We start from the raw sequence: 57,671 nt of genomic DNA, 5'->3' as shown, positions 1-57,671 counted from the left end.
GTCGTTGGAACAACTTTAGGTAACTGTGATGCACTAATACCTAATAATCTTAAAGCCGCTTTATCCCAATCTAAATCTTCAAGATTAAACATACCTGTTGATGAAGCCATTGATTGATCAATCACATACTCTTCAAATAATTGATAAAAAATATAAGTCTTGATATCAGCAAATATGGCTGTTTGGTTATATATTTCTTGTTGTTCATGTTTCATCCAAAATATTTTAGATAACGGAGACATAGGATGAATCGGCGTACCTGTTCTTCTATATATTGCATCGCCATCGTGTTTTTCTTTAATTTCTTCTGCGTATTTAATCGCACGGTTATCAGCCCATGTTAAATTTTCAGTTAATCGTTCATTACTCGCGTTCATTGCAATCAAACTATGCATTTGCGCACTAAATGAAATTAATTTCAAATCTTTTTTATCGATGTTCGCTTCTCTCATTACATATTTGATGGTCATTAACACGGCATCGAACAGTTCATCAGGATTTTCTTCTGAAACTTCTACGTTTGGTGTGTGTAAAGGATAACCGATATTATGTTTCATTATGAATTGTCCTTTTTCATCATAAAGGACAGCTTTAGTACTTGTAGTACCTATATCAACGCCAATCATATATTTCATGATTTTACCTCCTACTATCACTTCTTATTTTAACCAAAAACTATCAATATCTTCCCCAACGTCATCAAAGTTCAAATGAAATGCATTTCTAAGTTTTGTTGCATCTTTATCTGCAATCGCATCAATAAATACTTCGTGATTATGGTGGATTCGTTCAAAGTCTTCAGGTTTTTTATTCATACGTTCACGCATTGATAATAAAATAAGCGCTTCCATCACTGGCCTTAAGTTATTCCAAAACGTTTTCAAGTATTGATGCTTTGAAGCTAATATGGTTACTTCATGAAATTTCATATCATGCACTGTAAATGCTTCTGCATCCTCAAATTTCACAGCAACTTTCATCATCTCGAGCTGTTTTCGCATCTCTTTAACAATTTGTTTGTGATTACTTGCTTTAATTTTATTAAATGCAAAAGATTCTAACATAATTCTTAGATCATATAGTTCTTTCTTTTCATTATCATTAAATGGCAAGACATCTGCGCCCATACGCTCTAAATTAATTAATTGATCTTGTTTAAGTAGCTTAAATGCGTCTCTAACTGGAGAACGACTGACATTAAATTCTTTAGCGATTTGGTTTTCAGTCAGCAGTGTATCTGGCGTAATTGTCCCATCAACAATCCTCAAACGTATTTCTGAAGCAATCATTTCACCTTTAGATACACCTTCAAGCCATTGTTCTGGATATAAATATTTCACCGCGCCGTCACCTCATTATCAATTCGATATACTTGTATACAAGTATATTAATATACAAGCAACAAAAATGCAAACGCTTGCACTTTAAAATTCACGTCTTTATTTCACAAAAAAAGCGGCATGCCTAATTTGAATAGACATACCACTTTTTTTAATATTAATTATTTGATTGAGCTCAATGTGTACCATTACACGCTCATTAATGTATTTGATTACAGTAACAGGATGACCTATTACCTTAATCGTACAAAATAACTTAAGTTAACGAATACAAGTTTGGGTTAAAAAATCTTGCCTTAGTTCAGACAGTAACTTAATTGTCAAAAACTTCAGTATGGATATTTTGCATTTTACTTTCAACCGTCGTTATTTCATTTGCACATTGTTTTAGAACTTCTCTATAATCTTCAGTATTTTTTTGATTTTTATAACGAATCTTGTGCTCTAAACTCGCCCACATATCCATACCAATTGTTCTAATTTGAATTTCTACTGGCACCTTTTCTACAGAGTGAGCTAGAAATACTGGTATTGAGACTACAATATGCAAACTTCTGTAACCGTTACCTTTCGGCGTTTTTATATAATCTTTACGCTTTATAAGTTGCACATCCGCTCGTTTTAACAATAGTTCTTCGATTACATAAATATCATCCATATAATTGCAAACAACTCTAATACCCGCAATGTCTAAAATGTACTCTTTAGCTGATTCAGTATTAATTGGATAACCTTTTCGGTCTAATTTTTTAATCAAACTTCTCATTTCTTTGACTCGGCGTTCCATATGATGAATTGGATTATGCTTATACATTTGTTTGAAATGATCATCTAAGATATCAAGTTTAGTACTGATTTCTTTAAGTGCAGAAGAGTACAATTGTTCTAAAGATACAAAATCGATAACCATTTCAAATGCTTCTTCGTAGTTGTTTATATAGGCCAAACTCTCTTTAAATTCTGCTTTTAAATCATCCATATTTAGAGTAGGCTTGCGTTCAATGTACATAAATCGTACCTCCATAACTCTCACTTTATAAATATTATAGCTGAATTAAAATACATTTAAAATAAAATAGTATATAAATCAGCCATAATATTAGACTATTGAGACTAAGATATAAAGGAATTATTATCTTAGGGGGCATATCATATTAACAGTAGACAACTGTAAATACACGTGTATGCGAACGAACACTTTAAGTGACTTTCAAACGCCCACGCTCATAGTCATTTTTGATATTACTCATCCTTTTTGTGTTCAATGATTTCAGTTTTTCTATTATCTGCGATATTGCGTGCGCGTTTCATAGCATCTTCTTTTTTATCAAAACTATCAGAAGCTTGTTTCGCATCTTCTGATTTTATTTTCCAAGCATCGTCTTCATAATACACATGTACGTCCTTATTATTTAATTTTGGATTGCTTGATTCATCTTTTTCATGTACTGTAATTTTTTTATTTTTCAACTCTTCTAATTCTTTTTTAGAAGCCGTTTGATACCAATTTTCTGCTTGTTTGGTCGCAATTGGTATCGTATTTTCTTCTTTATAGCCATCCTTTAACATCGCATTACCAATATCTATAGCTTTCTTCCGTTCTAAGGGCTCCATGTTTTTCCAACTTTGTGGGTAATCTTCCATAGTCCAAGGCATAAATTAAAAACCTCCTGATTATATTTATTAGTTTTCTTTTACCACCTTTTGTTTAAACTAATCAAGCCTATGCTATTTAAATTTAATGAATTGTAAAATCAATATGATTTATCTTTGATTTATCGGGAATTAATTATAGGAAGTGTAATAGTTAAAAAAGGAGGTCAAACTAACATGAAGGTCACAATCGGGTTAATACCATCTCCTGACATGCCACATAAACTCATCAACAAAATATATTCTGAACTCCCAAAGGATTTTAAAAATCACGTTGATTCAGAGGTTGAGTGGCAGTTTGATATGCATATAGCATCCATGATTGGTACTGCTGAACATATGGATAAAGCCTTAGATATCGCTGCTAATATTAAAAAGCAAAAAAATTGGGATTATACTATTTGTATCACTGATTTACCTAATTTTTCTAAAAACAAAAGTGCGTTATGTGACGTGGATTTTGATAATAAAACAGCTTTATTATCACTACCAGCATTAGGTGCTTTTAAATTAAAAAATAAATTACGAGAATGTTTAATTTTTATAATTGAGTACTTGCATACTCCAGATAAAAATCAACTTGATTTAAATTCCAAATATTTTAAGCTAACTCAGTTTAATGAAGTCATTCCTAATGAGAAGAAATCAGATCATAAATCACGCGTTATTGCTAAATCAACTATACTAGGTTGGTTTCATTTAATTTGTGGCATGACTTATGCCAATGAACCATGGTCTGCCATTTTTGATTTTAAAAAAATTATTTCTGTTTCTTTTGCTACAGGTACTTATATAGCCATTTTTTCTACACCATGGGATATCAGCTTAGATTATAGTTATTGGCGCTTTATTTTATTGATGTTTCTTTCTATTTTTGGAATGGTTGGTTGGTTGATATACTCGTACAAATTATGGGAACGACCAAGTCCGAACACGCAAAAACTTTATCGCTTTATATATAATATAACGACTTTTGCGACGCTTTCGACCATTACATTTTTCAACTTTATAGCGCTCTATATTCTATTAACTGTAAGTACATTGTTATTTGTACCACCAGAATTGTTTTCAAACTGGACGTCATTAAATAGCAAAGAACCTACTGTACTCAATTATATTAACTTAATCTGGTTTATAACTTCTCTAGGTATATTGGCAGGTGCTATGGGATCCACTGTTGAAAATGCTGAAAAAATTAAAAGAGTAACTTATTCCTTCAGACAATATTATAGAGCTAAGTCATTAGAACAAGAAGATGAAAATAACTCTAGTGATTATGCTCAAGATGATTATTATGAAGGCAAGAAACAATCACACCACGAGGAGGGATTAAATGAGCACGACAGTCGCTAAAATAGGTATTGTTGCCGCGCCAGGTATCTCTGAAAAAATTGCACGTAATCTTGAAATAGATTTACCGAATATACTCAGCAACCAATACGACAATTCAATTGAGTGGAAAGTTGAAACAGTCATCGACCCTTTAACAGGCTCTGCTGAAACGGTTCATGATATTTTTACTAAAATCACTGACTACCAAGATAACAATAATTGGAAATATACGATTGGGCTCACTGATTTGCCTGTCATTGAACAACAAAAGGTGGTTGCTATTGATATTAATAGACAAAATGGCGCTAGTTTAATTTCTTTACCTGCTTATGGATGGCGTCCTATCAAAAAACGTATTCAAAATTCTATTTTAGCTATGCTTCAAGCCATCGATGAATTTAAAAATCCAGAAAAAAATAGCGAACATCATCGGGGCATGCAGCTTATGAATGCTCAATTTCCTTTATCGAATTTACAAGCGCGTACTGTTTATTTTAAAGATACTACTTCTCAACATACACAGTATTATGTCTCTTCTCGAGCCAAAGGTATGTTTCGTTTAGTTAGTGGTATGACATTTGCTAACAACCCATTCAATATGCTGAAAAGCCTAAGTAGCGTTGTCGCAATTGCATTTACCACAGGCGCATTCGGTATTATTTTCACTACTATGTGGAACTTAAGTTTTGCGTATGCTGGATGGCGGCTGCTATTGATGATGCTTGCCGCTATATTTGGAATGATGATTTGGATGATTGTCGCTCATGGCTTATGGGAATCTAAAAAAGAAAGTAATAATAAAAGAATCACAACGTTATACAATTTAACTACGACTATGACTTTAACTGTTTCTGTAATGATTTATTATACTATTCTATTCATACTATTTTTAATCGCTGCGTTAATCGTGCTCCCATCGGGTTATTTAGGACAAACGTTACAATTAAAAACATCTGCAAATTTAATAATATATATAAAGCTTGCTTGGTTTGCGGCATCTATTTCAACCGTAGCTGGTGCAATTGGTGTAGGATTAAATAACGAAGCACTCATACTTGAAAGTACTTATGGTTATAGACAAAAGCAACGTTACAAACAGTTACATGAAGAACAACAACAATCAAAAGAGCAACAAAAACAAACACAAAAAGATATTCAAGAGAAAAAACAAGAAGAAGAACAAAAAGCGAGAGAACAAAGTGATTCTAATTAAATTTCAGACTACAGTGAGACTCACCTCGTTTTATTTCAATGCTTATCCTATATAAATCAACCGAGTTAGCCCGAGTGATATGATTGTTTTAAATTTATTTAATTACTTTTATCATATGAATCTATATTATGTCTTTCACTATAGCGTTGTCGTTATTTAAACACAAAAAGTCACCTCCATGACATATGGAGGTGACTTTTATTTGTATCATAAATATTTGTACCCTGAAATATGATATTGGTTATAAATAATTATAGACTAACGTTTTATATCCTATTAAGCGTAAGATAATTTAACTTCTTGTCTAGCATTTTTACAATTACTTTGAATACTCATTAGAGAAGTTCTAATATACATATATTGTGGTAAAGTTGTGAGTGCTTCAACATTAATGTTTGAACCAATTTCAAAATGTTTAGCAATGTTTTCAAACACTAATAAATATTGTCCCATTGTTTCATCATCAATATGGTAACGTTGTTCATTGCTTAAAGCTCTCGTTAACATAAAGCTTATTTCTTCCAATGCATAGATACTAGGATAATAGTATTGAATAACCATTTTATTACTAAATACTTCACCATTTGCACTACTGTAAATCTGTTTCATATTATTAAGTTGAACACTTAAATGTAGCATTTCTTTTTTATCACGTTCTCTTGACGAATATTTATTACTTGAGAATAAATAATGGAAGAGGACTGCTTCATTACGTGCCACTTTAGCAAGCGTACCAGGTAACATTGATGAAGCTGTTTTTCTTCCTATGACGAGTAAACATACAACAGCAATCAGTATACCTACGATTACATCAATAATACGTGGTAACGCAATTAAGATAGATAGATGATTAGATGCTAATCCATTTAATAAAATAACTTGGATTGTAATAAATATTACAGCAAATGAATAATTAGCACCAACAAATATTTCTGTAATACCTGCAGCAACAGCTAAGAGTATAATAGCAACTGGAACGGGTGGCATAGATAGTAATATTAAAGAGAGTGCTAGAACTCCAATAATTGTGCCAATCCCTCTGGAACCTGCCCGTTCAAAGCTGTGTAATGTTGTTGACCCCAATAACACGGTATGTGTACTAAGCGGAATCCAGTATGCCTTATCAAAATCAAACATTAATGCTATAAAAATAGCAATGGCCATGATAACGCTATAACGCAAAGTATTTCTAAATACGAAAGAATCTATAGTAAGATTATTAACTAATCGGTGTCCATAAATAGGCACACGAATGTCTACTTCATGTTCTAATCGTTTTTCATCCGCATTCATGATAGCATCTACCTTAAATATGTTATCGACGAGTTTTTCGTATGTTTCTTCTATATCAACTTGTTGTGTCCATGTTTTGTTTGTCTGACCATGTGTAAATACCAAGTTGATCACGTAATCTGCCATCGCTCTAATTTCTTTAGGTAAAGGGCGTGCGTTTTCCTCATTTAATTCTAATAATTCTGAATGTATACCCTGAGCAATATTATGGAGCAATATTAAACGTTGAAATTCTGGAGATTTTTGAGATTTGGCAGAGCTTGCAGTAATCAGTTGATTATCTGTATTTCTAAACGCAGTAACAGCAAATTGTGATACTTTTGCAAATGCTTTAGGATCATCAAAATTATAAACCAATTGTTTAATAATATTATAATCATTTTTTATGGATTTAACTTCTGCAGATTCTTTTGATAGTAAAATGACGATGATAACTACAAGTGTTGCTAATAAACCGCCAATAAATACCGCTATACCTCTAGTTACAGCTTCTTCAGGCGCAACTGGTAAATTAATTGGCAAACTAAATGCTACAATAAAGAAAGTTGACGATGGGCCCGGAATGTTTAAGGAACTAAACACATAGTATGGCACAACTGCTACGATTAACAGCAATATTCCGAATATAACAGGTTGATTGACTGTTAAGGTACCGAGCATCATAGCAATTGCAAATACAATAGATGTTAAGAAGACAGTGCGAAGCTTGGACTTAGCAGTACCGCCAAACACATAAATATGAGCTAAAGTACCAGTTGAAATTAGCAGACCTATTGAAAAATACCCTACTAAGTAACCAATCATTAGAGGAAGGAACATTAATATACCTTGTCTAATACCTTTAGCAACATCGATTTTCATAGCATTAAATTTGGTAAGTGATTTTAAATATTTAATCAATGGTGGTACACATCTCCTTTTTATTTTTTAATTTAATTATTACATTTGATTTGCGTTTTCTCTAAAACATAAAAAGAGCGGGTTAGAAATCTAAAATTTATAATTTGATTTCATATTCCCGCCCCTTAAAGGTGATTTGATTTTTAAAAAAGCTTATTGATAGAAGCATCTAAACACGAGTTACTACTGCATTTTACCTGCTTTCACTCAAAACGATAGACATTAATATATGACTCAAATTACTTTAGCGCGCACAAGTATCTATGAAGGGGAAGTATCATTACAAAATCAGAACTTTTACAATTATTGATTGCGAAATCATATACACTCTTTTTAATGATTACTAAACTATTTTAACACTTTTATTAATTTCTGCTAGGGTGTTTCCTACAAAACGCTTAAATAAATATGTTAAATAAATACTATTTTACATTTTATTGAGCACTTATTCCGACTGTTTTATATCCTCATGAACAGTCGAATAATCAACATCTGTTTCTAAAAAGTCTTGATTGTTTACAGGGAAATGTTGCTCTAAAGTTTCAATATTGCTTATCTCTATTTCACCATGGTTCATTTCAAAATCTAGTACATGTCCGCCTATCGTTTTCTTTTCATCTACAAAATGTAAATGGAAACCGCCGGCTGCGATCCCATGGAAGAGCTGCGGCGCGTAAAAACCAACAATGGTACCCTCTATTTGATCATACATATACTCAGGTTGTTGCTTTGCTGATTCAATTAATTTCGTATACGGTTTCTCTTGTCTTGGCATCATTCTGACATGTACGCTTTCAAATTTCCCAGTTATTTTCACTGCCAAAAATATATTTTTGCTTTTAGCATGATACATTGCTTTATCTAATAAAGTATCTGAATCAGTGATATGTCTCACTTCAAAACGGTTATCTGGTTTGAAAGGTGTTACAGTAGAAAATGGTGTCATCTCATCACCATTTAATTGTTTGAAATTACCTTGAGCATCAGCATGGTATGCAACACCATCTAATATAATAACTTCGCCATCAGATCCTGTTAGGGTGCCTATGCCTAAATCGCCATGTTTTAAAACTTCATTGATTTTCATTGTGCCATCTAGCAATCCTGCCATCAGCGTACCGAGCGTCCCATGTTGATATAACATGATTTTTCTCTCCTTATATAAGTATCTTTTTAAGTGTCATACCTGTTACAATTATTTACAACAAACTATTATACAATATAAATACATAGCATAATAACATTGTGCTTACAAAGCATAACAAGTTATGTAAAAAGACTGTAAACGTATGAGATTGGTTTACAGTCTTTTGATAATATATTATTTTCTTATAGCGATTTCTATTTCTGGTTCTGCAATTAAATAAGGTTCAACTTCTTTAAAAAATACTTGAAAATGCTCTGATTGATTATGCGCTTGTAAAGCCGCTTCATCTTTATATTTTTCTATAAAAGCAAATGTATCTGGCTCATCCGTTTTTTCAAAGTGAGCATAATATAATGCGCCTTCTTCTTTATTCGCTTGTAACACCAAACGCTCTACTAGGGCTAAGTAATTATCGCGTTGGTCGGGATTAACCTTCATTACTGCAGTTACTACAATCATATACTGGCCCCCCTTGATTATGGTTTGTTTCCTTTTATTGTTTACCTAAAACGTACTTTAACAAACATTATAATGTATCCTTTTCAATAATTAATGGTTGATCTGGTTTTACAAAAAACCACATTACTATTGCAAATATTACAGGAATAATGACTAACTCTAAAGTCACAGTCCAACCTACAATATCAACCAACATACCTGCTAACAATGGGCTAAGCAGTGCACCAATATTTCCCCATAAGTTCATCCACCCTGATACAGAACCAGAGAAATTACGTCCTAAATCGGTTGCTGCTGCCCAACTCATACCAGTTGCAATACCAATCCCTCCCAAACATAACGATAGCCATAAAACATTAACTACTAAATTGTTAGTTTGAATTGACATAAATAATGAAATACAAAATACTACAAATCCAATAACGGCTATCGTTGCTCTTGCAATAAACCTAGATTTGCCTTTTTGTAATAATTTATCAGAAATTGCACCGCCACATAGAATAAGTAAAAACATAGCAATCCATGGTGCACCAGCTGCCCATGCCATATCAGGATCAGTTAGTTTTACATTGTACTGTTCAGTTAAATACGTAGGTAACCATATCAAAAATAGTGATACGACAAATTGCACAACAAAATACTGTGCTGCCAATGCGTAAAAACTAAAGCGTCTTAAAAATATATTCCATGGCGCATTATTTTTTTCAATTTTGATAATGTCACGGTTTGCCATAATATATCTTTTTTCTGCTTCATTTACCATCTTATGTTGTTCTGGTAAATCTTTCGCAATGACTATCCATAACAATGCAATAACAATACCAATTGCACCAAAAATATAAAATACAGCTTGCCATCCAAACATATTAACAATCGCAATCGTTACTACTGGAGCGATAACAGGCCCAAAATAGGATCCTGCTAATAAAGCACTTGATGCGCGTCCTTTTTCTCCCTTTGCAAACCAAAATGAATTAAACACTGCATTGGAAGGATACATTGGCGCTTCACCAACCCCAAATAAAAAACGTACTGCGTATAATAGACCATGGTTTTTAACAACACCTGTTAAAATCGTGAAAGCACTCCACCAAACAAGCGCAATTGTTAACATTTTTTTCGAACCAAATTTTTCTGCTAAAAAACCCGAAGGTACTTGCATCAATGCATAGCCAAGCGAGAAAAATGAAGCTAGTAAACCAAATTGCGTTTTCGTTAAATTTAAATCTTCCATCATAGGACCAGCAATGATCGATATATTCGATCTATCCATATAAGCAATAACGCCTATAATAAAAAATGCAATAGCGAAATACCATCTTATGTTTGTTCTTTTTTGTTCCATGTTGTCTCCACACTTTCTCCCTATTTCACTAGTCATCATATGACCTATTGTGTGCCTAGATATTACCACAATATGAAATCGCTTACAATAACTTTTTTTCCTTTCATCAAAGTATTTATGGAAGTTATAAAATACACTGGCATAAACACATATAAAGTTTGAAATTATTTAATTTTGGTTAAAGTAACCTTTTAAGACAGTAAACCATTTAACTACCCATACATTATTTCGTTATCATTAGCTTCGCTTAAATCTATTAAATCATTTTAGTCTGATATTTTATTCAATTATGCATAATGTGATAACTTGGATTATAATGTATAAGTAATATAAAAATCATAGTTATAGTTATACTTTTACTATATAAAGGAGCGAATTTTGTCGCCATGGAACAAATACTGACAAATTTTATTAATACTTGGGGTTATACTGCGATTGCAATATTAATCTTGTTAGAAAATATATTGCCTTTCATACCGTCTGAAATTATTTTAACTTTTGCCGGTTTAATGACAGTTAAATCTGATTTGTCGATACCTTTACTCTTTATGATATCCACTATTGCGTCTTTGATTGGGTTAATACTACTTTATTATATAAGTAGCATTATATCTGAACCACGCTTATATCGTTTTGTAGATAAATATGGGAAATGGATTAAGCTAAGAGGTAAAGACATCGCCAGAGCGAATGAGTGGTTTAAAAAATACGGTGCCATTGCCGTATTTATTTGTCGTTTTATACCAGTGTTACGTGTATTAATTACGATACCTGCTGGCATTAATCGCATGAATATCATTTTATTTACTGTGCTCTCATTAATAGGTACGACAATTTGGAATATAGCCCTAATCTTTTTAGGAAGTATGTTAAGTAACAGTTGGGATGTACTAATGAATGGTTTACATACTTATTCATACATCATGTATATCGTTATCACCATTGCAATCATCTATCTGTGCATTCGAATCTATAAAAAGAATAGTACACAGCAATAAATATATACTTTCGTAATAATGGTTATATAACTTTATATTTATTTTCCATTAAGTTAAGTCATTAGATGAAATGAGTTTTACCTGATTTTTCTATATAAAAAAGACTAACTTCCCCCTTAGAAGTTAGCCTTTCACGATCTATATTTTCTCCCTAAGCTTTAAAATACAAGCATTTTAAAGCATTTCTTTATTTTTGTTTAATATGATACATAGTTAATATTTTACCCCTTAATCAACTATGTTTAAGCTTTTTGATTGTCACCTTTAACCATTTGACGAACTTCTTCTAAATCGCCTTCAACGTCGATTTGAGGTTTCTTCGTTATTTTACTAACTACAATGGTAACAATTAGACTTGTTAAAAATCCTGGCACGATTTCATATAAATTAAAGAAATCATTAATGTCACCCAGAGGTTTAACAAATGCAATCCAAATGATGACTACAATTGCGCCTGATAACATTCCGCTGACTGCACCAGTACGACTTAAACCTTTCCAATATAAACTTAATAGTACAAGAGGTCCAAATGCTGATCCAAAACCAGCCCAAGCATTACCTACAAGATTTAGAATTGTATCGTTTGGTGTCCACGCAATCATAATTGATGCAATAGCGACTACAATTACAGATAGACGACCAACAAGCACAAATTCTTTTTCATGTTTTTTAGCCGCTTCTTCACCACGAAATAATTTATAAAAATCTTCGGTTAATGAACTTGAAGTCACTAATAATTGTGATGATATCGTACTCATAATCGCAGCTAAAATGGCTGCTAGTAAGAATCCACCAACAAGTGGATGGAAGAGTATTTGACCCATTAAAATAAATAATGTTTCTGGATCTTGAAGCGTTACACCGCCATCATTGACAAATGTAATGCCTACAAGACCAACACCAACTGCACCTAATAAACTAATCGCCATCCAACTAATACCAAAGCGTCTAGCTGTTGGTAATTGTTTCACTGACTTAATAGACATAAAACGCACAATAATATGTGGTTGACCAAAATAACCTAATCCCCAAGCAAAGAATGAAATAATACCGATGATTGTTGTCCCTCTAAATAAATCTAGATTTGTAGGTTTTAATTCTGCAGCTTGTGATAAAGTATCTAACCCACTCAATTGCATCATTGCTACTATCGGCACCATCACCATCGCGATTAACATAATGACACCTTGGAAGAAATCCGTTAACGATACGGCTAAATAACCTCCGAAAAATGTATACGCAATGACGATAAAGGCAACTAATAATAGACCAAAATGATAGTCCAAGCCGAAGGCGCTATCAAATAATTTACCACCTGAGACCATCCCCGAGTGCGTGTACAACGTAAAGAATACAACAATAATACCACCTGAAATAATTTTAATCACGTTAGATTTATCATCTAAACGGTTTCTAAAGAAATCAGGTAATGTAATTGCATCTCCTGCTTTTTCTGTATAAACACGTAAACGTGGCGCCACAACGAGGTAATTTATGTATGCACCAATTGTTAGACCAATGGCTAACCAAGCAGCGGATAAACCTGTAGTGTAAACTTCACCAGGTAATCCCATAATCATCCAACCACTCATATCGGATGCACCAGCAGATAACGCAGTAACATAAGGTCCAATGTTCCTACCGCCCAACATATATTCACTAATATTTCCCGTTGCTTTTTTATAACCATAATATCCAATAATTAATAAAACAACGAAGTAAGCACCAAGCATAATATATGTTTGCCAGTCTGGATTAACTTGGCTCGATAACGATGCTCCCAATGTAAACATAAAATAAACTCCCTTTATATAATTTTGTTACATGCATTTATTATACAAAACTTAAAAAGAATTTAAACCGTTATTTTGAAAAAAATTTTTATAATATAGAGACGAAATGCTGTAAATACGCCTTGAACAACTGTTATTAAAGCCTTCAGGCACATTAAAATTATAATTGTAATTTTACATTTAAAAAGACAAATAAGTAATATAGTGATTCAAAAAAATGTATGTTTCCTACAACTTTTATGTTTATACCCTAAAATACATATTTGAGTAACATCAATGTCATTTTAAATATGACGTCACAGTGCTCTCAATGAATAGTTAAAAACTTAATACGCGTATGTTTTCATCCCTGACATCTTCTGCTAATATCGTAATTAAGCTTGAAATATGTTTGATATTCCAAGATGATTTATAACTAGTACTCATAAACGAATTAGAACTAGACATTCTCTCTAGAATAAATGCTACAATATCATATATACGATGAAAGCGGTTTATTATATAGAGATGAATAACAAAACAACTTAAATGGAGTGACATAAATCATGCATAATACAACAGAAAAAAGTGTAAAAGAAAGATATTTAGATTTGCTATCTCAACAATTTAATAATAAAGAAGAGTTAGCCACTGAAATTATTAATCTTGAATCTATATTAGAACTTCCCAAAGGCACTGAACATTTTGTCAGTGACTTGCACGGTGAATTTCACGCATTCCAGCATGTATTAAGAAACGGTTCAGGTAATGTACGTTCAAAAATCAACGATATATTTCAAGACACGTTAACACAAAAGGAAATCAATGAATTTGCTGCTCTTGTTTACTATCCAGAAGAAAAATTAAAGTTAGTAAAAAATAGTTTTACATCCAAAGAAAGTCTAGACGCATGGTATATCACGACGATCAATCGTCTTATTAAATTAGTCACCTACGCCTCTTCAAAATATACACGTACCAAGTTACGTAAATCATTACCTCAAAATTACGTATTTATAATAGAAGAACTTTTATATAAAAGTAACAAATATAATAACAAACATTCTTATTATCAAACATTAATGAATCAAATTATCGAGCTTGAGCAATCAGATGATTTGATTATCGGACTATCTTTTACTATTCAACACCTAGTGGTCAATCATTTACATGTGGTTGGCGATATATATGACCGTGGTCCAGAACCAGATAAAATCATGGATACGTTGATTGATTACCCATCGGTAGATGTGCAATGGGGAAATCATGATGTACTGTGGATTGGTGCATATGCTGGTTCCAAAGTGTGTTTAGCCAATTTACTAAGAATTTGTGCGCGTTATGATAATTTAAATATTATTGAGGATGCTTATGGTATTAATTTACGCCCTTTATTGACTTTAGCTGAAAAACATTATTCAGGTGACAATTCTGCTTTCAAGCCTAAAAATGCTGAAGCATTATCTCAATCTGAAATTGAACAAATTACAAAAATCCACCAAGCGATTGCTATTATTCAATTTAAATTAGAAGCGCCTATCATTAAACGCCGTCCCGACTTTGAAATGGAAGAGCGCCTAGTATTAGAAAGTATCGATTATAAGCATAACGAAGCGACACTTTACGGTAAAACTTATCCATTAGAGCATACTTGTTTTCAAACTATAGACCCTAACAATCCTAATGAATTAACTGAAGACGAGCAAGAAGTGATAAATAAATTATTATTATCAGTACAACAATCTGAAAAACTGAAACGTCATATGACCTTCTTAATGCAAAAAGGTAAGCTGTACCTTCCATACAATGGTAACCTCTTAATCCATGGCTGTATCCCAGTAGATGAAAATGGTGAAATGGAATCTATGGTCATCGATGGAGAAAAATGTTATGGCAGAGATTTGCTTGACCACTTTGAATATTTTGTACGAGAAGCGTTCGATCATAAAGATATACATGATGATTTAGCAACTGACCTTGTATGGTATTTATGGACGGGTAAGTATTCTTCATTATTTGGAAAACGTGCAATGACAACATTTGAGCGTTATTTCATTAAAGATAAATCAGCACACAAAGAAACTAAAAATCCATATTATTATTTACGTGAAGATGTGAAAATGTGTAAAAAAATGCTCAAGGACTTTGGCCTTGACCCAGAAGAAGGACATATTATTAATGGACACACGCCAGTAAAAGAAATTGATGGTGAAAACCCAATCAAAGCTAATGGAAAAATGATTGTCATTGATGGTGGATTTTCAAAAGCTTATCAATCCACCACTGGTATCGCAGGCTACACGTTACTTTATAATTCCTTTGGTATGCAACTCGTGGCGCATCAACATTTTAATTCTAAAAAACATGTGTTACTTAATGGAGGCGATGAACTTTCTATTCGTCGTGTCGTTGATAAAGAATTAAAACGTAAGAAAATTCGTGATACCAATACTGGTCGTGAAATACAAGAGAAAATTGATGTTTTAAAAGTGTTGATGCACGACCGTTTTGTCCACTAAAGGTTCATAAATCACACACTTTTCATATCATAATCTAAATTATGATATGAAACATTTTAAGAGGTGAAGTTTAAATCAATATTGATTTAAACTTCGCCTCTTTTTTGATACCTTTTTAAATTTCAGGTCGCTTGATAGATTTTCGTTCATACAAAAAATACAAATGTATGTTTCATATAAACTTTTGTGTTTATTTCTCGTTTATTTTCAGCTAAAATAGGTACTTGTGATATTTTATTAAATAAGTGTTTTTTACAAAGTAAATTGCATGAAAGGATTCTAAGTATATGCCTAAATTAAAAGAAATGATTATAGTAGCCTTTGCCTTTGTAGGCGTTGTTGTAGGCGCAGGCTTCGCAACAGGACAAGAAATATTCCAATTTTTTACAAGTAATGGCAAATTCAGTGTGTTTGGTGTTTTTATTACTGGATTTATTATTACTATAGGGGGTGTGTTTGTTTTAAATACAGGGTACCGTTTGCGCTCACATAATCACACCGAACCTATAAAATTTTATCTTCCACGAACAATTGCTGCCATTTTTGATATTATATTAACTTTATTTTTACTTGCGTTAGCAATGATTATGACAGCTGGTGGTGTTTCAACACTTCATGAAAGCTTTGGCATACCTTACGCCATCAGTTCTTTAATTTTAGTACTTATTATATTAGCCACACTCTTTTTAAAATTTGATCGCTTGATTACCGTTTTAGGAATGGTAACGCCATTTTTAGTTATTATTGTAACAATCATTGCTATTTATTATTTTACTACTGGTAGCTTTGATTTTAATTCAGCAGATCAATACGCTAATAACGATAACCGTACAGATAAATGGTGGTGGTTTGATGCTATTAACTATGGTAGCTTACAAATTGCTGCTGCTTTTAGTTTCCTTTCTGTTATGGGAGGACGCTTAAAATACGAAAAATCTACAATATATGGTGGTATTTTAGGTGGCGCCATTGTTACATTTTTATTATTAATGTTAAACCTTGGTATGGTAACTGAATTTACAAATATAACAGACGTCGCACTACCTTCGTTATTATTAGCTAATCATATTTCACCTATTATCGGCACATTTATGGCGATTATTATGATATTAGTTATTTATAATACAGTTGTTGGTTTAATGTATGCATTTGCTTCTCGTTTTACAGAGCCATATCAAAGAAATTATTATATTTTAATCATTATAATGGCAATCGTTACATTTGCTACTACGTTTATTGGTTTTATAGAGTTGATTGGCAAGGTATTTCCAGTCATGGGTATTTTCGGTTTTATATTATTAATACCTATATTTATCAAAGGTGTTTTTCGTAAATCAAATCAATCATGATAAAGAACCCCAAATGATAATGACGCTATGATCTTCAGTCAGTTAGACAAGATAATACGTTAAATTCATCATCTGGGGCTCTTTTATAGTCAATATTTTACTATTAAATTCAGCCAACATTACATAAAATACGTAGCTTGTTATATTAATTAATCATCTTTTAATAATGATTGTCCTGCGATAATACCTTCGCGCGTCAATTCGTGACTATTTACCCACACTTGTTTTACAGTAGCGCCTCGATTTTCAAAAATATCTATAACATTTTGACTATCTTGAATTGAAACGATAGGGTCATTTTCACCCATAGATAATAATACTTCTACATTACTTAAGTCTTTATCATTTACTAAATCCACAGGGTATAATGGCGCATAAAGTAATGCTTTATTAAATGTAATATCTGGATGCAGTATCATACTAACCGCAATATTTGAACCATTTGAAAAACCTACAGGTACAGCATTAGTCAAATCGAAATGGTATGTTTCTGCCGCTTCTTTTAAAAATTGAATTAATCTGTCTGTTCTATAGTTTAAATCTTCCACGTCATATTGCCCTTCGCCATGACGTTTGAAGAAACGGTTCATTCCATTTTCTGAAATTTCTCCTCTTACACTCAATATATTATATTTAGGATTAAGCGCTTGTGCTAAAGGCAATAAATCATTTTCGTCACCACCAGTTCCATGTAATAAAATAAAGGTTGGTGCGTTTGGCTGGCCTTCTCTAAAAATATGTTCCATACTCTTCATCTCCTTTAAGTGTTTTTTAATTATATACGTATCGGTGGTAATAAACGTAATAGTTCATCTTCTCTTTCTTCGTATTGAGGGGGCATTATCAAGCGTGTACCTAAATCTTCGAAACGTTCATCGATTGTAAAGCCTGGCCCTTCAGTGGCAAATTCAAAAATAATGTCACCACGTTCTTTCATGTAGACTGCATTAAAATAATGACGATCTTTGACTTCAGTTACATGGTAACCTCTATCTAACATTTTCGTTTGCCATGCTTTATGAACATGGTTATTTGGCACTGACCATGCGATATGATGGACCACACCTACGCCCCAACGAACATGTTCATTTGGTACATCTTTTTTTACCATAACGTGATGTTGCCAATCGCCTACTGTTTTCAAATGGATATACATATCATTTTCATTTACACATGCTAAGCCCATTTCTTCAGTTAACGTTTGAACTGTTTGATATGGATTATTAGACAACATAGTAACACCATAAAAACCAACAATATCTATGCTATGCTTATCTAAAGCTTCCTTGTCATCTTCAACAAGCGCCAAAGGCAACTCATGTGCATCTACAAATTCAAGCGTATCTTTTCCAAATAATTGTGTTCTTACTGTCTCAATTTCGTGTACCTTTAGATGTGTTTCCCATTGCTTTAATGAACCCCGGGGCACCCTAAATGCAATATGTTGCACTTGTCCCGCGCCAGTACGGCCTTTATAATGATTGGGCCAGTTAAAAAATGTCAATATCGTGCCATTGTCAACGCCACCATTTGAAAAGTATAAATGGTATGTTGATGGGTCATCAAAATTCACTGTTTTCTTTATTAATTTTAAATTGAGAATATCTCGATAAAATTGAATATTTTCTTCTGGATTACCTACAATTGCTGAAATATGATGAATGTGATGAATAGGATCCATCTCCACCCCTCCTAGTTTATTATTAAAAAAACAATCCAAAAAATTTAGTGTGATCGTTTCGTATCAAAAGGACGTACTTCCGATTCTATATAATCACGTTTTTTCTCTAAAAATGGTGGCAATGCAAGACTCTCACCTAATGTTTCATAGGGTTCATCTCCCATAAACCCTGGTCCATCTGTAGATACTTCAACTAATATATGACCAATACGGGCATACAATGCTTCAAAATAAAATCTATCTACTAAACCTGAATTTCCGATGCCATATTGTTCATATTTTTCTAACCATTTTGAAATAGCTTCATGGTCTTCTAATCTGAATGAAACATGATGCACTTCGCCGTAACCTTGTCTAGCTTCAGGGGCTGTCGTGTCTTTTCTTAAAAATACTTGACCGCCATTGCCACCTTCACCAACTTCTAATACTGCAACATCTTCCTCTTCAATAATTGTTCTCATACCAAATATTTCTTCCAAGATTTTTTTGAAATCTTCAAAGTAGCTTACAGTGATTTCAATAGGTCCCAAACCATAAATTGCTTTATCAGTAGGTACTGGCCCTTTTTTCCATGGTTGTCCTGGTGCTACGCCTTTATTATTTTCATCAGAAATTAATTGATAACTTTGTCCATCAGGCTCTTCAAATGGCAACACTTTTTTACCAAATAGCGCTTGTATGCCTTCATGTTTAACCCCATACTCATTAAATCGTGCTTCATAATACGCTAACGCTGCATCATCAGGTACGCGGAAGGAAGGACGCGTAATTGAATTTGTTCCAGAATGACCTTTAGGAACGTGAGGGAAATCAAAAAATGTCATATCTGTACCAGGTGAGCCGACATCATCTGCAAAAAATGTATGATAGGTATAAATGTCATCTTGATTTACTGTTTTTTTCACAAGTCTCATACCTAATACTTCAGTAAAAAATTTATAATTTCGTTCAGCATCATCTGTCATTGCTGTTACGTGGTGTATACCTAATAATTGATTATTTGTCATAATAAAACTCCTCTTTTTATATTTATCTCGATTTCGAAGTAATTTTAAATAAAATTTTTAAGTGCTAAGCCTAAATCATAGGTTGTGCACTTAATTTTTTCAAAACGTGCTGTAATGTTGTTAATTCTTCATCTGACAAAATTGAAAAAGTTGATTCTAATGTTGCAGCATGCTTAGGAAATATCTCATTCATCAATGTACAACCTGCTTCAGTGAGCGAAGCATTAGTCACTCGTTTGTCTTGTACATTTCGTATTCTTATTACATACCCTTTTGTCTCTAATTTATCTACAACATATGTGATACTACTACTCGCAATTAATACTCTATCACCAATACGTTGTATCGGTTGATCGCCTTTATTGTACAGTAACTCTAATACCGCGAACTCTGTCACATTTAGTCCATAACGTTGAATGTCATTCCTAACTATTTGTTCCAAATGATCGATAGTTCGGTTCAAACCAACAAATGTATTTAACGACGCTTTAGTTCGATTCATCACATCACCAACTTTCAATTTATTTCGATTTCGAGATAAATTATAATACTGTTTTTTAAACAAGTCAACACATTGAGTATAAAAATTATACTGTCATTTAAAAGTTATACAAAAATAAACTTACATTTGCTTATTTATTCAGTTTCTACCATTCAAATTAGTGGTATATATCATAATGTGGAGGTGTCATAATGAATCAATTATTTATAAACAATGAATTTGTAGAAAGCAAATCTACTGACACAATGGACGTCATTAACCCTGCAACTGAAGAAAAGATAGGCACAATTACTTTCGCAACAGAATCTGAAGTTAACTCAGCTGTAGAAAAGTCAAAACATGCACAATTAGAGTGGGAAAAAGTGCCTCAACCAACACGAGCAGACCATGTAAAAATGTTAATCCCTTTATTAGAAGAACATAAAGATGAAATTGCAAAATTGTATGTTCAAGAACAAGGAAAAACACTTGCTTCGGCAAAAGGTGAAATAGATAAATCTATACATTTTATAGATTATATGACAAGCCAAAGTATGAATAATAAAGGCGAAGTCTTGCAAAACAGCCGTGAAAACGAAACGATTTTGTTAACTAAAAAACCAATTGGTGTAACAGCAGGTATTGTGCCTTGGAATGCGCCCATAATGGTGTTAATGAGAAAAGTGATCCCTGCTATTGTAACTGGTTGTTCTGTAGTTATTAAACCTAGTGAAGAAACCTCACTTGTCACGCTAAAAATTGCTGAACTATTTCGTCAATCTACTATACCTGCAGGACTTATTCAAATCCTTCCAGGTAAAGGAGAAGCGCTAGGTACGCAATTAGCTGAACACCCAGATATACAACTCATTTCAATCACGGGTAGCATGCGCGCAGGTAAATCAGTTTTTGCTAAGAGTGCAAATACAGTTAAAAAGGTAAATCTTGAACTTGGAGGTAATGCACCTGTATTAGTCACCTCAAATGCGAATTTAGATAAAGCAGTTGATTATATCGTTACAGCAAGAATTAATAATGCCGGACAGGTATGCACTTGTCCTGAACGCATTTTTGTACACAAAGCTATTCATTCAACATTTATCAATAAGTTAAAAGAAAAAATGCAGAGTTTAACTGTAGGAGATCCATTTGATAATAAAACAGACTATGGTGCGCTTATTAATCAAAAACAATTAAATAATGTGGATGAAAAAGTTCAAAATGCAGTTAACAATGGGGCTCAATTAATTACAGGTGGCCACATCATCGATCGTCCTGGCTATTTTTATGAACCTACCATTTTAGATCAAGTAGATCCAGAAGATAGCGCGTTTAAAGAAGAAATTTTCGGACCTGTGTTGCCAATTGTGCAATATAACAACTTTGACGAAGCCATCGAACAAGCAAACAACACAAATGCTGGTTTATCATCTTATATCTTTTCAGAAGATTTAAAAGAAATTATGACAGCAACCGAATCGCTTAAATTTGGTGAAGTTTATGCCAATTGCGAAGCAGAAGAAGTTGTAAACGGATATCACGCTGGTTGGAGAGAATCAGGTTTAGGTGGCGCTGACGGTGTACGCGGGCTAGAAGAATATTATAACACTACTGTTTCATATATTAGATATGATTAAGATAATTAGATATTAAGAAATGCCTCAACATTATGATTTAAAGTATCAAACTAATGTTGAGGCATTATTATTATATAACTAAATCTGTACTACTCGTTAAGTGCTTTATCTAAAGATTTCATATTTTCTTTCATCAATGATTGATAAGTGATTTCGTCATCACTTACTTCTTCTTTTGATAAAGTAGCCATATTGTGAAATTTTAGCGGTGTAGTATTGGACTCTTTTTGAATCACATCTGTTACTTTGGATGTGATATTTTGTTCATATAATACATAAGGTTGTTTTGTTTTATTCATATTTCGAACAATATTCATTAACTCCCGTTGGCTAGGTTCTTCATTATTCATGCCACTGACACCCTGCTGTTTAAAATGATAGCGATTAGCTAAATAACCTATAGAATCATGAGATATAATAACTGTGTCACGTTTAGGATGCTGTGTTATCTTTTTCATCTTATTATCAATTTGATTGATATCTTTTATCAATCGTTTATAATTCTGCATATAATAAGATTGATGTTTAGGATCTTTCTCTACCAAGTCATCTTTAATTGCTTTAACAAACTTTTTATTTAATACAGGGTCAAGCCATACGTGTGGATCTTGTCCTTCATGATTGTGACCTTCATGGCTATCATGGCCATCATGTTCTGTATGCGTTTCGTGCTCATGCTCGTGGTCGTGCTCATGTCCGTGTTCGTGACTAGCAATTAAATCACCATGATTAAGATCTTGCGCAACTGGTAACTTCAAACGATCATTATTAATTGAAGTTGCAACTTTTTTAGCAACTGGGTCCATTTCTTCATTTGAATAGATAAATAAATCACTTTTAGCAATATTAATCATTTCTTTTTGCGTAGGTTCAAAAGAATGCATGTCTGCTCCAGGTGGATAAATTGAATTGACATCTACGTATTTACCACCTATTTGCTCAGTAAAACTTTGAAATGCAAATGCCGTTGTATATATTTTAAGTTTATTGTTAGAACTGACGTCTTTTTTCTCAGTATTTATATTTCCGCAAGCACTCAACAATACGATAAATATACAAGTCAGTATAAATAATACTCTTTTTTTCAAAAAACGCCCCTCCAAATCGAAATTATTCCGTTAAAACTATAAACTTATTTTCTTAATTTTTCAATGGTTTTTACTTATTCTATAATAATTCTTAGCTAATTTTTCCCATAAATATAGATTAATTCCTATTATGAGTTTAACTTTAGCTTAAATGTGATATTAAATAAGTATGAAGTTAATCTACAAGGAGTGATTTAAATGGCGGAAATTAAACAAGGTACAAATAAATTTTATGTAGGCGATAATGAAAATAACCCTCAAGCTGAAATTACTTTTCAAAAACAAGGTGATAACCAAATCAATATTGATCATACAGGCGTACCAGACGAACTTGGCGGCCAAGGTTTAGGTTCACAACTTGTAAAATCCGTAGTTGATTACGCTCGCGATAATAATTTAAAAGTTACTGCAACATGCCCTTTTGCTAAATCTGTGATTGAGAAAAATGCAGAATATCAAGATGTGTACTCAGGTTAGTTTTTTACAAACTAAATTCAAATATAAGAAACGGGACAGAAATAAAATTTTAATTTCTGTCCCGTTTTTTAACCATTTTGCAATAAATACATATTACGATAAATACCATTTTGCTGAATTAATGTTTCATGTGTACCTTGTTCTACAATCCTACCATGATTCAACACCAATATCTTATCTGCATCTTGAATCGTAGAAAGTCTATGTGCGATGGCTAAAGTGGTTCTTCCTTGTCTCATCGTGTCTAGAGACTGTTGAATTTGTTCTTCCGTTTCGGAATCAATATTAGCTGTTGCTTCATCTAATATTAATATTCGAGGATTTGTAGCAATCGTTCTCGCAAATGCTAATAATTGGCGTTCACCACTTGAAAAAGCACTCCCTTTTTCAATCACTTTATGTTGATACTGACCTGGCAGTTTTTCAATAAAATGATTAGCGTGCACAAATTCTGCAGCAGCTTTGACTTGTTCAAATGTCATCGTCGGGTGGTACAGTTTAATATTTGATTCCACAGTACCATAAAATACAAAAGCATCTTGCAACACTAATCCTATTTTCTGCTTTAATTCTTCTTTTGGTATTGTTTTAATTGAGTAGCCATCTATTTCGATAGCGCCACGGTTAAATTCATAAAAACGCATAAACAAATTGATGATTGAACTCTTTCCAGATCCTGTGTGACCAACAAGTGCAACCATTTCACCAGGGTTAACAGTAAAATTGATATTTTTTAATACATCTGTCTCACCGTCATAACTGAAACTAACATTTTTAAACTCAATCTTCCCTTCTTGGATGCCATGGTTTAATATTGGATGCTGTTTAGGTTCATAAGTACGGTCGTCAATCAATGTAAATACTCTACTCGCTGACACCAATGCCTGTTGTAAAATATTTAAATTCTGACTTACTTGATTAATCGGTTCAAAAAAACGTTCCATATATTGTACAAAGGCAAACACGACGCCTGCAGTAATTCCTGTGGTAAAGCTAATTATTCCAAAATACCCCAAAATCATAACTGTCGCAAATACAGAAATCGCGCTAATTGCTGGTCTCAATAATAGGCTATCGAGTTTTACTGTTTTCAACATATATTGGTAATGTTCATCATTAATATCATTAAACTCTTTATTTAATCGTTTTTCTTGATTAAATGCTTGGATTATCTTCATACCTTCTATAGATTCTGCTAATTTTGTATTTAAATCTGACAATCTTTGTCTTGATTTTGCAAATAAAACAGCTGAATATTTACGATAAATTGCTAGCATTATAATGATAATGGGCAGAAAAACCAAAGCGATTAAAGCCAATTTCACATCCAAAATAAACATCATAATATAGCTTGATATCATCATAAAAAATGCTATTACAAATGTTGAAAACACGCCTACAATCATATCTACAATGGTCTCTGTATCATTAGTCAATCTAGAAACAATACTACCTCCAGGCACTTTATCAAAATAGCTCATTCCTAATTTCCCTAATTTATTAAAGGCGTCGATTCTTAACTGTTGAATGACTTTAAAGGCAAGATATTGAAAAAGATATTGACTTAAATACATTGTTAAAGCACCAATAACCTGAATACTAATAAAAATAACGACAAGCCAAATCATCGATTGTTGAGGAAAATGGCGCGGCGTAAGATAATCATCAATAAATATTTTTACCATATAAGGTGTTAGCATACTTGCAATTGTTGATAAAGTTAATGTAAAGAATGCTAAAGCAATAATGCCTTTATAAGGGACTGTATATTTGAATAATCTAACTAAAACTTGAGCTTGATCTTTTGCAGTTAAGTTAACATTTTCAGTCATTTGCATCGTCCCCTTTCGCAAGGTCATCTAAATTACGAGTGAGTTGTTGTTGTAATGCTTGAGCTCGATACGTTTCATAATACCAACCTTTTTGATTCATTAATGCTGTATGTGTCCCACTTTCAACAACCGTGCCACCTTCCATTACAATAATTTCATCAGCGTGTTTCACCGCACTCATACGATGAGCCGTTATGATATTGGTTTTACCTTTCCTCAATTTTTCTAAGTTACCCAATATCACTTCTTCAGTTTGCGCATCTACCGCGGAAAGAGAGTCATCTAAAATTAACACCTCTGGGCCAATTAATAACGCTCTAGCAATCGAAATACGCTGTTTTTGACCTCCTGATAAGGAAACACCACGCTCACCTACTACCGTTTGGTATTGGTTCGGAAAAGATAGAATATCATCATGGATATGACTGGCTCTACTAGCTTCAAAAATACTATTATCATCGATTTCCTCATTACTAAAAGCAATATTGTTTCGAATCGTAGTTGAAAATAAAAAGTGTTCCTGTGGCACATAGCCGAACTGTGCGCGTAAATTTTTCACATTATAATCTCGTATTGGATAACCGCCATACTTAATTTCATTAGCTTCTGCTGTATCAAATTCTCTAAGTAGCAATCGGATTAATGTACTTTTTCCTGAACCAGTACGACCTACAATACCTACAGTTGAACCTTGTTTAACTTCAAAATGAACATCATGAATGCCATCTTCTTTATTACCCGGGAAATGGAATTTTTTGATATGAAATTCAATATTTCCTACAGGGCTTGCATCTATTTTAAAATGTGTATCTATACCATTTGGCGTATTACCTATTTCTTCGATCCGTTCATAAGATGCTTTAGCTCTTTGGACAATATTAAAAAACAAACCTAAAGCTAATAAAGGCCAAACCAACATACCTAAATATGTTGTAAAAGTAATGAGTTGACCTAACGTGATATCATGATTAAATACTAATTTCGCTCCAAAGACGATGGATAAAAAGTAACTAATTCCTATTACCAATGTAATTGTGGGGTCAAATAATGCATCAATTTTTGAAACTTTTAAATTTTTTACTACAACATCATCGCTTAAATTTTTAAAGTCCTTTTGATCACTTGTTTCGTAACCAAACGTTTTAGTTACTTTGATACCTGCAACACTTTCTTGTGTCTTATCATTTAATCTACTAAACGCCGCTTGTGCTTTTTTAAAGCCTTTGCTTAGTAGTGAACCATAATAACTTGTTAACAAAACCATAAAAGGCAATGGTATCATTGCAATCAATGTCAATTGCCAACTCACTGTCGCAGCCATTGTAATCACAACTGTTCCACCAGTTATTAAAGCATCTGCGATCATTAAAATACCTGCCCCTGCAGCATTTTGAACTGCCCTTATGTCATTCGTTGCATGTGCCATTAAATCGCCAGTCCTTCTATTTTGAAAAAAAATAGCACTCATATTTGTATATTTCTTATATAAAGAAGTTCTTAATATCTGCCCCAATTTTTGACTTGTGCCAAAAATTGATAATCTCCATACATACCTTAAAATATAAGTGAAAATAGCAACAAATACTAAAATGACAAGGTAAACAGCTAATACTTTAGGCGTTAATTTGTTCGTTGTCATCTGATCAATGGTTTTACCAATAATTTGAGGTGGTACAATTTCAATTAAAGCAATTAATAACAAAGTGATAAGTCCTAAAATGTATTTATTCTTATGTTGTTTAAAAAACCATCCCAACTTCCAAAACACCTGCATGCGCTCACCCCCAAAATTAATCCAATTGCTTATGCACACATCTTACCACAAGTTATTAAATGTAAATATACAAGTGTTTTTGCCCTTTTATAAAATTTAATCTTCCTCTGAGACAGACAAATTGACTCGGTATAATTTTTATATTAACTTATATTTATAAAGCATAAGTTAATATAAAGGAGCAAGATGATGACTTTTCACGATAAATCTGCAATACAAGTAACGAACGTTACACTAAATGTTAAAAATTTAACAGATATGGTTGATTTTTATACACATATTCTAGGCTTAACAGTTATGTCCAAAAATGAAAATACTGCGACTTTACAAGTTGGACTGAACGGTCATACAATGACATTATTCGAGATTCAAGACGGACGTCAGCCTTCTATCAGAGAAGCAGGACTGTTTCATATTGCATTACTATTACCTGAAAGAAAAGATTTAGCAGACTTTCTTTTTCACGTTTCTCAATTAAACATTCCAGTAGGTGGCGGAGATCACCTTGTAAGTGAAGCTTTATACCTTAATGATCCTGAAGGAAATGGTATCGAAGTTTATTACGATAGATCTGAAAATGAGTGGTTATGGAAAGACAATAAAGTAAAAATGGATACACTACAAGTAGACATTAATAATTTGCTTAAACAAAGAACAGAAATAGGTTGGAAAAAAATGCCATCTAACGCTAAAATTGGACATTTACATTTAAAAACTTCTGATTTAGAAATAGCTCAACGTTTTTATATTAACCAATTAGAACTCACACATATTTCCAATTTTCCCCAAGCTCTGTTTATGTCTACCAAAAATTACCATCACCACATTGCAGTAAATACTTGGCAAGCTAATATGCCTCGAGTTAAAAACGGTAAAAGTTATGGGCTGGCTCATATTGATATTTATAAACCTCATATCAACACTGTACGTATGTTTACAATTGATGGATTAGCTATTACAGTGCACAATCATACAGAATTAGTAGCTGATAAGACATAAGTAAAAAGCTTGGAACAATGAAAAACAATTCATTGTTCCAAGCTTTATATTATTCAACCCATTCTACTACGTGAGATTGAGGTTGACGCACTTTTTCTTTTGAATCACTTTCTCTATAACCAAATGCAACCATAACAGATGGTGCAAAATGCGCTGCATCCATAATATTTTCCTCGATTAAGAATTGTGTAACTGCATCTAAATCAAAACCTTCTATAGGGCAAGAATCAATATTCAATAATGCGGCACTTGTCATCATGTTTCCTAACGCAATATAAGTTTGCTTTTTCGCCCATTCTAATAATGTATACTCACTATCATTTATATGAAAATTTGTTTGGAAATTATCAAATTTCACTTCTGTTGCAGGTATGCTTTCTTCACTATATTGTTTGATTTCACGGATCATATGTTGTACGAATGGCGATTTAGAAGTTACATTTTTACGAGCCAATATAATTACAAAATAACTTGCAGTATCTAATTGCCCTTGTGCCCCCCAACTAATTTCTTTTAATTTATTTCTAATTTCGCGATTTTGTATTACCACAAATTTCCACGGTTCTAAACCTAACGAACTTGGAGACAATCTGCCCGCTTCCAGTATAGTATTAAAATCACTTTCACTCACTTTTTTATTTGAATCAAAGCGCTTCGTTGCATGTCTAAAATTAAACGCGTTGATGATTGTTTGTTGCATATCATTCATTTCTTGTTTGCCATCCTTTCGAATTATATATTATACCTTTTAGTATAGGATAATTTATAATCCTGATTAAAATAATATGTTTATAGTCTATACTAAATGTGAGCGAAAAACTTAATTATTAATTTTAAGTACTTCATCTTCAATAACAGATAAAACGCCTTGTTTATTATTTGAAGGCGCTACATAATTTGCGGCTTCGAATAATGAGGCATCCTCACAGTTTTCCATCACATAACTATAATGTGCTAATTGCAACATATCTAAATCATTATTTGCATCTCCAAATGCCATTAATTCATTTTTAGTTAAATCCCATTTATTTAATAATCTTTCTAATGCACTTCCTTTAGTCATACCAGGTATAATAAGATCGATACTATCACGACCACTGGACACTAATGCTAAATCTTTTGAAAAGTAATTTTTTAAATCTTCATCGAGTGTAGGGTGTGTACCTCTATTAATATTTAAAGCAATTTTTACATATTCATCTTTAGGTAAATTTTGAAATGACTCAATTTCTTTCAATTGGCGATAATAAAAATGCGCCTCTTTTTTAAATGATTCTCGGTTGTCTTTTAATATGTAAGCACTATCCAAACCACACACAATGATCTCTTTAATACCACGATCTATATTTAAATAGTTAACGACACTTTGGTAAAAATCTCTTTCAAAAGCTTGATAATCATATAACGTATTTCCTTCATAAATAACAGCTCCATTTTCAGCAACAAAAAACATGTTTCTATCACCAAAAATAGATTTCAATTTAGCATATTGATTACCACTGGCTGCTATAAATTTAATATGCTCGTTTTCTAATTGTTGAAAAATACGATTAAACCTTTGTTCATCGTATTGTTTGCTTGAATCTAAAAAAGTGCCGTCCATATCTACTGCAATTGCTTTTATCATATGCTTATTCCCCTCGAATCTTATGTTATATTTGTAACCTATTATATCTACAATAATCGCTGAATCAAAGTAAATAAATCGCCCATATACATTGATTTGTACTTCATTTATATCAAAAACTGAATAAAAAACAGAGCAGGATAGAAAACTTTTCTTACAAGATTTCGTAGCCCTGCTCTGTCAAGTATGACAACAAGTCACATTATCGCAATTTTTCAATCATTCATCACTAACATGCTAAACCTAACTAAACTATCGATGTATATTTCCTATTACTGAATCAATCCTTTAAAATATATGCAGAAATGATAGCTTGATTTAATTTAAATGTCTACAATTCATATAAAACTATAATATATAATTGAAAACTGTTTTTAACTTAATTTTCCTTACTGTCTTCTTTAAAGTGTACGATAGAAATATAATTTGTTTCTTCTTTGATATCATAAATAGTTAAACCTGTAATGTCTTTTTTCTTTCCTGGTACGACAATACTTATAATATAAGCGAAAATAAATGCTACTAAAAATGAAATGATAGACACGTAGAATGGCGAATTGCCACCACCCATACCATTAAAGATATAGGCAAATATGATTCCAAATATTAATCCCATCAAAACACCAAACGTATTTGTACGACGTGTAAATATGCCTACTGCAAACACGCCTGCCAATGGTACACCTACTAATCCAGTAATAAGTAAGAATAAGTCCCAAAGATCATTAGAATCAGATGCAATTAAATAAATCGACATACCAAATCCAAACAGTCCTGCAAGTATAATTATCCATCTAGCAAACCCTACTTCACTTTTCTCATTTCCTTTTCCAAAAAATCTATGCTTAATATCGACAGAAATACAAGCTGAAATTGAATTTAAACTTGAAGAAATCGTTGACTGAGCAGCTGCAAAAATCGCCGCAATTAACAAACCTGCAACAAATGGTGGCATTTCAGTCAAAATAAAATATGGTACGACAGAAGATGTATTAAATCCTGTAGGCAAAGCAGTATTATGACTATAGAATGAATAAAGCATTGTTCCCATTCCATAGAATAATGGCGCTGATACTAAAGCTAAGACGCCATTTGTCCATAATGATTTTTTAGTCTCTGACATAGATTCAGATGCTTGATAACGTTGAACTACGTCTTGGCTTGCTGTATATTGGTGCAGGTTATTAAAAATATTCCCTAGAAAGATAATTGGGATTGCTGCTGCTGCAGTATTAAATTTCCAGTTATCCGTGCTAATAATCTTTTTATGCTCAAGCGCATCGCTCATAACAGTACCCATGCCGCCTTGAATGTTTATAACACCTAATATAATAATTGCTGCTGCGCCACCTAAAAGAATCACACCTTGAATAAAATCACTCCATACCACCCCTTCAAATCCACCAAGAAATGTGTACAATATACACAAAATGCCAACAAGACTCGCGACTACATATGGATTCATATCAGATACTGATGTAATAGCTAACGTAGGTAAATAGATGACAATTGCTACCCTACCGATATGAAATAAGACAAATAATAGCGAACCAATAACGCGAATACTAGGGCCAAAGCGAGCCTCTAAATATTCGTAAGCAGAAGTTACCTTCAATTTTTTGAAAAATGGTACATAAAAATAAATAAGTAATGGAATTATTGCTACAATCGCAATATTCCCCGCGATATACGACCAATCTGTTAAAAATGCCTTTTCAGGCGTCGACATAAATGTAATCGCGCTTAATGTTGTAGCGTAAATAGAGAAACCAACTGCCCAGGAAGGTAAACGGCCGCTAGCAGTAAAGAAACTATCTGTACTTTGACTTGCCCTTTTGGTAAAATATGCGCCTACTAACAGCATCACAACTAAATAACTAACAACTGCAACCCAGTTCCATATACCAAAACCAACTTGTTCCATTCATTTCAACCCCTTATACGGTAACCTATAAATTATACGTATTAATTAATGCTCCCAATTTTTCTCTATTATCTTCATCGAATGGTTTAAATGGTCGTTTTGGTACACCACCATCAATACCACGTGTAGCTAATATTTCTTTAAGTGTGGAATAAATGCCCATAGACAACACATTCTCGATAATGTCATTTGTATCATGTTGAATTTGATACGCTTCTTCAATCTCTCCATTTTTAGCTTTTTCAAAAATTTGTCTTGCACGTCTACCATTGACGTTATAAGTAGAACCAATTGCACCATCTACTCCAGAAATAGCTGCTTGTACTAGCATTTCATCAAATCCAGAAAGTATGAGCTTGTCTGGATAAGCTTTACGAATACGCTCTAGCAAAAAGAAGTTAGGTGCTGTGTATTTCACACCTACCACTTTTTCATGATTAAACAGCTCACCAAATTGGTCGATTGAAATGTTAACTCCAGTTAAATCTGGTATAGCATAAATAATTAAATTGTTTTGCGTGGCCTCAATTAATTCGAAATAATAGTCTTTAATTTCTTCAAATGAAAAAGGATAATAGAACGGTGTAACTGCTGAAATAGCGTCATATCCTAATTCAGTTGCATATTTACCAAGTTCTATCGCTTCATTTAAATCTAAAGAACCTACCTGTGCAATCATTTTCACATCATCGTTAACAGCTTCTTTAGCTACTTTAAAAACTTGTTTTTTTTGTTCTTTATTTAACAAGAAATTTTCGCCAGAGCTACCATTAACATAAAGCCCATCTAAGCCTTCAGTTTCAATCGCATTTTGCACAATTTGCACTAATCCCTTTTCTTTCACTTGTCCTTTTTCATCAAACGGTACTAATAACGCCGCATATAATCCTTTTAAATTCTCTTCCATTGATAACCCCTCCATCTATGTATTTAAGTTATTATTCCTAGGCATTTATATAACTATATAATGCAATAAAAAACATCTTTTATTTTTCTATTTACAGTTCAAATTGTAAACGCTATCATAAAATGTGACAATAGCTTTTTGAAAAAATACATCATTTATCAATAATATTTATGAAAATAATTTTCAAAATAATTCAGTATATTTGATAATCTGAGGAGGTTTCATAAATGAATCTATATAATATCGCTATTGATATTGGTGGTACAGAAATTAAGGCAGCTGTTTTCAATCAACAGCTAAAGTTCATAGATTACATAAAAATACAAACACCGAATAATGTCGACACATTTATTAAAGATACAGTTTACGAATTTGTAGCTATGTTTAAAGCAAAATATGGCATTGAACCACTCAATGTAGGTATTTCTAGTGCAGGGGTTGTAGATGAGCATAATGGTTTAGTTGAATATGCTGGGCCAACGATTCCAAACTACACGGGGACGAACTTCAAAACTATACTCAAGCCATTAAATGCTCAAGTACAGGTTTTTAATGATGTAAATGCAGCGTTATTAGGAGAACTTTCATTTCATGATTACGAAGCACAAAACATATTTTGTCTAACGCTTGGAACAGGCATTGGAGGTGCTTTTTATAATCAGTCGTCTCAACTCTATAATGGCGAACGAAATCGAGCCAATGAAATTGGGTATTTGCTTTATGATGCCCAAACAAAAAAGACCTTTGAACAACGCGCTTCAACATCTGCTTTGAAATCACTCATGATAGAAAAATCCTTTGCTTATAAAGATGATGTACCCAAATTATTTGAACTAGCAGATCAGCAAGATGCGCTCGCCTTATCTATACTCAATCAATGGAGTGATTCAATCGCGGAAGGGATTGCCCAAATACAAATCATTTATGATCCTGGATTAATTCTTATCGGAGGTGGCGTCTCTTCACAAGGTCAAAATTTGTTAAAGTATATTATTCCTAAAGTTGCGCTTTACTTACCTGTTCAATATGGTCATGCTTCAATACAAACTACACGAACACAAAACCACGCTTCTCTTTATGGCGCCGTTTCTAAATTTTAAAAAATAAAGCTAAGGCATCAACAGATGCCTTAGCTTTTATTTACGTTATGAATAATAACAGCTGTAAAAAAGTAAAACAGCTAAAATTATTACTATTTTTATTCGTTTAAAATGATTTTTTTAGTATGTTGATATACATGATGCATGTAGTCATCTTCCAATAATAAATAACTCACAATATCGATTAAAAATAATGTTGCAATTTGAGTATTTATAAATTGGGTATCTCGATTTCTCGATTGATCAGTAGTAATTAATACTAAATCTGCACATTCTGTTATTGGACTTCCTTCATAATTAGTGATGACGACAACATAGGCGCCGGCGTCATGTGCGACTTTAGCTGCAGCAATTAATTCGGTTGTTTCACCACTATTTGAAATAGCTACAAATGTATCCGATTGCGTTAAAAGAGAAGCAAATATTTTCATTTGATGTGCGTCGGTAGAAACGTTACCTTTCAACCCCATCCTCATCATGCGATAATAAAACTCTGTAGCTGATAATCCAGAACTACCTAAACCTGCATATATAATTTGCCGGCTTCGAATAATTTGATTAACAAAGCTTTGAATTTTTTCATCAGAAATAAACTCTCCTGTTTGTTGAATAATATTTTGATGATATTTATGAATACGCTGAATTAATGGACTATTTTCAATCACTCTTTCTGACATTTCTTGCTGCAAATTAAACTTCAAATCTTGAAAGTTTTCATAATTTAACTTATTGCTAAATCGCGTAATAGTTGCAGGCGAAGTACCAATCGCGTATGCCAATGAATTAATTGTTGAAAATGTGTCATCAAATTCGCTGTTTTTAATATATTCTACAATGTATTTATCTGTTTTAGTAAACAAATGATGATAACGCTGAACGCGATTCTCAAATTTCATCATATACACCCTTTCCATCCCCATATTAGCTATATTATAAATGAAAATGTTTTTCAGAACAATGAAATATATTGATTATTATTTTCTCGATGTTATATTAAAACTATAAATCAATTAACAAATTAAGCATTTTATAAAATCTACTAAAGTTACGGAGTGTATAATTATGTTACCACAAGGATTGATTGTCTCATGCCAAGCCTTGGAAGATGAACCGTTACATTCGTCTTTCATTATGTCTAAAATGGCTCTAGCTGCTTACGAAGGTGGCGCTGTTGGTATCAGAGCAAACTCTAAAGAAGACATCATCGCAATTAAAAAAGAAGTGAATTTACCTGTCATCGGCATAGTAAAAAGAAATTATGCTCATTCAGACGTTTTTATCACGGCTACTAGCAAAGAAGTTGATGAATTAATAGATAGTAACTGTGAGGTCATTGCTTTGGATGCTACAAAACAAAGACGCCCTCAAGAAACTTTACAAGAACTTGTTTCATATATCCGTCATAATGCGCCAAACGTAGAAATTATGGCGGATGTATCTACGCTTGAAGAAGCACAGTACGCTGATACATTAGGTTTTGATTACATAGGCACAACACTACGTGGCTACACTTCTTATACAAAAGGGCATATTCTATACGAAAACAATTTCCAATTTTTAAAAGACGTACTAACACACGTCAATGCGAAAGTCATTGCTGAAGGAAATGTCGTCACGCCTGAAATGTTTAAGCAAGTTACAAATTTAAATGTTCACTGTACAGTGGTTGGGGGTGCAATCACACGGCCTAAAGAAATTACTAAACGTTTTATTGAAGCAATCGAAAAATAAACATTAAAAGCCTGTATTCAAGCGCACCTAAAGTAGGTTGCTATTGGAACACAGGCTTTATCTTTTTATTATTAAAATTACACCGCTTCAGCAATAAATATCTTTCTATCTTCCCACTCCCCCGTTTGCTCATTATAATTATCGCAAGTAATTAATGTCAGTTGCTTCTTGTCCGTTGGTTGCTCATCCAATATTTCTACCGCATCTGGTTTTACGTCATAGATTTCTGTAATCTTATATTCTCGTTGTGCTTCTCCAACTTTAAAATAAATCTTGCTTCCCTTTTTGGCTTCAGGTAACCTAGAAAATTGGTAATCCGAATGTCCTACCATTGTATGACCAGCAATCGCTATATTTTGATCATCTAATGATTCATTCTCCTCTGCAAAACTCACGCCCCTATCTAATTGTTCGGGCGTGGCTGGTCCAGGATAAACAGGTGTTTTAATATCTGCATCTGGTACTGATAAATAACCTGCCATTTGAGTTTTATCTTTAGGTATTTCTACTTTTTTATTTTTATTTTCTTTAGAATGTTTATCATAATGTTCTATTTTATTTTCATTGTCTTTTTGTGCGAAGTAATCATCTATTTTCGGTTTTGCAAATAAATAAATTGCAAATAAAATGAGTGCCACGCCAACTAATGTGACAAGTTTGCTTACCCATTTATTCATATAAATATGACTCCTTTTTCTTTGTAAACATATTCAATATAAGTATAGCACAACTTTTTAATAAAAAAAGTTACTTTATAACAACTTCCCAAGTTTTGAAATTTCAGTATAGTGGTATGTATGATTATGAATTAATTTATACAAAAAGGAAGTGTTTGTATGTCCGTACTTTCAAGTGACGAACGTGTTAAAATTTTATCTGATATGATTGAAATTCAATCTGTAAATGAAAAAGAACTTGATGTTGCGCATTACTTAGAAAAACTATTTAATAAACACGGTATCCAAACCCAAATTGAACAACTAGAAGGTGAATCTACGCGAGCTAACTTAGTAGCTGAGATAGGTAATGGGAAACCAGTCATCGGCGTTTCAGGACACATGGATGTTGTCACAACAGGCGATGATAGTTTATGGAATTATGATCCGTTTAAACTGACAGAAGATGACCAAGGTAGATTACATGGTCGTGGTTCAGCAGATATGAAATCTGGACTAGCTGCATTAGCAATTAGTTTAATAGAAATTAAAGAAGCTGGTACATTAGAGCAAGGTACAATTCGATTTATGGCAACAGCTGGAGAAGAAATAACAAGTAATGGCGCAGCTTTACTACATAAGAAAGGCTACATGGATGATGTAGAAGCGCTATTAATTGCAGAACCTTCACAAGATGGTATTGTGTATACACATAAAGGGACAATGGATATACAAGTTGTATCCAAGGGTAAATCTTCACATAGCTCAATGCCTGAACTAGGCTATAATGCTATTAATCCTTTAGTAGATTTTATCCATTATTTAAACAATGAATATAGTAAAGTAGATATTAAGAGTGACTTATTAGGCACACCGACCATGAATTCTACAATTATAACTGGCGGAGATCAAGTCAACTCAATACCAGCTTATGCTGAATCATTGTTTAATATGCGTACAATTCCAGACTACGATAACAATAAATTCGAAAATTTATTTAACAGCATCAAAGATCGAGTAGAACAAGAAAGCAATGCTGATATCACTGTTAATCCTTATGTCAATCGTGATCCTGTATACACTAAAGGGGATAATGAATTCTTAAAATTAGCTAAATCTTTAGGCGATGAATACTTTGACCGAGATTTAGAAGTGACATCTTCTACTGCAACTACAGACGAATCATATTTAATGAAAGACAAAGACGACAACTTTTCATTTGTTATGTATGGCCCCGGCGAAACTGGGCAAGCACACCAAGTCGATGAATATGTTTATAAGCATACTTACCTTAAATTTATAGATTTATATAGTCAATTATTACCACAGTATTTAAATAATGCTAATTAATATGAATAGAAGCGTATAGATAATGATATCTTTTCTAACAAGTTTCCTAACCTCGCTTCTTGTAGGAATGGCTATAGGCTATCCTAGGATGAAACATTATTTATGTCCTAGAAAGATTATAAGAGGACGAGACGTTTATTAAATGTCTCGTCCTTTTTTCTATCAATTCGTCATACTATAGCTTAATTTTTTCTATTTTATTTCTAACCAATTAACTATTTCGTTTAAATTATTAACCGTTATTGTAGGTGTCTGTCCATTAAAATCGAAAAGCTCATTATGTCTATTGACCCAAACAGTATCAAAACCAAAATTACTTGCACCTGTAACGTCCCATGAATTAGAAGAAACAAACAAGATATCTTCTCTCTTCAAATGATAATATTTTAATATTAATGCGTAACTCGCTGGACTTGGTTTATATTGTTTAATTTCATTTACACTTATAACCGTGTTAATATAATCACCTAACTCAGAGTTATCAATCAATGGCATTAACATATTGTCATTTCCATTTGATAATATACCGACATCAATCTCTTTACTATTTAATAGTGATACCACTTGGGGAACTTCTTCAAAATATTCTAAATCTAAAAATGAATCAAATAATTGATTAACATCTTCCCTATTATATTGTATTTCATGGCTCTCCATTGTATAACGTAACGCTTCTTTTGTTAATTCATCAAATGGAATATAACGTTGCATAATTTGTTTTAAAAACATGTGATTTAATTGCGTTTTTCTCCATAATTTAGAAATTGATGTTGCTTGCGCATCATCAAACTGAACCATATCTTTCTTTAAAGAGGACATATCAAATAGTGTTCCATAGACATCAAAAATAATTGCTTTATACATAACGAACCTCCCTTTCTATTTACACACTTATATATTCATTAACACGTTTTAGTAAAATAAAACAATTTCTTCTTCAACAATTATTTATTCTAAAAAACTAAAGTTGCTTGATTTAACTATCCTTTATATTAATTTATTGTAAATTTTTCAAATATAGCATTAATACGCCTTAATTCGGTTATAAGAAAAGTAAGAGAGGAGGCAGTTTGTTATGAGAAAAACATTTCTATTTGATTTATTAAGTCTCTTTTTTATCGCAATTGGTTATATGTTAATCATTACGTTAATTCTATTTTCTTTTGACTTTTTAGAAATTCAAACAACTGGTTCAAGCTTTTTAGAAACCCTTAGTACAATAACTATATTTCAGTTTTTCAATCATGATATATTTAATGGGTTATTCACATTATTTTTAATTGTCTCTTTCTTATTGTTCTTGTATAAAACCATTGAACTCTATCAAAAAAATAAGTGAATGACTTCAAAAACTTTAAACCCCAAATTTGTCGCTCTATTTTATTTAAAATGCATCACATTTATTTCATTTTAGGTTTTTATGAATTTTATATTGTAACACTATATTATAAGTTATATAATATTCTAAGAGAATGTATTGTGCTTAAGTTTTGTAGTGCCATCTATCATCATAGTTATATTCCATTCCCATAATTAAACTTTATGCACCCATTTTCACTAATGGTATTGCACTACATTCTCAGCAAATGTGTAAAATTTTACTCATTTGAAAAGAGATCTAAAACCACTTTCAGGCAGTGGTTTTAGATCTTCTTATATGAACTATTTATTTGATTTTCCGTTTGGGTATACCATCACTTTTAATGAGCCACTCTTGTTCGTTCTCGCTCTTTCCATAGCCTCTTGCGCCTCTTCTAAATCGTATGAATCAGTGAACATGGTATTTAAGTCCGCAGTAGTAGATGATAACATTTCAATGCCCATAGGATAAGTATTAGCATATCTAAAAATGCCAACAACATTAATTTCATGATTAGCAATAAACGGTATGTTTAATTCGATATTTTCTTGTTGAGGTAACCCAACAATAGCTAAAGTACCGCCATTATTTAATGCTGCTAATGCGTTTTGTAACGCTGTAGGGTTACCGGCAGTTTCAAAGGCATAATCTACACCTTTGTTATTTGTTATTTCATTGATACGCGTAGCTACGTCCTCTTGTTTAATGTTTATAGCGTGTGTTGCACCAAGTGTTAGTGCTTCTTCTAATCTTATTTGTTCAAGGTCTGACACTATAATTTTTGTAGCACCAAACGCTTTAGCCGCTACAACAGCCATTAAACCTACTGGGCCCATACCCATAATTACTACTGTGGAACCTGGTTGAACATTTGCTCGTTTACATGCTTGAACTCCAACTGAAAATGGTTCATTTAATGTAGCTTCTTCAAAAGATAACTCATCCGGGATATGGAATAAGTAACCTTCGGGATGACTAATATATTGACTAAATGCCCCATCAATCGGTGGTGTAGCTAAAAATTCAACATCAGGGCATAAATTATATTTACCAGATTTGCAATACTCACATTCTCCACATGGTACACCCGGTTCAATAGCCACTCTATCTCCTTGCTTAAAATGTGTAACTTCAGATCCGACATCTGCGACTACACCAGCACATTCATGCCCTAAAATCAAAGGGTTTTCGACTACAAACTCGCCAACTCTACCGTGTTCATAATAGTGAACATCTGACCCACAAACACCTACTGCCATTACTTTCACTAAAACATCCGTTGGACCTATTTTAGGTACTTCAACTTCTTTAAGCTCCATATCAAAAGGTTTATTTAATATTGAAATATTCATCGTTTCTGGAATGTTATTATTCATTTCAAATTCCTCCTAAAGTTAATTAATATTTAATAAGTTTTGTGTTATTTCTTTTGTTTGCTTATATATCTTTCTATAAATTTCAAAATATTGATTATATAATTTATGATTATCTAAATTAGGCTTATAAGACGTTCCTATTTCTATAAATGTGTCAGTACAGTCTTCCATAGATTCAAACCATCCTAAACCGTAAGCCGCTAGCATAGCTGCTCCCATGCTTGGCCCTTCTTCGTATTTTAATGCAGTAACTTTAGCGTTAAAAATGTCAGCTTGCATTTGTAACCAGAAGCTATTCTTTGCGCCTCCACCTATTGAAATAATCTCATCAATCTGTCTACCACGTGCTCTCATATATACTATAGATTCATATAATGAATAAGTAATGCCTTCAATAGTGGCACGCGAAAAATCTTCCTCACTCGTGTTACTATTTATTCCAATAAAACTCCCTCTAATATATGCATCTCCGTGTGGCGTGCGCTCTCCTTGTAAATAGGGTGCAAACAATAAGCCATTTGCTCCAATGGCTGATTTTGTCGCTAAATTCAAAATTTCATCAAAAGACTTTTGCTTAAAAAATGTCTCTTTCAACCAATTCAAACTGTGTCCTGCACTTAAAGTAACGCCCATTGCATAAGACATGTTGGGCATAGCATGTTTAAAGAAATGAATATTATAGCCATAATCATCTTCATTACTCTGAGTACATGATAAAATCACTCCCGAAGTACCAATGCTGCACAACGTTTGCCCCTCATCGATCACGCCTGAGCCCAGTGCACCACACGCATTATCTGCGCCACCAGCAAAAACTGCAATATCTTCTGTTAAATTTAACTCTTTTTTTATATCTTCAGTAATATGTCCGACATAACTATGAGATTGTACAAGCGGTGGGTAAATGTCACCAAGCCCCAACTGATTACCAACTGCTCTATCCCAATCATTTGTATTCGGGTTAAGTAAAAGCGTACCTGCTGCATCACTATATTCCATAGATATATTTCCAGTTAATTTATAACGCACATAATCTTTAGGTAACAGAAATACCTTTAATTGTCGCCAATGCTTTGGTTCATTCTGTTTTAGCCATAAAAGCTTAGGCAACGTAAACCCTTCAAGTATTGGGTTTTTTAATAATGTGTTTCCAAACTTACTTTTTATTTCCTCACACTGTTTAGATGTTCGAGTGTCGTTCCATAAAATTGCATTTCTAATAGGCTGATAAGCATGATCTAAAGGAACTAAACCGTGCATTTGACCAGAAAATGAAAGACCACTAATTTGCTTATCATTCATTGTTTCTCGGTTAATTAAAATTTTAATGCCTTCTTTAACTGCAATCACCCAGTCTTCAGGGTCTTGTTCATTATAACCAGGGTAAGGCTGTATCAACGTTAAAGGAACGCTTGATTGATCAATGATATGCCCTTGCTTATTTGCAGCAATAATTTTTACTGAACTTGTACCTAAATCGATACCAAGCACAACATTTTCCATTTATATCTTACCTTTCTAATAGTTTTGAGTTTGGGTATTTAATGGCGTTATTTTACTATCATCAATGCCCGGTTGATGAACTTTGATATAATAAGTGATACCTGCGCCGACGAAATAACAAATTGCAAAGGCCCAGACTACGCCTACTTCATTGAATATCGGTAAAATAATAGTTGCAATTAAAGGTGCGATAAAATTACTTAATCCTGCAGCAAGATTATGTGAAGAAAGTGTAGCACCGATATGATTAGGTTCTAATGCAGTAAAAATAGCAAAAATTGGTACAAACGCTGACTGAGTAATACCAAATAAAACAGCACATAAAATTGCGATAGCAAATACATCGCCGCTGAGTATTGGTAAATAATAGAATAATAAGGTCGTTATTCCACAACCGATACAACCAAATATCATAACTTGGCGTTTCCATCCAATTTTATCAGCAATAACACCCCAAATGACATCACCTACAATACATGTGACATGCATCGTTCCCCATGTCCATAACCATTGTTGCATTGAAAAGCCTATAGTATCCGTAAATAACACAGGGAATATAATAACTAAACCAAATAAAGATAATTGATTTATAATTCTCACTATAAATACTTTAATAATATCTGGGTTTTTATATACGATACCTATATCTTTTAGAACTTTTGAATATCTTTGTTTTACCGATAACATTATATTTGGTTTCACATCATGTTTACCAACAACTATAAACGCTATTAAACCACCGACAAAAATCCATATTAATGACATCCATAATGTTCCATTAAATCCCATAAAAGGAATTGTAAAGCTAGGTAAGTAGGTACCAATAACACCCATGCCTACTGAAAACATTGCCCAAAACCATCCAATAGCTGTCGCTAATCTAGCTTTATCAGTGATATAAGTTACCCACACTAAAAATCCGTATAAGAATAATGGATAGCCTAATCCCCTAATACCATATAAAACAAGCATCATTGGCAGACTTTCCATTCCTAACCCAAACACTAAAAACAACACATGAAATATTAACCATATTATAGTGCCTAAAGCCATGATTTTTTTCGGTCCATAAACGTCAGATAAAACAGCGGCAAGCCATGATCCAACAACAACCATCACACCATAAACAGTAAATACTAAAGATGCTTGGCCACCTGAAAAACCTATATCAACAATATTCTTTGATAAAAACGCTTGTTCAATACCGTCTCCTGTCATAAAAATAAATATAGCAATAAGTGCTATAAAAATAATTCTTGGAATACCCATCCATGTTTTCATACTATTTTTAGAAATCGTCTCGTTATTCAAACTAATTCCCCCTTTATTTTAATAAGACTTATAAATCAGCTTAAACGTTTAAGTTTTGGCTATGAAACAAACGGGATGGAAAACAAAAACTTGATTTCTTAAGCCCGTATTTATAATAATGCGTGTTATTTCTGAATAACTAAGTAAGTATCACTTATAAGGTTCAGTCGCCAACTACAGGTAATAATATTGCAAGTATCTTCTTTTTAGTCAAAATGATTTATCTGAAACAAAAGAACAAGATTCGCGAATTAATAATTTTGTAGACAGTTCAACTGAAGCAACCGCTTTACCTTGAATAAGATTATGAATCATTTCCCCAGCGACACGCCCTATTTCTTTTGTTGGTTGTGAAATTACAGATAGTTTCGGCGTGTAAATTTCATTCCAATAACTATCATCAAAGCCAACAATGATAATATCTTCGGTTATTTTCTTTCCGCTTTCTTTTATAGCTTGTAAAGCACCCAACAACAATAAATGGTTCGTTGCTACTATAGCTCGAACGCCCTGATAAATCAGCGCTCTTGTTGCGTGGTAACCACTATCAATTTGCGCATCTGTACCTAATTGTTGATTACTATAATAAATAAGTTGTTGATCTATTGTAATGTTATTTTTAGCTAAAGCTAGTTCATACCCTCTTTTTCTTTCTGACGTTGTGCTAATATCGGGATTCGCTAGTAGCAAACCTATATTTTCAGACGTGCTATCAACTATCCTTTGTGTTGCATTAAAAGCTGCTTTTTCATTATCAACACTTATAGATGGTAATGCTTCTCCATATATTTTCCTATCTATAGTCAAGATAGGGGTTTGATGCCACTCTTTTTTTAGATTCAATCGAGATTTCACAGGAACTAAAATAATAGCGCTTACATTTTGACCTATAAAAGTTTCGATTAATGCTTGTTGTTTGAGTTCATTTTCTTCTGATGAAACGACAGCTACATGTAAATGATGTTTTTGACATTCGTTGTTTAATTCTGTCAGGATTTCTGTAAAAAAAGGATTTTGGTCAGGTACAATAAAAACAATCAGGTTAGATTGGCCCGTTTTTAAACTTCTTGCAAAATGGTTGGGTTCATAATTTAACTTTTCAATCGCGTCTAGCACTTTTTGTTTTGTCTTTATACCTAGTTCGGTACTTTTGTTATTTAATACATTTGAAACTGTTGCAATAGATACGTCAGCAACTTTTGCTACATCATGTAGCGTAGGTTTATTGTTTGCCATGACACTCACCTTAAACGTATAAGTAATAATTTGACTTATTTATGTCAACACGATTCATTGTAAATACTTATGTTAATTTTTGCAAGCGTTATCATAAAACTTTTTAATTTCATCTTAATTTTTATTAGTTTGTGACCAATTAACACTATTTTTAATTCATCAGGTCTTTTTATTAATCAAAATTAACTTTTTTCATTTTTTGTAAATTCTTAAAGTACGAATTATTAATTCAAACTATCACTATAATAATCTTCCCTTTTGACTCAACTATTTTTTCAGTGTCAATTGTACAATAACGTTAATAATTTAATGTGAGTCTCACATAATAAAGTAAAGGTGATATTTGTGATTAGTTCTCTGTCTATTAGGAATCATTATACAACTGAATTAGAGCGATGTATAAATGAGATTATTATTTTAATTCCTATAAATAAAGTATGCAAAATAAATTTAAATGGGGCCGTAATAACTATAAATAACGGATGTATTATTAACAATGCAGACTTATATCAATACATTGATGTTGAAAATCTTGTAGAACTCAAAATTCCATTACCTTTATTTGTAGAAAAAGATAAAACCATTGCTAACGCATTTTTTGACTTTAAACAAATTAAATATGCAGAGCAATTTAGAAATTTAGTATTGCAAAAATTACATGATAATATTCAAGATAAAGCTGTTATGAATATTTATATATCAAATATTATTGATTTTTTACTAAAAGAAGCAAGAGTTAATTTAAAACATCCATATTTGCCATACTTATATACAAAACACCCTTTAGTTCAACGCTTAACCCAATATGTACATAAACATATTGATGCGTCTTTATCTACAAAACAAGTTTCCAATGTTTTTTATATTTCACAGTCCTACATCTCCATATTATTTTCTAAAATATTAAATATGAATTTTAAGCAATATACAAGTTCACTTAAGATTGCATTATCATTACATGATTTACTAAAAGAAGAACAAAGCATTTACGATGTTGCAACGAAATATAGTTTTACAAATGTTAGTACATATTCTAAAAATTTTAAAACTTATGTCAATGTACCACCTAAACACTATATTTACCAGTTTAGAAAGAATCGTTTTAACGAACCTTATCAAGTTTCATTAAAAACGCCGAATTTATCTCAAACTATTACTGAATTACATCATCTTTCCCATCAACAATATATCTCATCTAACCGTATTATTTTAGATAAACTTAAATACAATGAAAAATTTAATATGATGCACACTTTTATAAAAATTGAAGATTGGCATATGCTGCTATCTTTCAATCAGTACGATCTCCAATATAAGATTAAAGCACTGATTCCAAATCCAAATTTAATAATTATTCATACTGGTTTCGATCATTTAAACAAACTAGAGTATCAAAAAGTATTTAATGTCCTAAAACGGTTAACTAATCAAGGTTATGATATAACATTGAAAGTTGATAATTCATCATTATCTCAGACTATTGATTATCAAATCATTAAAATACTGGATTCATTATCAACTGTTAATGATAGCCTCTCACACGTCAGTTTGCTCTTTGTCACTAATCAACATACACTATTACAAACTCAAAGCTTGATTCAAAAATTTAAGCACCAATTTCCGAGCATCGAGTGTGGCGTAAATATTGATCGTTTAATTGAAAATGGAGGCATTTTATCCAAACTTTCGCAACGCATGAGCGCCCTAAAAGCAGATTTTTATTTCATCGATATGGATTGGTTAACATTAGGTAACATCATTTCAACAAAATGGGTTAATTCAAAAAATGATTTTGATATACATCAAGTAGTCACATTGTTTTTAAGACGCATACATCCCACGTTGGCTAATAAAATTATATTAGGTTGTATAACTCATAAAACACTAAAGCATTATTATAATGACATGTCACCATCATCACATATTCTATTACTCCATTCTTTAATTGAATTTCAATCTTCCATCAAAGGCTTTGCTTTTCCATATTTTTCTGAAGATGATGATCAATTTATGTTTGTTAATCGTACTCATAGTACTATGCCGCTTGTACACATTTTAAGTCTGTTGAAACCATTTTTAAATCTGAATATAGTCAAATTTAAAAATGGCATTATAGGTAAATCAAAATATCATACGCATGTATTGTTATATAATCAACTTTTTTCTTCTACAGAAAAATCCTATTTAGTAGCAAATATTATGCATAACTTTATCAGTGACTTTCCTGTTTATACGCGTATTCTCAACCAAAACCATGGTATCATTTCTCATTTAATACCAAATAATCTTGATTTGAGTTATATTGACCCAAAAATACTAGAACAAATTAACAAATCAAATCATCCACTTTCTAAACTAAGCATGCATTGTCATCATGATCCGTTAACTATCAGAATGAATACATCAGAAATCCAATACATTATGTTCCCAAACGTTTAATCATACAAAATAGACAATAAAAAAACGAGATAGAAATCAAATAAAAAGTTATGATTTCTATCTCGCTTATATAACAATCACAAGCGTATGTTTTTAAACTTATTCAAAATGTTTATATTATATTAAAAAATGTTTGTAATTTCTCTATAGTATCGTTATTAATTTCATATTGTGCTTTAACTTTTCCATCTTCTAAATGTAAAATTTCATCTGTGCAAGACAGTAACATTTCGTAGTCGTGTGTGATAACTAACACTGTGTGCCCTTCATATGCCAGACGATTGATAATTTTACTCATCTCTCTCATATGGTGGCCGTCTAACCCACTTGAAGGTTCGTCGAAAACTAATATTTCTCGTTTAGTTTCAACTGCACTAGCTATTGCTAAGCGTTGTTTTTCTCCACCTGATAATGATAACGGATGTCTTTGTAAATGTTCCGAGATACTATAATTTCTAAGGCATCGTCTAATCATCTCATCATCTAATGTTGGGTTACTTAACTTCAACTCTTCTTCTACACTTTCAGCAAATAATTGATTGTTAACATCTTGAAATACCATATATACATTTGACAGTCTATGACGCGGTTTTAACGTTACTTGATTGTAATCCACTGTGCCTTTAAATTTTTTCTCAACCCCAGTTAAACCACGTGCTAATGTTGATTTTCCTGACCCGTTTCGACCAATAATTGTTGTTACCTTGCCTTTACTAATATGAACATCATCTATATTTAACGCTAACGGCTGATTTCTTTTATATTTAAAATAAAAACGATGTAAATTCAAATATCCATTTCTACTATTGAGGCTAGATTTTGCCTTTAATTGACGCAAATGAATCATTCGTAAACCTAAATTGGTTAACTGTACATGTGATAAACGATTAAATTGCTGATTATTATATATTTTCTTTATTGATCCATACGACATAACAATAAAGCGATCTACAATTTCAGTTAAATAATGTAAACGGTGCTCTGCAATTACAATGGTTTTTCCCTCAGATTTCCAAATTTTAAGCATTTGTTTTAACTTTAAAATTGTATTAAAATCCAGGTTTGAAGATGGTTCATCTAAGATAATCAGTTTGTGTCCATATACTTGAATCGCACTACAAGCAAGCAATTGTTTTTCTCCACCTGACAAATTAAATATATCTCTGTTTAAAAGATGTTCTAAATTAAATTGCTTTACGCTTTGATTAATACGTTGTTTAATTTCATTAGCTGGGGTGCCATAATTCTCCAGTTCAAATGCTAACTCACTCGTTGTATTCAAACAAAAAAATTGAGATCTTGGGTTTTGAAAAACAGAACCGCTTTGTTGCGTTAATTCATATACCTCTTGAAGTTGTATATCCTTATCATTCATTAAAATTTGGCCGTCAATTTCTCCATTATAAAAATGAGGTATAATACCATTAAGCATCCTTGTTACAGTCGTCTTTCCACACCCTGAAGCACCAGTTAAACAAATAACCTCTCCATCATCTATAGTAAGGTTAATATCGTTCAAAATATTTTGTTCGTTTGCTTCGTATCTAAAAGATACATCTTTAAATTGAATCATATTCTACCCTCACACTACATAATAAAAAATACAAAGTAACAGTGTTATCATCAAAAACAACCAATCTAACCAGCGTATGTTAAGTGAAATAATGGATGTACGCTGATGTGTTAAATTTAAGCCTCGTGTTATTGAAGCAATCGTTAATTCATTACCAATTTTCACGACACTGTTTAACAATGGAACCACGCGGTATTCAACGTATTGAATAGGTTTTATAAAAGCAAATTTCAATGATATGCCTCTCATTTTCATAGCGTCTTTGATGGAAATTGACTCCTCTTTGATTGTTGGTAAAAATCTAAACATGACTGCAATGGGTATAGTCACCTTTCTAGATAATTTTAACCGTTCCAAGCCTACTATTAAGACTTCAATTTGTGTAGTTTTAAAAATATAATATCCCATTGCTAAAGACGGTAAAAACCGTGTAACAATACCCGAAGGTACAAAAATTAATAAAGTTGCAACTTGATTGTGATCAATAATTACAAAAGCCTCTCCATACCAAGCTAAGATGGTTAAACACAAGATAATTAACCCTACTGTATATTGTTTTATACATATTAGTAGTAATGGTGGTATGAACATTAATAGTAATCTTATATAAACTTCGATACCTGTTACTCCACCTGTTAAGGCAACAAGAGAAATCATCAGTATGAGGCCAATTTTAATTCTAGGATCTAAGTTAAATAAATGGTCTTGTCGGATTATGTGATTATACATATTAAATCATACCTGTACGTTTGAAATGTTTTTTTAAAATCATTTTTGCGATATAAGCTCCAATCACTGCACCGATAACCGTGGTAATAATAATAACGGGTATCATTTCAACTGAAAACAAACCAGCAACAGTCGTCTCATATTCAACACCATATTTTTCTTGAATAAAAGATAAATATGAAGTTCTCATAAAGTAAAATGGTATAAAAGTACCAATTGGCCAAAATGAAAAGATAATATAGCCTAAACAATTTTGTTTCCAATTCTTATAATGTCCCCAAGCCATTATGCCATCTGAAATCAGTATAACGGGGACACTAAACACTAAAGCTATCCAAGGATGGCCCATAATAGCTAATATCAAACTAACTATAATACCACATATAGATAATGCACCAAACTTTTGAACTTTTGAAATAAGCAACATGATAGGTATACCACCTACTAAACCAACCATTGCAGGAAGCAACAACATGAAGATGGGTATAATGCCTAATATGCCTGGAGGTGCTATAAAAATGAAATATATTGCCGTAAAGAGTCCAATATTTATTAAATCCTTAACTTCTAACTTACTATTTTCCATCAGAAACTCCCTCTTTACATCATTCACTAAATATTATTAATACGCGTAAACGTAACTAATTTGCTAAACTATTACACATTAAAGATACTATAATTGAAAATCATTATCAATTACAGCGAACTAATCTCTCACCTAAATGCTATTTATATAAAAAGAGATTAGGTTAAAAAGTTACGTGAGCCATGGCTTATGCATAAGTGTCACTAACTTAATAAATTAAATTGAGACTTAGAGCTTTAAAAGTATAATACAAGCTTACTTTTATTCAGACATCTATCTCTAATTTCAAAAATAATCATGATTTCGTTTTTGTATCGTAAACGAATCATGCTCTTTATTATTATAAACGAAAAATCCCTTAAAAACTAACTATCCATTTCAGTTTACAAAAGTCATCCTAGCGCTTAATTTTGCATTAAATAAAATAACTACAAACGTAAATTGAACACACTTTCTATTATCACAAATCTAATCCCCAAAGATTATATGTGTTATATTACATATTTTTAGCGTTATTCAACTTTAAATTTTCAGAATATATTTACAATTCGGAATTTTCTTAGTATATTCATACGTATCAGCATTCTATCGTTATTAGAAAATACAATGAAAGCAAACGTATAAAAAATGCTTAACAACACAAATTCACTTTATAAAAAGGGACTAAAAGTGAATTCTTTTATTTAAGTTTTTACAACTTTTAAATCAGATGATATGCAACAAAACGTGGGAGGATTTGAATTATGGAAAAAATGAAAAAATCAGAGCAATTAATCAATCAGGATAGTCAATATTTTGCAAAACCAGGACGCATAAAATATTATCCACTAGCTATTTCTCATGGGTATGGTGCCACATTAGTAGATGTTGATGGGAATACATATATCGACTTACTTGCTAGTGCTAGTTCACAAAATGTCGGTCATGCACCTAAACAAGTAACAGAAGCGATCAAATCACAAGTAGATAAATTCATTCACTACACACCTGCTTATATGTATCATGAGCCTCTAGTAAAACTTTCAAAAAAACTTTGTGAAATTGCTCCAGGAAATTATGAAAAGCGCGTACTTTTTGGACTTTCTGGTTCAGATGCAAACGATGGTATCGTAAAACTTTCTCGCGCCTATACAGGCAGACCTTATATCATCAGTTTTGTTAATGCTTATCACGGCTCTACTTATGGTTCATTATCCATGTCTGCTATCAGTCTTAATATGAGAAAAAAATACGGTCCGATGTTACCTGGATTTTATCATATTCCTTTTCCGGATAAATACAGAGGTATGTTTGGTAGCCCAAATGTAAATACTGTGGAAGAATACTTAGCCCCCCTTAAAGAAATGTTTGAAAAATATGTACCTGCTGAAGAAGTCGCATGTATTGTTATTGAAACGATTCAAGGGGATGGTGGATTATTAGAACCAGTTGAAGGCTATTTTGAAGCATTACAAGATTTATGTAAGTCTCACGGTATTTTATTGGCTGTTGATGATATCCAACAAGGTTTAGGACGCACTGGAAAATGGAGTTCGGTGACGCATTATAATATCGAGCCCGATTTAATTACTTTTGGTAAATCTTTAGCCGGCGGATTACCGATGTCAGCCATTGTCGGTCGCGCCGAAATAATGGATACATTAGATGCCCCTGCGCATTTATTTACTACTGGTGCAAACCCAGTAAGTTGTGAAGCTGCTTTAGCCACAATTAGTATGATTGAAGATGAAAATCTGCTGCAAGGCAGTACTGATAAAGGCGCCTATGTACGTCAGCATATGGATCAATGGAAAGAACGATTTGAATCTGTTGGGGATGTTAGAGGTAAAGGATTATCTATTGGTATAGATATTGTTTCTGATAAAAAAAATAAAACGCGTGATGGTGAAGCTGCACTGAAAATTTGTAACCGTTGTTTCGATAATGGTGTTGTTATTATTGCAGTAGCTGAAAATGTACTCCGTTTCCAGCCACCCTTAGTCATAACTTATGAGGAACTAGATACAGCGTTAAATATTTTAGAATCTGCCATTGAAGACTTAGAATCTGGAAAATTAAATGATTACGACATTGCTGGTCAAGGTTGGTAATAAATGGGAGGGACAACTATGCAACAACAAATCAAAATCACAAATATCATTAAACTTAGCGGTGCTTATATCGCTTACTTAATTGGTTCTGGTTTTGCTACTGGACAAGAAGTCATGCAATTTTTTGCATCTTTTGGTGTATACGGTATATTGGGTGCTTTAGTGAGTGCAGTACTATTTTGCTTACTTGGTTCAACATTAATGATGAAGGGTTACGACCTTCAATTAAAGCAACCAGGTCGAATATTTAAGTATTATTGCGGTAACATTGTAGGAACAATTATTGAATATTTTACAATTGTTTTCATTTTTAGCATTGTAGTTATTATGATTGCTGGCACAGGCGCCGTTGTAGCAGAACAATTTCATTTACCAAATTTAGTTGGCGTCTTAGGTATGGGTGTGGTAGCAATGCTTACAGTAATTTTAGGGTTGAATAAATTAGTTGATATTATTGGTACTGTTGGCCCAATTATTGTCATTTTAACAATAGGTATTTGTTTAATTGTCTTCTTCTCAAATATCGGTAACCTATCTAATATGCTCTATTTACCTGAAAGCGCAAAAAGCTTACAACCAACCAATCATTGGTGGCAATCTGGCGGACTCTTTTTCTGTTATAACATTTTAGCTGGAAGTATTTTCTTCTCACAACTTGGCCAACAATCAAATAGTAAAAAGGAAGCTGGCGTTACAGGTATTATTGGTGGGGCGGTATTAATGTTAACGGTCATTGTGATGATTATCGCGCTACTCGTACACTCAAATCATGTATTTGATTTAGAAGTACCAGTACTTTATCTAGGTAATACCATTGCACCGTTTATCGCGCTATTGTTTTCAGTATGTATTTTATTAGGTATTTATTCTACAACTGCACCTATGTATTGGTTAGTAAAAAATGAATTTATGAAATTGGTTCCTTCAAAATTAGGCGTACTTGTCACAGTTGTACTAGGCATTATATTTATTATTTGTGGTACGTTACCTTTTGGAGAACTCGTTTCGATTATTTACCCATTCGTTGGATACGTGGGCGCCATCGTTGTAGTTATCATCTTTGTCCGTACACTATATAACTATTTTACTCAAAAACAAAAAGCATAATCCACAAATGACACGCAGTCGTTTTATTCAAACATAAAAAAGATGACGTTCTAATCACTCAAAAGAACGTCATCTTTTTATATTTTAATATCTATTGCCTAAAGCAATATTATCTATTCCCGACGTCATGACCGATTTCTACTGTTTTATCATTTTTATTATAAACTGCAGCTTGGACGCTACCAAAGTTAGGGTCATTACGTTTTTCTTCAGTTTCAAAACCTAAACTATTAAATATATCTATGTCTTGTTTACTTGTTGCGTTTTCATAAAATACCTTGCCATTATCGTTGTAAAAACGTGGTTTATCAATCGATTCTTGTAATGTTCCGTCACCACGTAAATAGTCGATAATCACTTCGTTTAATGTAGTAGGTATTTTGTTTCCTCCAGGTGTGCCAATGCCCATGTAATAATCCGGTCCAACTATAATGCTAGGTGAAGTAAATGACCGTGGTTGCTTATGCTTCTCACCATAATTTGGACTTGCAGGATCAGAAGAGAAGTTACCTAATGAATCATTCATATAAAACCCTTCTTTCATATAGTCACCTGAACCAAAGAAACTCGCTAGTGTATTGGTAGTACTTGCTATTTCTCCGTTTTTATCAACTACTACAAAATGCGTTGTACTTGTATTATCAACATTATTTGTATTGAAATCACTACTAACATTGATTTTGTTTAATTTATCTAAAATATAACCTTGAGAAAGATATTCATCATAGTCTTCATCTTGACCGTTGACAATATCTCTATTTCCATACATTAAATTTCTAGATTTTAAAATACCAGTAATATAATCTAACCGGTCATTTGATGCTGTTTGGCTATTTGTTGCTTCATCAATTTTTAAGCCTTGTAACATCAGTGTACCTCCTAAAGGATTGGATGCAGCATAAACCGTATTATTTAAATATTGTGTACTAACTGGTTCTTTTTTCTCTGTTTTATAACTTTGAAAATCTTTTTCTGTTAATTTATTATCCATTTGTTTAGAGACGCTTTTTCCTACTTTATCATAGAAATAATCTGGCCCGTTATCTCTAATACCTTTTAAGGTTTTCGCTAAAGCTGGTTGCTTGATAACATCACCTTCTCTTTTGGTTTGTGCGCCATCAAAGAAAGGTGAATCTCTATCCACATCTGAGCCATATAACTTCAAACTTCTTTCAAGTTCTGAATCTACTTCAAATCCTTCTTCAGCTAAAGGGATAACATAATTCATCACTTTCTTTTTGTCCATCTTTCCCGCTTCATTATGCGCATCATCAATACCTCGAACGAAACCTGGCACGCCAACTTGGTCCTTTTGTTTATAATTAAACGAAGAGATGTCCTTGTATTGCCACTGTTTTGGTGCTACATTTTCTTGACCATCATAAGCTAACATTGCACCTCCGCCACCAAGCCCTGAAGAGTGTGGTTCCGTAATAGCTAAAGCATAAGAAACACCCATAGAGGCATCCACTGCGTTGCCTCCATCTTTCAATATTTTTTCTCCCACACGTTTAGCAATCGGATTATTTGAAGCAACACCGTAATTTTTATCTGATGCATCATGTTGATGATCAGCGATTTTATTCTCATATAAATCATCTTTATTATAATTATCTTTTTTCGTGACTAAAAAAAACATAAAAGAAATGATAATAGTAAGGAGTAGTATTACGATGAGCGTTTTTTTATTATAAATACTCATAGTTATGCTCCTTTAGATAAATACTGATGATGCGAAGTTTTAAGTTCATTTTGTTCATAGTGATCTAAACCTTCGTTTGCTCTCGCGAATACAATTAATATTGTGATAATAAGAATGACTGTAATTATTGTAAGACTTACCCAATGATCTTTAATGTTCATATACATAACCTCCATTCTCTTTTTTCAGTTCGACGTTTTCACCTTTGATGTTATTTAATAATTTGGTTTCTTCTATCTTGTTCGGTGTAGCTTTCGTTAGCTTACCGCCTACTGATTTGATAGGCGTTACCATAAATTTTGAATGCTCACCATTCCAATTTTGCTGAACAGCTAAACCTTGTTTATTTTTTGATAAGAAATCTTCTGAAGTTACATTTCCTAAACTATAAAAAATATTTGTGTCTTTATAATTTTCAATTTCTTGAACTACGGTATTATGACCAATAATAGTATCTGCACCCGCGTCTGCTAAAGAATGTGCATATTGTTTTTGTCTTGTCGTAACAGACCTTTCATCTGTCATGCCCCAATCTACATTAACAACCACGTAATCATTGTTTTCTTTTAATTTTTTTATTATCGGTATATAGATATTGGGTTCTAAACTGATGGATGTAGTATTTTTTAACGGATCTGCGTAGTCAGATTCAATATCTGTAAAAGATACATTGGCAATTTTCTTGCCTTTTATTGTTTGTTGTACCGTTTTACTATTAATTGGATTTGAGCCATTTCCAGTTAAAAAATTATAACCATTTTGTGCTTCAACAGCTCTACTAAAATCTCTAGCAGTAATATTATCAGTAACTTGATTAATAATATTTAAACTTTTTATATTTAATCCTTTTAAAAACATTACATTTTCTAAATTTTTATGAATGTTGGTTTTTCTATCATCTGAAAAATCCGATAACTTCAAACTGGCTGTTGAATAATCACTTCCATGTAAAAGGTCTTTAATAGAACTAAAAGTATCATTTAAATCATTTTTTCTTATATGTTTATTTAATTCCACGTTACCTAAATATGTCAGTTTGATTTCTTCTCCATTTTTTTCCATAGCTTTAACAGGTACAAAATCTTGATTTTTTAAAACAAATCCTAATAAAACAAGTGCAACAAGCAATATTAAGCCGGTATATATGGAATTTCTTTTTTTATGGCGTTTTGTCCATTTCAATACACGCTCATTTATAGAAAATCGTTTGGATTGCTTCATATCTCTGCTCCTTACTAATTAATAAAGCTATAAAAGAATAAGATAACGTACGTAATACATGTTAGTAACATACATGTGGATAGGGTAATAACGACGCCTTGCTTTTGTATTGTGTTCGCAATAATACCAGGAATCACAACACCAATACCGGACATTTCAACCATTTCAAACGGTGTTATTGGATAAATTAAGTCAAATACAAATTTTAATACCATGCCTGTTAATATCATAGCAGCGAATTTTCTACGTCCATATAATATAACGAAGCGACTTATACCATGATTAACAATGAAGTATGTAATACAGCTAATGATTAAGACTGATAGTAGCATAATGGGTTGATCAAAAATGAGTGCTAGATACCCTGGAACGACTAAACCAGCAGGACTAATACCAAATTTTTCGGCAAAGATAAGACTAAGAACAATGCCTACAAATAATGAAAAATATAACTCTGAACCTATCATATTAATTTATCCCTTCTATATATTGCGCTATTTGTTTACCTGGTCCGTGAATATTACCTACACAAAATATCAATGCGTTTTTAGATTCTGTGTAAAGCGCATGTTCAACTTCTTTTATACTTTTGCCTTCAAAATTTAAATATTTTTTGTCAGGCAAATCATGCATCACTTCAGTGACCATTTGTGTGCTCTTTCCAGTACAAATTAATGTATCGAACGGTACATCTTTTACAAAGTCTTCAGCAAATTGTCGTGTTCGATCTACTCTGTCAGCACGACAATTTAAGACAATCACAATTTTTTGGTACGGGTAATTGTAAGATTCTACCTTATTTAAAATTGCTTTAGTAGACTGTGGTTCATTGGCTGCAAAAGCATTGACGTATACGTTTGTAGTTTCATTTGCATTAAAGTATTTTACTTCAACCGCGCCAACATCTGGCGGAGCGTTAAGCATACCTCTTAGCGCCGTATCACGATCAATACCTAAGGCTTCTGCCACACCCATTGCAATAGCCACATTATCTGGAAAGACAATGTACTCAAATTTTCTCAGATAGGATTCTGGTACTTCATCCTTATCAACAACGATTAACTTTGTCTTACGTCTTTTGGCAACTTTTGCAAAAAAGGGAGTGTAGTCATCTTTCATAACTATCAAATGCCCTTTATAAGGGATCGTAGCGGTAAATGCTTGAGCAACTTCATCTAATGTTGGTCCAAGCACATCCATATGATCTTCCATAACATTTACAATGACGCCAATATTAGCCTTCACCAAATCTTTTTGAAATATAATTTGATAATCAGGGTTGACAGCCATACATTCATTTACTAATGCATTCGCATTTTGTTTCACAACTTTTCTTACGATATCTCGTTGCTCACCAATATTTGCTCCTTGAGGTTTCCTGTATACAGGATATTCTCTAGGCGTAAACCAGTACATCATACGCGCGTCTGTACCAGTTGTTTTACCAATCACACGGTACTTATCTTCCCGTAAAATACTGTAAATCAAGCGGGTGATTGTTGATTTACCTCTGATGCCATTAATATTGATACGTATAGGAATCTTTGCTAATCTGTCAGAATGTCTTCGTTTTTCAACGATGCCTAACCAAAGAATGACGCCTACACAAATTATGATTAGTAGCAAACTTTGTCCCTCTTTTCCTGCTCATATTTTCAGTCGTGTACTAAAGTCATCAAGCTATTTGAAAACTTTAATTAAAAGAAATGGTTCAATATGTTATAACCTTTCAATAAAGACATAATATCATCTAGTTATTGATCTCATATTAAGTCTATAAAATATCTGTTAATTAAATGTAAAATTATATTTAATCTCCCAATAAACAGTCAAGTCCAGACTCCTGT

50 protein-coding genes (1 of these 50 running past the window's edge) are annotated in these 57,671 nt (G+C 32.5%); 15 read left to right on the top strand and 35 right to left on the bottom strand.

Translation table 11 applies throughout. The features are described 5' to 3' along the window. From gntK to KA894_RS13005, 4 genes are all read right to left on the bottom strand, one after another. Positions 1–635 carry the start of a gluconokinase gene (gene gntK, locus KA894_RS13020; RefSeq protein ID WP_096808444.1) on the bottom strand. Its footprint begins 922 nt before the window's first position, so the window shows 635 of its 1,557 coding nt (coding positions 1–635); its start codon is at positions 633–635; its stop codon lies off the left edge, out of view. Positions 636–659: 24 nt separating this feature from the next. After that, positions 660–1,340 carry a GntR family transcriptional regulator gene (locus tag KA894_RS13015; RefSeq protein WP_096808443.1) on the bottom strand — a complete coding sequence of 227 codons (681 nt, stop codon included), beginning with the start codon at positions 1,338–1,340 and terminating at the stop codon, positions 660–662. A 313-nt stretch (positions 1,341–1,653) separates the two neighbouring features. Continuing rightward, positions 1,654–2,349, bottom strand: a complete 696-nt coding sequence (locus tag KA894_RS13010; protein WP_210133999.1) for a GTP pyrophosphokinase — start codon at positions 2,347–2,349, stop codon at positions 1,654–1,656. Positions 2,350–2,582: 233 nt separating this feature from the next. Further along, the gene (locus KA894_RS13005) at positions 2,583–2,996 is read right to left on the bottom strand and encodes a DUF2188 domain-containing protein (protein WP_096808441.1); all 414 of its coding nucleotides are present in this window, start codon (positions 2,994–2,996) and stop codon (positions 2,583–2,585) included. A gap of 174 nt (positions 2,997–3,170) precedes the next feature. Here KA894_RS13005 and KA894_RS13000 point away from each other — a divergent pair, with 174 nt between their 5' ends. Further along, positions 3,171–4,346, top strand: coding sequence for a hypothetical protein (locus tag KA894_RS13000; protein WP_103372840.1), 1,176 nt, complete (start codon positions 3,171–3,173; stop codon positions 4,344–4,346). Further along, entirely contained in the window at positions 4,327–5,538 is a 1,212-nt protein-coding gene (locus KA894_RS12995) for a 5,10-methylene-tetrahydrofolate dehydrogenase (RefSeq protein ID WP_115341943.1), read from the top strand. Before KA894_RS13000 ends, KA894_RS12995 begins: the two co-directional genes overlap by 20 nt. 276 nt (positions 5,539–5,814) lie before the next feature. Here the strand turns inward: KA894_RS12995 and KA894_RS12990 are convergent, their stop codons facing one another. From KA894_RS12990 to KA894_RS12975, 4 genes are all read right to left on the bottom strand, one after another. Continuing rightward, complete coding sequence (locus KA894_RS12990; protein ID WP_096808438.1) at positions 5,815–7,731, bottom strand: FUSC family protein; 1,917 nt, start codon at positions 7,729–7,731, stop codon at positions 5,815–5,817. Positions 7,732–8,176: 445 nt separating this feature from the next. Then, positions 8,177–8,875: an acetolactate decarboxylase gene (gene budA, locus KA894_RS12985; protein ID WP_103372843.1), complete on the bottom strand. Its 699-nt coding sequence runs from the start codon at positions 8,873–8,875 to the stop codon at positions 8,177–8,179. Between the two features lie 177 nt (positions 8,876–9,052). Beyond that, positions 9,053–9,337 carry a putative quinol monooxygenase gene (locus tag KA894_RS12980; RefSeq protein WP_096808436.1) on the bottom strand — a complete coding sequence of 95 codons (285 nt, stop codon included), beginning with the start codon at positions 9,335–9,337 and terminating at the stop codon, positions 9,053–9,055. A gap of 67 nt (positions 9,338–9,404) precedes the next feature. Further along, a complete protein-coding gene (locus KA894_RS12975; protein WP_103372845.1) occupies positions 9,405–10,682 on the bottom strand; it encodes a pyruvate MFS transporter in 1,278 nt (425 codons plus the stop codon). Positions 10,683–11,068: 386 nt separating this feature from the next. On the opposite strand from KA894_RS12975, the gene uptA reads away from it, so the two are divergent. Continuing rightward, positions 11,069–11,680, top strand: a complete 612-nt coding sequence (uptA, locus tag KA894_RS12970) for an undecaprenyl phosphate transporter UptA (protein ID WP_103372846.1) — start codon at positions 11,069–11,071, stop codon at positions 11,678–11,680. Between the two features lie 242 nt (positions 11,681–11,922). On the opposite strand, the gene putP is transcribed toward uptA, so the two are convergent. Beyond that, positions 11,923–13,473 (bottom strand): sodium/proline symporter PutP, encoded by a 1,551-nt coding sequence (gene putP / locus KA894_RS12965; protein WP_103372847.1) that lies wholly within the window; start codon positions 13,471–13,473, stop codon positions 11,923–11,925. Positions 13,474–14,018: 545 nt separating this feature from the next. Here putP and KA894_RS12960 point away from each other — a divergent pair. Both KA894_RS12960 and KA894_RS12955 read left to right on the top strand, forming a co-directional pair. Next, a complete protein-coding gene (locus tag KA894_RS12960; RefSeq protein ID WP_096808432.1) occupies positions 14,019–15,971 on the top strand; it encodes a fructose-1,6-bisphosphatase in 1,953 nt (650 codons plus the stop codon). 287 nt (positions 15,972–16,258) lie between these two features. Further along, a complete protein-coding gene (locus tag KA894_RS12955; protein WP_103372848.1) occupies positions 16,259–17,320 on the top strand; it encodes a YkvI family membrane protein in 1,062 nt (353 codons plus the stop codon). A gap of 149 nt (positions 17,321–17,469) precedes the next feature. Here KA894_RS12955 and mhqD read toward each other — a convergent pair whose 3' ends face one another. From mhqD to KA894_RS12935, 4 genes are all read right to left on the bottom strand, one after another. After that, a complete protein-coding gene (gene mhqD / locus KA894_RS12950; RefSeq protein WP_096808430.1) occupies positions 17,470–18,066 on the bottom strand; it encodes a methylhydroquinone degradation carboxylesterase MhqD in 597 nt (198 codons plus the stop codon). A gap of 29 nt (positions 18,067–18,095) precedes the next feature. Continuing rightward, complete coding sequence (locus KA894_RS12945) at positions 18,096–19,001, bottom strand: VOC family protein (protein ID WP_107643915.1); 906 nt, start codon at positions 18,999–19,001, stop codon at positions 18,096–18,098. A gap of 44 nt (positions 19,002–19,045) precedes the next feature. After that, the gene (gene mhqE, locus KA894_RS12940) at positions 19,046–20,008 is read right to left on the bottom strand and encodes a ring-cleaving dioxygenase MhqE (protein ID WP_103373189.1); all 963 of its coding nucleotides are present in this window, start codon (positions 20,006–20,008) and stop codon (positions 19,046–19,048) included. 70 nt (positions 20,009–20,078) lie between these two features. Beyond that, the gene (locus KA894_RS12935; protein ID WP_096808427.1) at positions 20,079–20,510 is read right to left on the bottom strand and encodes a MarR family winged helix-turn-helix transcriptional regulator; all 432 of its coding nucleotides are present in this window, start codon (positions 20,508–20,510) and stop codon (positions 20,079–20,081) included. 188 nt (positions 20,511–20,698) lie between these two features. Between KA894_RS12935 and aldA the strand changes: the two genes are divergently transcribed. Continuing rightward, complete coding sequence (gene aldA, locus KA894_RS12930) at positions 20,699–22,126, top strand: aldehyde dehydrogenase (RefSeq protein ID WP_210134009.1); 1,428 nt, start codon at positions 20,699–20,701, stop codon at positions 22,124–22,126. An 89-nt stretch (positions 22,127–22,215) separates the two neighbouring features. Here aldA and KA894_RS12925 read toward each other — a convergent pair whose 3' ends face one another. After that, a complete protein-coding gene (locus KA894_RS12925; protein ID WP_115341938.1) occupies positions 22,216–23,214 on the bottom strand; it encodes a metal ABC transporter solute-binding protein, Zn/Mn family in 999 nt (332 codons plus the stop codon). 198 nt (positions 23,215–23,412) lie between these two features. Between KA894_RS12925 and KA894_RS12920 the strand changes: the two genes are divergently transcribed. Continuing rightward, positions 23,413–23,691 (top strand): GNAT family N-acetyltransferase, encoded by a 279-nt coding sequence (locus tag KA894_RS12920; protein WP_096808424.1) that lies wholly within the window; start codon positions 23,413–23,415, stop codon positions 23,689–23,691. A 68-nt stretch (positions 23,692–23,759) separates the two neighbouring features. On the opposite strand, the gene KA894_RS12915 is transcribed toward KA894_RS12920, so the two are convergent. Next, the gene (locus KA894_RS12915; RefSeq protein ID WP_103373186.1) at positions 23,760–25,523 is read right to left on the bottom strand and encodes an ABC transporter ATP-binding protein; all 1,764 of its coding nucleotides are present in this window, start codon (positions 25,521–25,523) and stop codon (positions 23,760–23,762) included. Then, positions 25,516–27,297: an ABC transporter ATP-binding protein gene (locus KA894_RS12910; RefSeq protein WP_115341937.1), complete on the bottom strand. Its 1,782-nt coding sequence runs from the start codon at positions 27,295–27,297 to the stop codon at positions 25,516–25,518. The genes KA894_RS12915 and KA894_RS12910 overlap by 8 nt, the downstream gene beginning before the upstream one ends. Positions 27,298–27,486: 189 nt before the next feature. Between KA894_RS12910 and KA894_RS12905 the strand changes: the two genes are divergently transcribed. Further along, positions 27,487–28,296, top strand: coding sequence for a VOC family protein (locus KA894_RS12905; RefSeq protein WP_096808421.1), 810 nt, complete (start codon positions 27,487–27,489; stop codon positions 28,294–28,296). Positions 28,297–28,345: 49 nt separating this feature from the next. Here the strand turns inward: KA894_RS12905 and KA894_RS12900 are convergent, their stop codons facing one another. The 4 genes from KA894_RS12900 to KA894_RS12885 form a co-directional block, all read right to left on the bottom strand. Further along, positions 28,346–29,005: an NAD(P)H-dependent oxidoreductase gene (locus KA894_RS12900; RefSeq protein WP_096808420.1), complete on the bottom strand. Its 660-nt coding sequence runs from the start codon at positions 29,003–29,005 to the stop codon at positions 28,346–28,348. Between the two features lie 111 nt (positions 29,006–29,116). After that, positions 29,117–29,923, bottom strand: a complete 807-nt coding sequence (locus KA894_RS12895; RefSeq protein ID WP_107643910.1) for a Cof-type HAD-IIB family hydrolase — start codon at positions 29,921–29,923, stop codon at positions 29,117–29,119. Positions 29,924–30,302: 379 nt separating this feature from the next. After that, positions 30,303–31,847 carry a sodium:solute symporter family protein gene (locus tag KA894_RS12890; RefSeq protein ID WP_207572774.1) on the bottom strand — a complete coding sequence of 515 codons (1,545 nt, stop codon included), beginning with the start codon at positions 31,845–31,847 and terminating at the stop codon, positions 30,303–30,305. Between the two features lie 25 nt (positions 31,848–31,872). After that, positions 31,873–32,754, bottom strand: coding sequence for an N-acetylneuraminate lyase (locus tag KA894_RS12885; RefSeq protein WP_103373042.1), 882 nt, complete (start codon positions 32,752–32,754; stop codon positions 31,873–31,875). A 227-nt stretch (positions 32,755–32,981) separates the two neighbouring features. Between KA894_RS12885 and KA894_RS12880 the strand changes: the two genes are divergently transcribed. Beyond that, positions 32,982–33,854, top strand: a complete 873-nt coding sequence (locus KA894_RS12880) for an ROK family protein (protein WP_210133997.1) — start codon at positions 32,982–32,984, stop codon at positions 33,852–33,854. 98 nt (positions 33,855–33,952) lie between these two features. On the opposite strand, the gene KA894_RS12875 is transcribed toward KA894_RS12880, so the two are convergent. After that, positions 33,953–34,750 (bottom strand): MurR/RpiR family transcriptional regulator, encoded by a 798-nt coding sequence (locus tag KA894_RS12875; protein WP_096808415.1) that lies wholly within the window; start codon positions 34,748–34,750, stop codon positions 33,953–33,955. A 166-nt stretch (positions 34,751–34,916) separates the two neighbouring features. On the opposite strand from KA894_RS12875, the gene KA894_RS12870 reads away from it, so the two are divergent. Next, positions 34,917–35,585, top strand: a complete 669-nt coding sequence (locus tag KA894_RS12870; RefSeq protein ID WP_096808414.1) for an N-acetylmannosamine-6-phosphate 2-epimerase — start codon at positions 34,917–34,919, stop codon at positions 35,583–35,585. 77 nt (positions 35,586–35,662) lie between these two features. On the opposite strand, the gene srtA is transcribed toward KA894_RS12870, so the two are convergent. Continuing rightward, positions 35,663–36,262: a class A sortase SrtA gene (srtA, locus tag KA894_RS12865; protein ID WP_096808413.1), complete on the bottom strand. Its 600-nt coding sequence runs from the start codon at positions 36,260–36,262 to the stop codon at positions 35,663–35,665. Positions 36,263–36,421: 159 nt separating this feature from the next. On the opposite strand from srtA, the gene KA894_RS12860 reads away from it, so the two are divergent. After that, positions 36,422–37,591: an ArgE/DapE family deacylase gene (locus tag KA894_RS12860; RefSeq protein WP_210133995.1), complete on the top strand. Its 1,170-nt coding sequence runs from the start codon at positions 36,422–36,424 to the stop codon at positions 37,589–37,591. Positions 37,592–37,783: 192 nt separating this feature from the next. Here the strand turns inward: KA894_RS12860 and KA894_RS12855 are convergent, their stop codons facing one another. Next, on the bottom strand, positions 37,784–38,455 hold the full coding sequence (locus KA894_RS12855) for a haloacid dehalogenase type II (RefSeq protein WP_096808411.1): 672 nt from the start codon (positions 38,453–38,455) through the stop codon (positions 37,784–37,786). Between the two features lie 211 nt (positions 38,456–38,666). Here KA894_RS12855 and KA894_RS12850 point away from each other — a divergent pair, with 211 nt between their 5' ends. After that, the gene (locus tag KA894_RS12850) at positions 38,667–38,930 is read left to right on the top strand and encodes a hypothetical protein (protein ID WP_096808410.1); all 264 of its coding nucleotides are present in this window, start codon (positions 38,667–38,669) and stop codon (positions 38,928–38,930) included. 323 nt (positions 38,931–39,253) lie between these two features. Here the strand turns inward: KA894_RS12850 and KA894_RS12845 are convergent, their stop codons facing one another. The 4 genes from KA894_RS12845 to KA894_RS12830 all read right to left on the bottom strand — a co-directional run bounded on the left by KA894_RS12845 (position 39,254) and on the right by KA894_RS12830 (position 44,377). Further along, positions 39,254–40,327 (bottom strand): NAD(P)-dependent alcohol dehydrogenase, encoded by a 1,074-nt coding sequence (locus KA894_RS12845; protein WP_115341934.1) that lies wholly within the window; start codon positions 40,325–40,327, stop codon positions 39,254–39,256. Positions 40,328–40,345: 18 nt separating this feature from the next. Continuing rightward, entirely contained in the window at positions 40,346–41,830 is a 1,485-nt protein-coding gene (gene xylB / locus KA894_RS12840) for a xylulokinase (RefSeq protein ID WP_103373047.1), read from the bottom strand. A 15-nt stretch (positions 41,831–41,845) separates the two neighbouring features. Continuing rightward, a complete protein-coding gene (locus KA894_RS12835) occupies positions 41,846–43,141 on the bottom strand; it encodes an MFS transporter (RefSeq protein ID WP_229718971.1) in 1,296 nt (431 codons plus the stop codon). 210 nt (positions 43,142–43,351) lie between these two features. Further along, positions 43,352–44,377: a LacI family DNA-binding transcriptional regulator gene (locus tag KA894_RS12830; protein WP_096808407.1), complete on the bottom strand. Its 1,026-nt coding sequence runs from the start codon at positions 44,375–44,377 to the stop codon at positions 43,352–43,354. A 345-nt stretch (positions 44,378–44,722) separates the two neighbouring features. On the opposite strand from KA894_RS12830, the gene KA894_RS12825 reads away from it, so the two are divergent. Then, entirely contained in the window at positions 44,723–46,816 is a 2,094-nt protein-coding gene (locus KA894_RS12825; protein ID WP_207606677.1) for a helix-turn-helix domain-containing protein, read from the top strand. A gap of 112 nt (positions 46,817–46,928) precedes the next feature. Here the strand turns inward: KA894_RS12825 and KA894_RS12820 are convergent, their stop codons facing one another. The 3 genes from KA894_RS12820 to KA894_RS12810 are packed head-to-tail and all read right to left on the bottom strand — an operon-like array spanning position 46,929 to position 49,704. Beyond that, positions 46,929–48,389 (bottom strand): ABC transporter ATP-binding protein, encoded by a 1,461-nt coding sequence (locus KA894_RS12820; protein ID WP_115341931.1) that lies wholly within the window; start codon positions 48,387–48,389, stop codon positions 46,929–46,931. Positions 48,390–48,398: 9 nt separating this feature from the next. Further along, on the bottom strand, positions 48,399–49,118 hold the full coding sequence (locus KA894_RS12815; protein ID WP_103373593.1) for an energy-coupling factor transporter transmembrane component T: 720 nt from the start codon (positions 49,116–49,118) through the stop codon (positions 48,399–48,401). 1 nt (position 49,119) lies between these two features. Then, on the bottom strand, positions 49,120–49,704 hold the full coding sequence (locus tag KA894_RS12810) for an MptD family putative ECF transporter S component (RefSeq protein WP_115341929.1): 585 nt from the start codon (positions 49,702–49,704) through the stop codon (positions 49,120–49,122). 752 nt (positions 49,705–50,456) lie between these two features. Here KA894_RS12810 and KA894_RS12805 point away from each other — a divergent pair. Then, positions 50,457–51,794, top strand: a complete 1,338-nt coding sequence (locus tag KA894_RS12805) for an aspartate aminotransferase family protein (protein ID WP_119487720.1) — start codon at positions 50,457–50,459, stop codon at positions 51,792–51,794. 18 nt (positions 51,795–51,812) lie between these two features. Continuing rightward, positions 51,813–52,901 carry a YkvI family membrane protein gene (locus KA894_RS12800; protein WP_103372604.1) on the top strand — a complete coding sequence of 363 codons (1,089 nt, stop codon included), beginning with the start codon at positions 51,813–51,815 and terminating at the stop codon, positions 52,899–52,901. Positions 52,902–53,010: 109 nt separating this feature from the next. On the opposite strand, the gene KA894_RS12795 is transcribed toward KA894_RS12800, so the two are convergent. From KA894_RS12795 to pgsB, 5 genes are read right to left on the bottom strand one after another with little or no spacing between them, the layout of a single operon-like run. Continuing rightward, entirely contained in the window at positions 53,011–54,603 is a 1,593-nt protein-coding gene (locus tag KA894_RS12795; protein ID WP_096808401.1) for a gamma-glutamyltransferase, read from the bottom strand. Positions 54,604–54,605: 2 nt separating this feature from the next. Next, positions 54,606–54,764 (bottom strand): hypothetical protein, encoded by a 159-nt coding sequence (locus tag KA894_RS12790; RefSeq protein WP_096808400.1) that lies wholly within the window; start codon positions 54,762–54,764, stop codon positions 54,606–54,608. Beyond that, on the bottom strand, positions 54,754–55,824 hold the full coding sequence (locus KA894_RS12785) for a CapA family protein (protein WP_103372605.1): 1,071 nt from the start codon (positions 55,822–55,824) through the stop codon (positions 54,754–54,756). Before KA894_RS12785 ends, KA894_RS12790 begins: the two co-directional genes overlap by 11 nt. A gap of 14 nt (positions 55,825–55,838) precedes the next feature. After that, complete coding sequence (gene pgsC, locus KA894_RS12780; RefSeq protein ID WP_096808398.1) at positions 55,839–56,291, bottom strand: poly-gamma-glutamate biosynthesis protein PgsC; 453 nt, start codon at positions 56,289–56,291, stop codon at positions 55,839–55,841. Between the two features lies 1 nt (position 56,292). After that, positions 56,293–57,450 carry a poly-gamma-glutamate synthase PgsB gene (gene pgsB / locus KA894_RS12775; RefSeq protein ID WP_096808397.1) on the bottom strand — a complete coding sequence of 386 codons (1,158 nt, stop codon included), beginning with the start codon at positions 57,448–57,450 and terminating at the stop codon, positions 56,293–56,295. Between the last annotated feature and the right edge of the window lie 221 nt (positions 57,451–57,671).

Origin of the sequence: Staphylococcus sp. GDY8P131P (genome assembly GCF_017891975.1) — a bacterium.
Lineage (GTDB): Bacteria > Bacillota > Bacilli > Staphylococcales > Staphylococcaceae > Staphylococcus > Staphylococcus nepalensis.
Note: the sequence above shows the minus strand (reverse complement) of the source record. Positions and strands in the feature narration are given on the sequence as shown.

Excerpts from the sequence above, each read along its gene's own strand:
- KA894_RS13010 (WP_210133999.1), bottom strand. The coding sequence starts at position 2,349 with ATGTACATTGAACGCAAGCCTACTCTAAATATGGATGATTTAAAAGCA.
- KA894_RS13005 (WP_096808441.1), bottom strand. The coding sequence starts at position 2,996 with ATGCCTTGGACTATGGAAGATTACCCACAAAGTTGGAAAAACATGGAG.
- KA894_RS13000 (WP_103372840.1), top strand. The coding sequence starts at position 3,171 with ATGAAGGTCACAATCGGGTTAATACCATCTCCTGACATGCCACATAAA.
- KA894_RS12995 (WP_115341943.1), top strand. The coding sequence starts at position 4,327 with ATGAGCACGACAGTCGCTAAAATAGGTATTGTTGCCGCGCCAGGTATC.
- budA (WP_103372843.1), bottom strand. The coding sequence starts at position 8,875 with ATGTTATATCAACATGGGACGCTCGGTACGCTGATGGCAGGATTGCTA.
- KA894_RS12980 (WP_096808436.1), bottom strand. The coding sequence starts at position 9,337 with ATGATTGTAGTAACTGCAGTAATGAAGGTTAATCCCGACCAACGCGAT.
- KA894_RS12975 (WP_103372845.1), bottom strand. The coding sequence starts at position 10,682 with ATGGAACAAAAAAGAACAAACATAAGATGGTATTTCGCTATTGCATTT.
- uptA (WP_103372846.1), top strand. The coding sequence starts at position 11,069 with ATGGAACAAATACTGACAAATTTTATTAATACTTGGGGTTATACTGCG.
- putP (WP_103372847.1), bottom strand. The coding sequence starts at position 13,473 with ATGTTTACATTGGGAGCATCGTTATCGAGCCAAGTTAATCCAGACTGG.
- KA894_RS12960 (WP_096808432.1), top strand. The coding sequence starts at position 14,019 with ATGCATAATACAACAGAAAAAAGTGTAAAAGAAAGATATTTAGATTTG.
- KA894_RS12955 (WP_103372848.1), top strand. The coding sequence starts at position 16,259 with ATGCCTAAATTAAAAGAAATGATTATAGTAGCCTTTGCCTTTGTAGGC.
- mhqD (WP_096808430.1), bottom strand. The coding sequence starts at position 18,066 with ATGGAACATATTTTTAGAGAAGGCCAGCCAAACGCACCAACCTTTATT.
- KA894_RS12945 (WP_107643915.1), bottom strand. The coding sequence starts at position 19,001 with ATGGATCCTATTCATCACATTCATCATATTTCAGCAATTGTAGGTAAT.
- mhqE (WP_103373189.1), bottom strand. The coding sequence starts at position 20,008 with ATGACAAATAATCAATTATTAGGTATACACCACGTAACAGCAATGACA.
- KA894_RS12935 (WP_096808427.1), bottom strand. The coding sequence starts at position 20,510 with ATGAATCGAACTAAAGCGTCGTTAAATACATTTGTTGGTTTGAACCGA.
- KA894_RS12920 (WP_096808424.1), top strand. The coding sequence starts at position 23,413 with ATGGCGGAAATTAAACAAGGTACAAATAAATTTTATGTAGGCGATAAT.
- KA894_RS12915 (WP_103373186.1), bottom strand. The coding sequence starts at position 25,523 with ATGACTGAAAATGTTAACTTAACTGCAAAAGATCAAGCTCAAGTTTTA.
- KA894_RS12910 (WP_115341937.1), bottom strand. The coding sequence starts at position 27,297 with ATGCAGGTGTTTTGGAAGTTGGGATGGTTTTTTAAACAACATAAGAAT.
- KA894_RS12905 (WP_096808421.1), top strand. The coding sequence starts at position 27,487 with ATGACTTTTCACGATAAATCTGCAATACAAGTAACGAACGTTACACTA.
- KA894_RS12900 (WP_096808420.1), bottom strand. The coding sequence starts at position 29,005 with ATGAATGATATGCAACAAACAATCATCAACGCGTTTAATTTTAGACAT.
- KA894_RS12895 (WP_107643910.1), bottom strand. The coding sequence starts at position 29,923 with ATGATAAAAGCAATTGCAGTAGATATGGACGGCACTTTTTTAGATTCA.
- KA894_RS12890 (WP_207572774.1), bottom strand. The coding sequence starts at position 31,847 with ATGGAACAAGTTGGTTTTGGTATATGGAACTGGGTTGCAGTTGTTAGT.
- KA894_RS12885 (WP_103373042.1), bottom strand. The coding sequence starts at position 32,754 with ATGGAAGAGAATTTAAAAGGATTATATGCGGCGTTATTAGTACCGTTT.
- KA894_RS12880 (WP_210133997.1), top strand. The coding sequence starts at position 32,982 with ATGAATCTATATAATATCGCTATTGATATTGGTGGTACAGAAATTAAG.
- KA894_RS12875 (WP_096808415.1), bottom strand. The coding sequence starts at position 34,750 with ATGAAATTTGAGAATCGCGTTCAGCGTTATCATCATTTGTTTACTAAA.
- KA894_RS12870 (WP_096808414.1), top strand. The coding sequence starts at position 34,917 with ATGTTACCACAAGGATTGATTGTCTCATGCCAAGCCTTGGAAGATGAA.
- srtA (WP_096808413.1), bottom strand. The coding sequence starts at position 36,262 with ATGAATAAATGGGTAAGCAAACTTGTCACATTAGTTGGCGTGGCACTC.
- KA894_RS12860 (WP_210133995.1), top strand. The coding sequence starts at position 36,422 with ATGTCCGTACTTTCAAGTGACGAACGTGTTAAAATTTTATCTGATATG.
- KA894_RS12855 (WP_096808411.1), bottom strand. The coding sequence starts at position 38,455 with ATGTATAAAGCAATTATTTTTGATGTCTATGGAACACTATTTGATATG.
- KA894_RS12850 (WP_096808410.1), top strand. The coding sequence starts at position 38,667 with ATGAGAAAAACATTTCTATTTGATTTATTAAGTCTCTTTTTTATCGCA.
- KA894_RS12845 (WP_115341934.1), bottom strand. The coding sequence starts at position 40,327 with ATGAATAATAACATTCCAGAAACGATGAATATTTCAATATTAAATAAA.
- xylB (WP_103373047.1), bottom strand. The coding sequence starts at position 41,830 with ATGGAAAATGTTGTGCTTGGTATCGATTTAGGTACAAGTTCAGTAAAA.
- KA894_RS12830 (WP_096808407.1), bottom strand. The coding sequence starts at position 44,377 with ATGGCAAACAATAAACCTACGCTACATGATGTAGCAAAAGTTGCTGAC.
- KA894_RS12820 (WP_115341931.1), bottom strand. The coding sequence starts at position 48,389 with ATGATTCAATTTAAAGATGTATCTTTTAGATACGAAGCAAACGAACAA.
- KA894_RS12815 (WP_103373593.1), bottom strand. The coding sequence starts at position 49,118 with ATGTATAATCACATAATCCGACAAGACCATTTATTTAACTTAGATCCT.
- KA894_RS12810 (WP_115341929.1), bottom strand. The coding sequence starts at position 49,704 with ATGGAAAATAGTAAGTTAGAAGTTAAGGATTTAATAAATATTGGACTC.
- KA894_RS12805 (WP_119487720.1), top strand. The coding sequence starts at position 50,457 with ATGAAAAAATCAGAGCAATTAATCAATCAGGATAGTCAATATTTTGCA.
- KA894_RS12800 (WP_103372604.1), top strand. The coding sequence starts at position 51,813 with ATGCAACAACAAATCAAAATCACAAATATCATTAAACTTAGCGGTGCT.
- KA894_RS12795 (WP_096808401.1), bottom strand. The coding sequence starts at position 54,603 with ATGAGTATTTATAATAAAAAAACGCTCATCGTAATACTACTCCTTACT.
- KA894_RS12790 (WP_096808400.1), bottom strand. The coding sequence starts at position 54,764 with ATGAACATTAAAGATCATTGGGTAAGTCTTACAATAATTACAGTCATT.
- KA894_RS12785 (WP_103372605.1), bottom strand. The coding sequence starts at position 55,824 with ATGAAGCAATCCAAACGATTTTCTATAAATGAGCGTGTATTGAAATGG.
- pgsC (WP_096808398.1), bottom strand. The coding sequence starts at position 56,291 with ATGATAGGTTCAGAGTTATATTTTTCATTATTTGTAGGCATTGTTCTT.